This is a genomic window from Pseudomonas sp. LARHCG127, assembly GCF_052871455.1.
This window is the reverse complement of record NZ_JBIXJT010000002.1, coordinates 27,212-82,699: the sequence shown is the minus strand read 5'-3', so window position 1 is coordinate 82,699 and position 55,488 is coordinate 27,212. Positions and strand designations below refer to the sequence as shown.

Genomic DNA, 55,488 nt, shown 5'->3' with positions numbered 1-55,488 from the left:
GAACACTTCGATCAGTGCGGTGAACCAGGCCTCCAGGCCTTTGCGCAGCCAGCTGCGGCCCGACCACAGGAACAGGTTTTTCGAGACTTGTTGGCTGAGGGTGCTGGCGCCGCGAATCGAACCGCCACGGCCATTGTGGGCGAAGGCGGCCTGGATCGCACCGATGTCGAAGCCCCAGTGTTCGGGGAATTTCTGGTCTTCGCCAGCAATTACCGCAACCTTGAGGCTGTCGGATATCTGCTCCCAAGGTTGCCAGTCGCGCTGCAGGTCGATCGGCTCGCCGTTGAACCAGGATTCAACCTTGCGCTCGATCATCAGCGCGGTGAACGGTGGCGGCACCACGCGAAACAGCAGCACAAGCACAACGCTGCCGACGGCGAACCAGAGCAGGGCTTTAAGGAATCGTCGAAACAATGTACGCAGCATAGAGATGGCTTGGCCGAACCCGTCGAGCGGGCCATTATACAGACCCTGCCCACCGAGTCTGACTGGAGTTCCCATGTTGCGTAGCTTTCTGATGCTGGCGGCTTTTTTCGGCTTCACCGGCGTCGCCTTGGGAGCATTTGCCGCCCATGGCCTGAAAAACCGCCTGAGCGCCGATTACCTGGCGATTTTCCACACCGGCGTCACCTACCAGTTGGTCCACACCCTGGCGTTGCTGGGCGTTGCGCTGCTGGCCACGCATATTCCCGGTCGCATCGTCACCTGGGCCGGGATTTCATTTGTGGTTGGCATCCTGTTGTTCTCCGGCAGCCTGTACCTGTTGACACTCACGGGTATCAGCAAGCTGGGCATTATCACCCCGTTCGGCGGCGTAGCGTTCCTGATCGGCTGGTTGTGCCTGGGCCTTGCCGCCTGGCGCCTGAATTGACGGTAGAGGTCAGCTGGCGTTCTTCCAGCCATTGAGCAACGTTTGTGTGAAGGACGGCGCAAGGACGCGGTTGCCGTGCCCGCTCAAGTGATCGGCATCGCGGAAGAGTGGTTTATCATCGTCGTAGGCAGAACAGGTTGCGCCTGGGCACAACAGGGGGAGCGGGTCCCAGACAAGCAGCGTCGGATACTGGCCGGTCAAATGATCGAGCAGGGTCATTTGCGCCGTTCGCAGTTGCTCGATGTGTTGCCGCGCAATGGTGAATCCCGGGGTGCAGATGGGATTCATCCGGTTGAACCAGTCCGAACAGCGATAGGGCGGCGCCTTGAACAGAGGCATGGGCGCATTGATCAGTACCCGCACCTTGGCGGTCATCAAGCGTGTCAGCACCGCTTCGGCGGCAATCCGGGCGCCTTCAATCTGTTCGGACGTCAGCTCGGAAAGGGCTTCCCCCCATGCTTCCTCTTCGCTGCGAGCCCAGTTGCGCCCAGCCAGCTCCGGCATTCGCAGCGACGCCAGGAACACAATGTCACCGGGTCTTGCCCGTGCTTCGATGTCGCTCAGGGCCTTTTCCCGAGCTCGGGCGCAGGCACCTTGCGGATCGGGCGCCATGAGGCTGACCACCGCGCAGCCGCCGCGTTCATATTCCCGAACTTTGAAGCCGAGTTGCCGTGATGCGAGGCTGAGCATGGTGCGATAGGCCGCCGCGTGAGAGTCGCCGATCACGAACAATTGGCGGCCCTGCAAGGGTGGGTTCTGGGCGGGTTCGTCGACGGAGCGTTGTGGCAGTCGCCTGGAGAACCAGGTGTAGGTATCCCGGGTCTGGCTGAGTGAAAGGGCCTGGGGATTTTCGCTGACCCAGCGTGCGCCGGACCAGCCCAGGCCGATGGCTGCCAGGCAAGAGGCAATCGTGATCCAGGCGCGGCGTTGGAACAGCGAGTGGCCGTTGCGCAAGGGTGTTTCGACCCAATGGTAGGACGCCGCGGCAAGCGCCATGACGATCAGTGGGTAGGCCAACTGTACCGCCAGTTGCTCCAGGCCCGTGGTCCAGCGCAGGAACACCAGCACCGGCCAGTGCCACAGGTACAACGAGTAGGACAGTTTGCCAACATAGACGACGGGCGCCGATTGCAGCAGGCGCCGGGGCAGGAAGTGATCGTGGGTTTTCTGGACCAGGGCGGTGAGGATCAGCACAGTGCCGCAAACCGTCAGCAGCGCCCAAGGGAAGGGAAACTGGTTTTTATCGGCGAGGAACAGTCCGCCAGTGACCAGCGCGAAGCCCGCGAGCAGCACGACCCGGCTTGCGGCCGTTGAATGCAGCGTGAAACGCCCCGTAGCCATCAACTGGAAAAGCGTCGCGCCGGCGGCCAGTTCCCAGAACCGACTGGGTAACAGGTAGAACGCCTCGAGCGGATTTCCCCGGGTCTGCAGGGCGCTGAACGCCAGCGATGCCAGTGCCAGCAGGGGCAGCAAGGCCCAGGCGAGCCGGCTGTATTGCCGGTAGCGCAACCAGATGAAATAGAGGAATGGAAGGAGCAGGTAGAACTGCTCTTCCACCGCCAAGGTCCAGGTATGGGTATAGGGGTTGAGCAGGGTGGACGGGGCGAAGTAGGTGTCGGTGTTCCAGGCCAGCACAAAATTGCTCAGGCCGAAGAAGGCGGCCAGCCCGGTACGGTCATTCTGCTGGCTGAGCCAGGCTTGGGGCACGAACATCGCCGAAAGCAGGCTACAAACCAGAAGAACCAAGAGCAGCGCGGGCACGATACGCAGGAACCGGCGGCGATAAAAATCCATCAGGAAGGCTGGAAAGCTGCGGTGGGCGTGAGCGGACAGCGACTGGCTGATCACGTAGCCGGAGATGACGAAAAAGATGTCGACGCCGGTAAATCCACCGGGCAGTACGTTCAGGAAGTCCGCGTGGAAAACGATCACGCTCAGGACCGCAACGGCGCGCAGGCCGTCGATGGCGGGGTTATTCGGCGTTGGATGGAGGTTGGACACAGGCTCCTCACACGCGTTATTCGATCAGGTCTAGCTCAAGGCAACGAATATAGGAGGCTTGGACGAGTGCTTGAACCCTGGAGTTGTTTCCGGATTGTTCCGGGCTTGCCGCCTGGCGGCTGGGCTGACCAGCAAGTCCATTTCATGACGAATGGCTTGGGTCGCCCAGACTGATCGGGCTAGAATGCCAGCCCCTAAAAATGATGGCGGCATCCGGCATGCGCATTCAGTTGAACGGCGACCCCCTTGAACTGCCCGACGGTGAAACCGTTGCGGCCCTGCTGACCCGTCTGGAACTCACCGGACGCCGCGTCGCGGTGGAACTCAATCTGGATATCGTCCCGCGCAGCCAGCATGCCGAAACCACGTTGAACGATGGCGACAGCGTCGAAGTGGTCCATGCCATCGGCGGCGGCTAGTCGCCTCGATTTCGCAGCCTTTCGCAAGAACCTCACCCCAACAGAGGATTTCCCATGAGCATCGTTCGTAGCGACAAGCCCTTCGTCCTGGCCGGTCGTACCTACCAGTCGCGCTTGCTGGTAGGCACCGGCAAATACCGCGACATGGAAGAAACCCGCCTGGCCATCGAGGCCTCGGGCGCCGAGATCGTGACCGTCGCCGTGCGCCGGACCAACATCGGCCAGAACCCGGGCGAACCGAACCTGCTGGATATCCTGCCGCCGGATCGCTACACCATCCTGCCGAACACCGCCGGCTGCTTCGACGCCATCGAGGCCGTGCGCACCTGCCGCCTGGCCCGTGAGCTGCTCGACGGCCACAACCTGGTGAAGCTGGAAGTGCTGGCGGACCAGAAGACCTTGTTCCCCAACGTGATCGAAACCCTCAAGGCCGCCGAGACCCTGGTCAAGGAAGGTTTCGACGTGATGGTCTACACCAGCGACGACCCGATCATCGCCCGTCAACTGGCGGAAATCGGCTGCATCGCGGTCATGCCACTGGCTGGCCTGATCGGCACTGGCCTGGGGATCTGCAACCCGTACAACCTGCAGATCATCCTGGAAGAAGCCAAGATCCCGGTGTTGGTGGATGCCGGTGTCGGTACCGCCTCCGACGCCACCATTGCCATGGAACTGGGTTGCGAAGCGGTGCTGATGAACTCGGCCATCGCCCACGCCCAGCAGCCGATCCTGATGGCCGAAGCCATGAAACACGCCATCGTCGCCGGTCGCCTGGCGTACCTGGCCGGGCGCATGCCGAAAAAACTTTACGCCAGCGCCTCCTCGCCGCTGGATGGTCTGATCAAGTAAGAGCCATTGATGACTGAATCGAACGACACGCCGGTCCTGCCGGAAGAAGGCGAAGAGCGCCAGCACCGCCGCATCAAGAGTTTCGTGATGCGCGCCGGGCGCATGACTGAAGGCCAGCAGCGTGGCCTGGAGCAAGGCGCGCCACTGTTTGTCCTGCCCCTGGCCGATGCGCCGGTGGATTTTGACCAGGTCTTCGGCCGCTCGGCCCCGCGCTCGCTGGAAATCGGCTTTGGCATGGGCCACTCGTTGTTGGAGATGGCCGCCGCTTCACCTGAGCAGGATTTCATTGGTGTGGAAGTCCACCGTCCAGGCGTCGGTGCGCTGCTCAATGGCGTGCTGACCCAAGGGTTGACCAACCTGCGGGTCTACGATTGCGACGCCATCGAAGTGCTCAACCGCTGCGTGGCCGATAACAGTCTCGATCGGCTGATGCTGTTCTTCCCGGATCCCTGGCACAAAAGCCGTCACCATAAGCGCCGGATCGTCCAGGCGTCGTTCGCTGAGCTGGTGCGTAGCAAGTTGAAGGTCGGCGGGGTGCTGCACATGGCCACCGACTGGGAGCCCTACGCCGAGTACATGCTGGAAGTGATGAACGTCGCCCCGGGTTATCGCAACCTGGCTGAAGACGGCAAGTGCGTGCCGCGTCCGGCCGAACGGCCGATCACCAAGTTCGAGCGCCGTGGCGAACGGCTTGGGCATGGGGTGTGGGATTTGAAGTTCGAGAAATTGGCGTAAACACCAAAAGACCCATGGTGAAATGGGATCCCCTGTGGGAGCGAGCTTGCTCGCGATGAGGGCATGACATTCAACATCAATGTTGACTGTTACACCGCTATCGCGAGCAAGCTCGCTCCCACAGTTGTTTTTGGTTGCGGCTGGATCAGCGGCGGTCAGCCACCACTCCGATCAACACCAGCACCACCAACAACACCGGCGCCAGGCTGTAGTTGTTGAACTGGCTCAAGCCCCTGACGATCCATGGTGTGGCATAGATCAGCGCCGCGCCGCTGCCGATCATGCACAGCAGGGCGATCAAGGGCACGCGCAAGGCGCCGGCGATGCTGCCCAGGCGCTGTTCGACCCAGCCCTTGATGTCGGCACCAAACAGCACCAGCAAACAGCCTACCAATGCCAGGGAGATTTCCGACAGGTTGCTGCGGCTCCAGCGGGACACGGTGGCCAGCAGGTCGAGTACCAGATCCATTCGATTTCCTTGTGTTGATCAGCTCAGAAATGTCTGCAGCAAGTCATTGAGAAACAGCTGTCCGCGCTCGGTGGCCGCCAGACGTGTCGGTTCGACCTGCAACAACCCGCTTTGTTCGGCCTCGCGCCGGCCTTCGGCCAGGCTTTCAAGTGGCAGCCCGGTGCGCTCCGGGTACAGCTGCGCTTCCACGCCTGCGGTCAGGCGCAGGGCGTTCATCAGGAACTCGAACGGCAGTTCTTCATTGGCCAAGGTTTTCTCGCCGGCCTGGAAGCTTTTGGCCGGGTTGAGGTAGTCCTTGGGCAGGCGGGTCTTCCAGGTGCGCACGATGCGCCCGTCCGGATGGCTGAGCTTGCCGTGGGCGCCGGCACCGATGCCGATGAAGTCGCCGAAACTCCAGTAATTGAGGTTATGCCGCGCCGCCCGACCGGGCTGGGCGTAGGCCGAGACTTCGTATTGGGCGTAGCCGTGTTCGGCCAGCAAGGCCTGCCCGGCTTCCTGGATGTCCCACAGCGTGTCGTCTTCGGGCAAGGTCGGCGGCTGGTTCCAGAACACTGTGTTCGGCTCCAGCGTCAATTGGTACCAGGACAGGTGGGTCGGCTTCAAGGCGATGGCCTGGCGCAGGTCGCTCAAGGCGTCGTCGAGGGACTGGTCGGGCAGCCCATGCATCAGGTCCAGGTTGAAATTGTCGAACCCGGCCTGGCGGGCCATGCCGGCGGCGCGCACCGCCTCGTCACCGTTATGGATCCGGCCCAGGGCCTCGAGCTTGGCCTGCTGGAAGCTCTGGATGCCAATGGAGAGACGATTGATGCCCAGCGCCCGGTAAGCGACGAACTTTTCCTGCTCGAACGTGCCGGGATTGGCTTCCAGGGTGATTTCAATGTCCTGGGCGAACGGTATCCGCGCCTCGACACCCTTGAGCAACCGGCCTAGGGCCTGGGCACTGAACAGGCTCGGGGTGCCGCCACCGAAAAAGATCGAGCTCAGCGGGCGACCGTAAACCGCGTGCAGGTCCTGGTCGAGGTCGGCCAGCAGGGCGTCGACATACTCTTCTTCCGGCAACTGCGGGCTGGCGGTGTGGGAGTTGAAGTCGCAATACGGGCATTTACGCACGCACCACGGGATGTGGACGTACAACGCCAGGGGCGGCAGCACCGGCAGCGGCGCCCGAGGCGTTTGGACACCGCCATGAATCAGCGGTGCGGGAGTGTCATCGATCATTGCAGGCTCAGGCGTTGACGCAGCAGGGCCATGGCGCGGGCGCGGTGGCTCAGTTGGTTTTTTTCCACCGGCCCCAGCTCGGCGCTGGAGCAATTGCGCTCCGGCACCCAGAACAACGGGTCGTAGCCAAAACCGTGCTCGCCGCTGGCCTCGGTGAGAATGCGCCCGTGCCACAGGCCCTCGCAGAGGATCGGCAACGGATCGTCGGCGTGGCGGACCAGGGCCAGCACACAGACGAACTGCGCGCCGCGCTCGGCTTCGGGCACGTCCTTGAGGGCGTCGAGCAGCTTGGCGTTGTTCGCCGCGTCACCTTTGCCGTCAGCGTAACGGGCCGAGTAAATGCCCGGCGCACCGCCGAGGAAATCCACGGCCAGCCCGGAATCGTCGGCCAGCGCCGGCAGACCGGAGATACGCGCGGCATTGCGGGCCTTGAGGATGGCGTTCTCGACGAACGACAGGCCAGTCTCCTCCGGTTCCACCTGGCTGAATTCGCCGATGGAGCGCAACTGCACCGACCCGCCGAGCATGGCCTGCAGTTCCTTGAGTTTGCCGGCGTTGTGGCTGGCCAGCACGAGTTGGGTAAGGTTGATCATTGGCCCGGGAACAGTTCCTGGTTGAAGTTGAGGGTGTTGATCTTGTCGCCGGTCTGCACCTTGATCTCGAAGATGCGGTTTTCCTGCTGGGGCACCGGATACTGGGCGATGTAGTAGATCGCGCCTTGCTCGATCACCTGCTTGAATTGCAGCTGGATGCTCTGGCTGGTGAGGTCTTTCACCGTGCCGCTGACTTGGGCCATCAAGGGCTTGCCATCCTTGATCACCGACACATTGATCACGCCCTGGTTCTTGCTGCGGATCAGCTCGGCGCCCTTGGCGATCTCGGGAGTCAAGAAGGTGGAGTTGAACGTGTTGTAGTGCACGGTGACGTCACCGAACACTTCCTTGCGCTCGGCCTTGATGGCGTCGGCGGCCATGGCGCCAACGCTCAGGCAAGCGGTGATCAAAAACAACGCTAGACGTTTCATGTCGTGCTCCTGGTGAGGCCGGGGCTCACACCGCGACCTGATGATCGGCCAGGCCTGGGCTGCTGACCCGATAGATGCCTATTTCCCCTAACAGATTAGGCCATAGCTTGCTGGCCCACCCGTGGCGGTGCTGCTGGTCCACGGCCAGGCGGTCGATGACCTTGGCTTCACGTTCGTGGCACAGCGCTTCGAAATCCTTGAAGGTGCAGAAGTGGATGTTCGGCGTGTTGTACCAGGTGTAGGGCAGGAAATCCGAGACCGGCATGCGGCCCTTGCTCGCCAGGTACCAGCGGCAGCGCCAGTGGCCGAAGTTGGGGAAGGTGATGATGCACTGGCGTCCGACCCGCAGCATTTCGTCGAGGATCTTGTCCGGGTAGTGCACCGCTTGCAGGGCCTGGGTCATGACCACGATGTCGAAGCTGTTGCTGGCGAAGTTGCCCAGGCCCTTGTCCAGGTCCTGCTCGATGACGTTGATGCCCTTGGCGACGCACTCGGCAATGTTGTCCGGGTCGTTTTCCAGGCCGTAGCCGGTGACTTGCTTGTTGTCCCGCAGCCAGGTCAGCAGTTCGCCATTGCCGCAGCCCAGGTCGAGCACGCGGCTGCCGGCGGGGATCCATTCCTGGATGATGTCCAGATCGGCTCTCATGGCGTCCTCACAGCGTTATACGGTTCATGTAGTTGCCGAACGCCTGCAGGTAGCGCGGGATCGGGATCAAAAAGGCGTCGTGGCCCTGGGGTGCGTCGATTTCCAGGTAGCAGACGTCCTTGCGCGCGGCCATCAGCGCATCCACCAGCTCCCGCGAGCGCGCCGGGGAGAAGCGCCAGTCGGTGGTGAACGACATCACACAGAACTTGGCGGTGGCATTGGCGAAGGTTTTCGCCAGGTTATCGTCGAAGTTGGCCGCCGGATCGAAGTAGTCCAGCGCCTTGGTCATCAACAGGTAGGTGTTGGCGTCGAAACGCCCGGAGAACTCTTCGCCCTGGTAGCGCAGGTAGCTCTCGACCTGGAACTCGACGCTGTGGAAGTCGTAGTTGAGCTTCTCGCTCTTGAGACCACGGCCGAATTTCTCGCCCATGGAGTCGTCGGACAGGTAGGTGATGTGCCCGACCATGCGCGCCAGCATCAGCCCGCGCTTGGGGATCACACCGTGTTCCTGGAACGAACCGCCGTGGAATTCCGGGTCGGTGAGGATCGCCTGGCGCGCCACTTCGTTGAAGGCGATGTTCTGCGCCGACAGCTTGGGCGCCGAGGCGATTGCCAGGCAGTGGCGCACGCGGTCCGGATAGGTGATGGTCCATTGCAGGGCCTGCATGCCGCCCAGGCTGCCGCCGATCACTGCCGCCCACTGGCCGATGCCGAGGCGGTCGGCCAGGCGCGCCTGGCTGTGGACCCAATCTTCCACGGTCAGCACCGGGAAATCGGCGCCGAAGGGCTTGCCGGTGTCCGGGTTGAGGCTGCTGGGGCCGGTGGAGCCGTTGCAGCCGCCGAGGTTGTTCAGGCTGACCACGAAGAACCTGCTGGTGTCGATGGGCTTGCCCGGGCCAATGCAACTGTCCCACCAGCCGGGCTTGCGGTCGTCGATGCTGTGGTAGCCGGCGGCATGGTGATGCCCCGACAAGGCGTGGCAAATCAACACGGCATTGCTCGCCGTGGCGTTGAGGGTGCCGTAGGTTTCGTAGATCAGGTCATAGGCTGGCAACGAACGGCCGCAGGCCAGGGCCAGGGGCTCGCTGAAATGCGCCGTTTGCGGCGTCACCAGACCAACGGAATCGGGGGGAAAGGCAGCTGGCATCGACCCTGCTCGCGTTGAAATGAGGCGTAAGTCTAAAGACCGCTGGGGTTAGCGGCAAGCAAACGGCGGCGCTGATTGTCCGCTGATGCAAACCCTGTGGTGACCGGATCAATCTGTGGCGAGGGAGCTTGCTCCCGCTGGGGCGGGCTGGCGCTCCAGCGCGAAGCGGCCCCGTAGGAGCTGTGTAGGAGCTGCCGAGTGCAACGAGGCTGCGATCTTTCCCCTGACAATTGAGTCGTGAGCGAAAGATCAAGATCAAGATCAAAAGATCGCAGGCTTCGCCAGCTCCTACAGAGCCCAGCGGGAGCAAGCTCCCTCGCCACAGGAAAAGCTGCAGCGTGCTTTAGATCAGCAACCGCAGGATCTCCGGCATCATGGTCATCGCCGCCAGGTTATTGATCACCAGCATGTCGATCAGCTTGAGTACCATGAACGCCAGGATCGGCGAGATGTCCAGGCCGCCGAGGTTCGGCACGATGCGGCGGAACGGTGCCAGGGCCGGCTCGCAGATCTGGTTCACCAGTTCGGCACCCGGGTTATGGCTGCCCGGCGCGACCCACGACAGGATCACGCTGATGATCATGGCGAAGAAGAAAATCTTCAGGAACAGCGCGGTCACGCCAATGATCGACCAGATCAGCAGTTGCAGCGGGTTGCCGGTGGTGCCGTAGGTCAGCAGCAAGGTCAGGGCCATCAGTGCCAATTGCACCAGGATCGCCAGGACCAGCGACGACATGTCCAGGCCGAACAGGCTCGGGATGATCCGGCGCAGCGGCTTGAGCAGCGGCTGGGTGGCCTTGACGATGAACTGGCACAGGGGGTTGTAGAAGTTGGCGCGCACCAGTTGCAGCACGAAGCGCAGCAGCACGATCAGCAGGTACAGGCTGCCGAGGGTTTGCAGCACGTAGACCGCTGCAGTGTTCAATCCAATCATGAATGGCTCCTTATTGGCCCAGTTGTTCGGCCATTTCGGCCGAGCGGTGCGCGGCGGCGCCGAGTGCTTTTTCCACCAGGGCTTCGAAGCCCCCGGCCTGGAACGATTTGATGGCCGCTTCGGTGGTGCCGGCCGGCGAAGTCACGCGGCGGCGCAGCTCGGCCGCATCGACGTCGCTGGAAACCGCCATGTGCGCGGCACCGAGGGCGGTCTGCAAGGTCAGCTGGGCGGCGGTTTCCCGGCTCAGGCCCAGCTTCTCGCCAGCGGCGGTCATGGCTTCGATCAGCAGGAAGAAGTACGCCGGGCCCGAGCCGGAGACGGCGGTGACGGCGTCCAATTGCTGTTCGGTGTCCAGCCACAGGGCCAGGCCCACCGCCGACAGCAGCGTTTCGGCCTGCTGGCGTTGCTCGGCGCTCACCTGTTCGGTGGCGAACAGGCCGCTGACACCCTGGCGCAGCAGCGCCGGGGTGTTGGGCATGCAACGTACGATCGGCTGCTCGCCGAGCCAGTTGTTCATGCTGGCGCAGGTGATACCCGCTGCAATCGACACCACCAGTTGATGGGGCTTGAGGCTTGTGCGCAGGGCTTCACAGACGGTTTTCATCGCTTGCGGCTTGACCGCCAGCACGATGACGTCCGCGCCGTCGATGGCCTGGGCGTTGTCGGCAAAGGTCTCGATGCCGTGCTCGGCGCTGACTCGGGTGCGGGTCTCTTCACCTGGATCGCTGGCGCGGATCAGAGAAGCGTCCAGACCCTTGGCCCGCAGGCCGCCGATCAGGCTGGCGGCCATGTTGCCGGCGCCGATGAAAGCAATACGCGTGTTGCTCATGACAGGTCCTTATAAAGAGATGAGTCGGCCATGGTTCAGGAGTGACCGTAGTCGCGGGCGCCAAACAGGGCAGTGCCGATGCGCACCCAGGTGGCGCCTTGGGCGATGGCCGACTCAAGGTCGTGGCTCATGCCCATGGAAAGTGTGTCCAGCGGCAGGGCCAGGCTGGCTTGCAGGCGTTGAACGGCTGCGAAGGCCGCATCCTGGGCGGTGCGGTCATCGGTGGGTTCGGGAATTGCCATCAGCCCACGCAGCTTCAGGCGCGGCAATGCGCTGATGGCACTCGCTAGGGCGGGCAGGTCCGCCGGGGTGCAGCCGGATTTGCTGGCTTCACCGCTGACATTGACCTGGATGCAGATGTTCAGCGGCGGCAATTCGGCCGGGCGCTGCTCGGACAGGCGCTGTGCAATTTTCAAGCGATCCACGGAATGCACCCAATCGAAGTGTTCGGCGATAGCACGCGTCTTGTTCGATTGAATGGGGCCGATGAAGTGCCAGATCAAGGGCAGGTCGATCAATTCGACCTGTTTGCCCAAGGCCTCTTGCAGGTAGTTTTCGCCGAAGTCCCGCAGGCCGGCGGCATAGGCTTCACGCAGGGCCTGGGCGGGCTTGGTCTTGCTCACGGCCAGCAGTTGGACGCTGCCTTCGGCACGTTGGGCGGTCTGCTCCGCAGTGCGGATACGCGAACTAACCTGAGCAATGTTGTCTGCTATCGTGGACATAAAGGAGCGCCAGCGGTGAGGTTCGCGGCATTCTACTGGAATTGAGGAGCGCTATGGATATCACTGAACTGCTGGCCTTCAGCGCCAAACAGGGGGCGTCGGACCTGCACCTGTCCGCCGGGCTGCCGCCGATGATCCGCGTGGATGGTGACGTACGGCGGATCAACCTGCCGGCGCTGGACCACAAGCAGGTCCATGAATTGATCTACGACATCATGAACGACCGGCAGCGGGTGGATTACGAAAAGTTTCTGGAAACCGACTTTTCCTTCGACGTGCCGGGCGTCGCGCGGTTTCGGGTCAACGCCTTCAACCAGAATCGCGGCGCGGGGGCGGTGTTCCGGACCATTCCATCGAAAGTCCTGACCATGGAAGACCTGGGGATGGGCGAAGTGTTTCGCAAAATCACCGAGGCGCCTCGCGGGCTGGTGCTGGTGACCGGGCCGACCGGCTCAGGCAAGTCCACTACCCTGGCGGCGATGATCGACCACCTCAACAGCCACAAGCACCATCACATCCTCACCATCGAAGACCCTATCGAATTCGTTCACGAACCGCGCAAATGCCTGATCAACCAGCGCGAGGTGCACCGCGACACCCAAGGCTTCTCCACGGCCCTGCGTTCAGCCTTGCGGGAGGACCCGGACGTGATCCTGGTGGGCGAGATGCGCGACCTGGAAACCATCCGCCTGGCGCTGACCGCCGCCGAAACCGGGCACCTGGTGTTCGGCACCCTGCACACCACGTCGGCGGCCAAGACCATCGACCGGGTGGTGGACGTGTTCCCCGGCGACGAGAAGTCCATGGTTCGCTCGATGTTGTCGGAGTCGTTGCAAGCGGTGATTTCCCAGACGCTGATCAAGAAGATCGGCGGCGGCCGGGTCGCGGCCCATGAAATCATGCTGGGGACCTCGGCCATTCGGAACCTGATCCGGGAAGACAAGGTGGCGCAGATGTACTCGTCCATCCAAACCGGCGGCTCGCTGGGGATGCAGACGCTGGACATGTGTTTGAAAGATTTGGTGAACAAGGGGCTGATCAGCCGCGAACATGCCCGGGAGCGGGCGCGTACGCCGGATAATTTCTAGAGATGGGGTGTTTTTGCAGGCCTCATCGCGAGCAAGCTCGCTCCCACACTTGATCTTCAGTGACCACAGAAATTGTGTTCGCCGCAAATCAAATGTGGGAGCGAGCTTGCTCGCGATGAGGCAATCAGTTGCAACACAAATGCTGGATCAGCGCTGAACCACGCGCATCGCGCCCGGTTCTTTCGGCAGCACTCGCTTGGCGACCACGTAATGGGTGTTCCAGTACGGCTTGTTCAGCGTGTCGATGGTCACCGACTTGCCACGGCGCGGGGCGTGGATGAAACGGTCGTTGCCCAGGTAGATGGCCACGTGGTTGACACGGCGGCTCTTGAGCTTGAAGAAAATCAGGTCGCCGGGCTTGAGGTCCTTGCGCTCGACTTTCTCGCCATGACCGGCAGCCATGGCGTTGGAGGTGCGCGGCAGGTCGAACGTGGCGTCGTTGAACGCGTATTTCACCAAGCCACTGCAATCGAAACCTTTACTTGGGCTGCTGCCGCCCCAACGATAAGGTGTGCCGAGGACATTCACGGCGCGGCTCAGCACGTTGCTGGTCGTCTTGGTCGCCATGGGTGGCACCAGGCGACCGTGAGCGGTGCTCACGCGCTGGACGCCCTGCTTGTTCTTGCTCGAAGGAGCAGAAACATGGGATTTCGGGGTGTAGCCGTTGACGTTGGGAAGACGTTGCTCACGATTGGTGGCGTGGGCGGCCAGTGGCAATAATAGGCAAATGGTTAGCCATGTCTTGAAAAATGGACGCATTAGGCAGGGCTCATAAAGGTTAGCGCGCAACTTTATAACAGCTTTTTTTGCCATTCCGAGGCCGTTTGTCGATCCGAAACCCAGCGTAAACCCTGCACCACTGCGGCAATTTGACTTGATTGTCCGACAGAAGCCCGGTACCACGGGCGTTTCCTCGGTCCGAGTCGTCCAGGACCGCTTGTCGGCGAGACACAAAAAAGTCACAAAAAGTCAGAACAAATTTTTCTATCGAGGCAAAAGAGGCATTCATGAACAGCTATCAGCAGGACGCAATCCGCGATACCCACAGCAAAGTCATCGGGTATCTGCTGTGGATTTTGGGATTTACCGGCGCTCACCGTTTCTATTACGGCAAGCCGGTCACGGGCACGATCTGGTTTTTCACCTTCGGCCTGCTGGGCATCGGTTGGTTGATCGACCTGTTCCTGATCCCGGCCATGGACCGCGAAGCGGACCTGCGTTTCACCCCCGGGCCCATCGAGTACAGCGTGGCTTGGATTCTGCTGACGTTCCTAGGGGTGCTGGGCGTACACCGGATGTATCAGGGCAAGTGGCTCAGCGGGATCCTTTACCTGCTGACCGGTGGGGTGTTTTTCCTTGGGGTGCTGTATGACTTCTGGACGCTGAATGATCAGGTGTCGATTCGGAATGCGCAGAAGCGTGGGGCTTTTCATTAAGACCGAGTCGCCTGCATCGCGAGCAAGCTCGCTCCCACATTGGATCGGAGGTGTTCACATATCCTGTGTTCACCGAAGATCCCCTGTGGGAGCGAGCTTGCTCGCGATAGGAGCGGCGCGGTTTTTCAGGCCTGGTGAGTGATGCGCCCATCCATCAGCGTATAACGCACCACACCCGGCAGGCTGTGGCCGAGGAACGGGCAGTTGTCGCCCTTGGAACGCCAGGCTTCGCCGGCCACGGTGGAGGCGGCGGGGTCGAACAGCACCAGGTCCGCCGCGGCGCCCACCGCGAGTTTCCCCGCCGGCAGTTGCAGCGCCTGGGCCGGGCCGGCGCTCAGGCGCGCCAGCAAGGTCGGCAAATCCAGCAAACCGTCTTCCACCAGCGTCAGGGCCAGCGGCAGCAGCAGTTCGACGCTGCTGATGCCTGGTTCGGTGGCGCCGAACGGAGCCAGCTTGGCATCGCGCTCGTGGGGTTGGTGATGGCTGGAGATGGCCGAGATCACCCCGGATTTCACCGCCTCGCGCAAGCCATCGCGGTCGGCGCGGGTGCGCAGCGGCGGCTGGACGTGGTAGACGCTGTTGAAATCGATCAGCGCTTCGTCGGTGAGAATCAACTGGTACAGCGCGACGTCGGCGGTCACCGGCAAGCCGCGGGCCTGGGCCTGGGCGATCAATGCGGCGCCGCGGGCACTGGTCAGTTGGCTGAAGTGAGCGCGCACGCCGCTTTGTTCCACCAACAGCAGGTCCCGAGCCAGGGCCACGGTCTCGGCGGTTTCCGGGATGCCCGGCAGGCCGAGGAAGCTGGCGGTCGGGCCTTCATGGGCGAGGCCACCTTCGGCCAGGTCGTGATCCTGGGAGTTGAAGATCACCGTCAGGCCGAAAGTCGCCGCGTATTCCAGGGCGCGGCACAGGGTACGGGTGTTGCGGAAACTGTTCAGGCCATTGCCGAACGCCACGCACCCGGCGTCACGCAGGGCGATGAGCTCGGCCAGTTGTTCGCCTTCCAGGCCTTTGCTCAGGGCCCCGATCGGGAAGACCTTGGTGTTGCCGGCCTCACGGGCGCGGTCGAGGATCAGTTCGGCCACGGCCGAGGTGTCCAGCACCGGTTTGGTCTGCGGCGGGCAGCACAGGCTGGTCACGCCACCGGCAGCGGCGGCGCGGGTTTCGCTGATGATGCTGCCTTTGCGGCTGTAGCCCGGTTCGCGCAGGGCAACGTTCAGATCCACCAGGCCGGGCGCGGCCACCAGGCCTTGGGCGTCGAGGATTTCGGCGGCGACGAAACCTGTCGGCGCCGTGCCAAGGGCGACGATCTTGCAGGCATCGATATGAATGTCAGTCACTTGATCCAGGCCGCTGGCTGGATCGATCACGCGTGCGCCGAGAATGCTGAGCTTCACTGGGCGTTCTCCTGGTCGAATTGGCGCTGGGCCGTTTGTCCGCTCATGGCCATGGACAGCACGGCCATGCGGATGGCGATGCCGTAGGTCACCTGGTTGAGAATCACCGAGTGCGGCCCGTCGGCCACCGCCGACTCGATCTCCACGCCGCGGTTGATCGGCCCCGGGTGCATGACGATGGCGTCCGGCTTGGCCCCGGCCAGGCGCGCCGTGGTCAGGCCGAACAGGCGGTAGAACTCGCCTTCGCTGGGCAGCAGGCCGCCGGTCATGCGCTCGCGTTGCAGGCGCAGCATGATCACCACGTCCACATCCTTCAGGCCTTCGGTCATGTCGGTGTAGACCTTCACGCCGTATTGCTCGACGCCGATGGGCAGCAGGGTTTTCGGCGCGATCACGCGGATGTCCGGGCAACCGAGGGTCTTGAGGGCCAGCATGTTCGAGCGGGCCACCCGCGAGTGCAGGATGTCGCCGACGATCGCTACGGACAGGTTCTCGAAGCTGCCCTTGTGCCGACGGATGGTCAGCATGTCGAGCATGCCCTGGGTCGGGTGGGCGTGACGGCCGTCGCCGCCGTTGATGATCGCCACTTGCGGGCACACATGTTCGGCAATGAAGTGCGCCGCGCCGGAGTCGCCGTGGCGCACGACGAACATGTCGGCGGCCATGGCCTCGAGGTTGCGCAGGGTGTCGAGCAGGGTTTCGCCCTTGCTCGCCGAGGACGTGGACACGTTGAGGGTGATCACGTCCGCCGACAACCGCTGGGCCGCCAGTTCGAAGGTGGTGCGGGTGCGGGTGGAGTTTTCGAAGAACACGTTGCACACGGTCTTGCCGCGCAGCAACGGGACTTTTTTCACCGCCCGGGCGCCGACTTCGAGGAACGAGTCGGCGGTGTCGAGGATTTCCGTCAGCAGCTCGCGGCGCAGGCCGTCGAGGGACAGGAAGTGGCGCAGCTGGCCCTGATCGTTGAGCTGCAGCGGGCGCTTGGTTTCGAGAGGCGTCATCGCGATGGACTCTTACAAGGGCAGTTAAAGGGCAAGGTCTTGCAGTTCGAGTTGCAGCGGCGACGGCCCGGAGAGCTTGACCCGCTCGTGGGCGGCCAGCGTCAGCGTCGCGCCGACCACGTTCGGTCGGATCGGCAGCTCGGCGGCGTCCAGGTCCAGCAGGCACACCAACGTCACGCTGGCCGGGCGACCGTAGTCGAACAGTTCGTTCATGGCGGCGCGGATGGTCCGGCCGCTCATCAGCACGTCGTCGATCAGCACCAGGTGCTGGCCTTCGATCTCGAACGGCAGCGCCGAGGGGCGTACCTGCGGGTGCAGGCCGTTCTGGCTGAAGTCGTCACGGTAGAAGGACACATCGAGGGTGCCCAGCGGCGACTGGCTGCCCAGTGCTTGGAGCAAGGCCTGGGCGACCCAGACGCCACCGGTGCGAATGCCGATGTAGCGCGGTTCGCTGATGCCGCGTTGTTCCAGGTGTGCCGTGAGACGAATCGCCATCTGGCTGATCAGTTCGGCAGGATTGGGCAGGCTCATGCTGGCTCCTTCAGTTTCCGGGTCGGTGTTCGTGACTCGGTTTATCGCTAAAAGAAAGCGCCTTGGCGGCGCTTTCAAAAAATCAGGTTTCGAACAGGGCGGCGTTGGCGTCGAGCCAGCCTTGCAGCAGCAGGGCGGCGGCGATGGCGTCCACCGGGTTGTCGCGGTAACTGCCTTTCTGTCCGCCGCGCACCAGGCGCTCGCCCTTGGCCTCGAAGGTGGTCAGGCGCTCGTCATGGGTATAGAAGGGCAGGTTGTAGCGGCCGTTGAGCCGGCGGGCGAATTTTTCGGCCCGCAGGCACATGTCGCTGGGCGTGCCGTCCATGTTCAGGGGCAGGCCGACCACCACGGCATCGGGTTTCCACTCCTTGATCAGCGCTTCGACCTGGTTCCAGTCCGGCACGCCATTCTGCGCCTTCAAGGTGCACAACTCGCGGGCCTGGCCGGTAATGACCTGGCCGACCGCTACGCCGATCTGTTTGGTGCCGTAATCGAAGCCCAGCAGCAAGCGCAGGGCCATCAGGCGTGTCCTGCCTGGCTGGTGAGCAGGCTGAGGTTGACCCCCAACCGGCTGGCCGCCGCTTCCAGGCGCAGTTCGCTGCTGGTGTTGAACAGGATGTCGGCGTCGAACGGGCAGGTCAGCCAGGCGTTATCCGCCAGTTCGGCTTCCAGTTGCCCGGGTTCCCAGCCGGCATAGCCGAGGGCGATCAGGCTTTTCGCCGGGCCGACGCCATCGGCGATGGCGAACAGCACGTCCTGGGAGGTGGACAGCGATAAACCGTCCAGGTCCACCGTCGCCTGGAATTTGGGGCCCGACGGATGGAGCACGAAACCGCGATCGGTCTGCACCGGGCCGCCGATAAAAATCGGCACGTGCTGGCACAAGAGTGGCGGTTCCACCTCGGGCCGCAACTGCTCGAGAATGTCCGCCAGGTTCAGCTCCTGCGGCCGATTGACCACCAGCCCCATGGCCCCATTGGCCGTGTGCTCGACGATATAGGTCAAGGTGTGGGCAAAGTTCGGATCGGCCATGTGCGGCATGGCAATCAGGAAGTGATGCTTGAGGTAGGTGGGGCTGACGTTTTTCATAGGCGCTAGTGTGGCGGCGCAGGGGCGAACTGACAAGCTGGGGATGTGCAGGAAATGCCTCAGAATGACCCAGATCTCCCCTGTGGGAATGAGTACAAATGGCCCGTTCACCAAAAACACCCGGGGGTCGCGTGCTTGCTCGCGTTGGCGGGCTGTCGGCCGACATCTATGTTGAATGATCCATGGCCATCGCGAGCAAGCTCGCTCCCACAAGGGATCTGCGGCGGGTTCAGGCATCGATCAGGCTCAGTTACTGGAAAGCCGATCACCCCGGGCGAACTTCCAGGTGCGGATGATTTCCAGCCGGTCGATGTCCGACAGGTCCCCGGTAAACGGTGCGAACGGTGCGGCCAGGCGCACGATCCGCTGGGCTGCCTGGTCCAGCAGCGGTTGGCCGGAGGATTCGAGCACCAGCACTTCATACAACGAGCCGTCGCGGTTGATCGAGACCATGAGCCGCAGGTTGCCGTAGATCTGTTTGCGCCGGGCCTCGTCGGGGTAGTTGAGGTTGCCGATGCGCTCGACCTTCTTGCGCCACTCGTCCTTGTACCAGGCACCCTTGTCGCGCATGGTCGAGGCGGCGCTCAGGCGGTGGATGCGCGGGCGCTTGGCGTAGAGCTGTTGCTCCTGGGCCAGTTCGGCTTCCAGGCTGGCGATATCGCTGGACAGCTGGGAGCTGTCGAAGGTGGGCACCGGGGCCTGGGGCTTGGGATCGGGCTTGACCTCTTCCTTGACCGGGGCTTTTTTCGGCTTCGGCGCCACGGTGGTCACGGCTGCCTTGGGCGCTGTTTCCCGTACTTCGGGCTTGGCCGCCGGCGGCGGGGTGACTTTCTGTACCGTGCTGTCCTGGAACGGCGCGATTTCGGTGGTCTTGGGGGTCGCCTTTTTTTCCAGGGTGCCGCTGCCTTGCTGGTTTTCCTGGGCAAGGAAATCGGCCTTCTCGGGCTTGGCCTCGCTCTTGAAGGTGGCCAGGGTAATTTCCAGGGTCTGGCTGATCTGCTTGGGCTCGACCGTGGCGAAACCGACGCCCAGCAGCAAGGCCAGATGGATCAATGCCGCCAGGAACAGGGTAAAACCGAGGCGATCAGCCGGGCGCACGCCACGATGGGCGAGCTCTTGGGGCAGATCGGACGGGAGTGTCATGACAAGGAAACCAACATCGCGTTTTTTTCAGGCCGGGCATGATAACGCAATGTGGGTTTCCTTCAGCAGATCTGGATCAACGAGCCTTGAGCTTCTGATCGATGGCATCCATCAACATGCCGCCGATGTCCGTGCCAAAGGCGTTGTCGATCTCGCGAATGCACGTCGGGCTGGTGACGTTGATTTCCGTCAGGTGCTCGCCGATCACGTCCAGGCCCACGAACAGCAGGCCTTTTTCACGCAGGGTCGGGCCGACCTGGGCGGCGATCCAGCGGTCCTTCTCGGTCAGCGGTCGCGCCTCGCCACGGCCACCGGCTGCCAGGTTGCCGCGGGTTTCGCCGGCTGCCGGAATGCGCGCCAGGCAATAGTCCACCGGTTCGCCGTCAATCATCAGGATGCGCTTGTCGCCATCGACGATGGCCGGCAGGTAGCCCTGGATCATGATCTGTTGCTGGCCGTGCAAAGTCAGGGTTTCCAGGATCACCGACAGGTTCGGGTGGCCGGCGGTGTGCCGGAAGATCGAGGAACCGCCCATGCCGTCCAGGGGCTTGAGGATCACGTCGCCGTGATGGTCGGCAAATGCGCGCAACACGTCCGGGCGACGGCTGACGATGGTCGGCGGCGTGCATTGCGGGAACAGCGTGGCGAACAGCTTTTCGTTGCAGTCGCGCAGGCTCTGGGGCTTGTTGACCACCAGCACGCCAGCGTTTTCAGCCTGTTCCAGCAGGTAGGTGGAGTACACGAACTCCATGTCGAACGGCGGATCCTTGCGCATCAGGATCACGTCCAGGTCGCTGAGCAGCGCGTCGCTCTCGGTGCCCAGCTCAAACCACTCCTCGGGGTTGGCGAAGACTTTCAGCGGTTTCATCCGCGCTCGCGCCTGGCCTTCGGCCTGGTAGAGGTCGCGCTGCTCCATGTAGAACAGCTCCCAGCCGCGCTTCTGAGCGGCCAGCAGCATGGCCAGCGAGCTATCCTTTTTATAGGAAATGCTGGCGATAGGGTCCATGACAATGCCGACGCGTACGCTCATGGCTTGGTTCCTCGAAATATGATGGGCACATAATGGCGTGAAAAAGTGGCGTCAGAGTGGCGCCCGGAAGATTGGCGGTCAAGGAAAAACCACCGCGCCGAGCGGCCGATAGATCGGCGATGGAGACTGTGCTAAAAAGGCTGCCATGTGACGTGCGGGCCTTGAACATCAAGGGTTTGCGCTGTCGTTCACACTTACGCGTTAAAAATCGGTCCGCAGTGGCAATGGCAGAGCATCTCACGCAGCAGCAACCCAGCGCCTTGAAGGTCATGGTCATCGACGACTCGAAGACCATCCGCCGCACCGCCGAAACCTTGCTGCGCAACGTGGGCTGCGAGGTGATCACGGCCATCGACGGTTTCGATGCCCTGGCCAAGATCGCCGACCATCATCCGGGCATCATTTTTGTCGACATCATGATGCCGCGCCTCGATGGCTACCAGACCTGTGCCCTGATCAAGAACAACAGCGCGTTCAAGGCCACGCCGGTGATCATGCTGTCGTCCCGGGACGGGTTGTTCGACAAGGCCAAGGGGCGCATCGTCGGTTCCGATCAGTTTTTGACCAAGCCGTTCAGCAAGGAAGAACTGCTGGGGGCGATACAGGCCCATGTCCCGGGCTTTGCCGCTGTCCAGCCGCACCAGGCACATTAATGACACTCGGCCAACGGGCCCGGGGTCAACAAGAAAAATGGGGAACACCATGGCACGAGTTCTGATCGTCGATGATTCGCCGACTGAAATGTACAAACTGACCGGCATGCTGGAAAAGCACGGCCATGAGGTTCTGAAGGCCGAGAACGGCGCCGATGGCGTGGCCCTGGCCCGCCAGGAAAAACCCGATGCGGTGCTGATGGACATCGTCATGCCCGGCCTCAATGGTTTCCAGGCCACGCGCCAGTTGACCAAGGACCCGGACACCGGCCATATCCCCGTGATCATCATCACCACCAAGGATCAGGACACCGACAAGGTCTGGGGGACGCGCCAGGGCGCGAAGGACTACCTGACCAAGCCGGTGGACGAAGAAACCCTGATCGCGACCCTGAACAAAGTATTGGCGGGTTGACGGCGCGGCCATGAGCCAGTCCCTGACGGCCTTCGAACTGCTGCTGCAGATCGACCGGCGTTGCCGGCTGCTGGGGGCGGACCTGCCCTCCCAGCCGACCCACCGCGCCGGTTGGAGCGGCATCGGCTTTCGCCTGGGCGAGCACTGGTACGTGGCGCCGATGGGCGAAGTCAGCGAAGTGCTGCACGAGCCACGTCATACGCCTTTGCCCGGGGTCAAGCCGTGGGTGCGTGGCGTGGCCAACCTGCGTGGGCGCTTGTTGCCGTTGATGGACTTGTGCGGGTTTTTCGGCCACGAACTGTCCACCGTACGCAAGCAGCGGCGCGTGCTGGTGGTGGACCACGACGAGGTGTTCGCCGGGTTGCTGGTGGACGAAGTCCTGGGGCTGCAGCACTTTGCCCAGGACAGCCTGGAACCGACGCTGGTGGACGACCACGACGGCCCGGAAGCGGCCTTCGTCAAGGGCCGGTTCGGCGGCGAGCGAGAGTGGCAGGTGTTCAGCCCGTTTGCCCTGGCGCGGTCGCCGGGGTTCATGGATGTGGCGATTTGACAAGCCGTAGTGCGGCCCCTGTGGGAGCGAGCTTGCTCGCGATAGCAGCGGTACAGCTTGCATCAATGTTGATTGTGCTGGCGCCATCGCGAGCAAGCTCGCTCCCACATTGGGACGGCGGCGGGTTGGGGTCTTGGGCAGGCGAAAATCGATGATCAAAGCAAAAACAGGCAAGCCACTGGAAGCGTCGCGCAGTCGTTCGCAGATCATCGTGCTGTTCGTCGCGCTGATCGTCTTCATCATGCTGCTGTTCGCCAACTTCGCTTACCTCAACACTCAATCCACCTATGACAAACAGTACATCGGCCATGCCGGTGAGCTGCGGGTGCTGTCCCAGCGCATCGCCAAGAACGCCACCGAGGCGGCCGCCGGCAAGCCCGCGGCGTTCAAGCTGCTGAGCGATGCGCGCAATGATTTCGCCCAGCGCTGGGGCTACCTGAAGCAGGGCGATCCGGTGACCGGCCTGCCGCCTGCGCCCGCGACCCTGCGCCCGCAGATGCGCGCCGTGCAGTTGGATTGGGAACGCCTGCTCAAGAACACCGATGCCATCCTCTCCAGCGAGCAGACCGTGCTGTCGCTGCACCAGGTGGCGGCCACCCTGGCCGAAACCGTGCCGCAGTTGCAGGTCGAGTACGAAAAAGTCGTCGAGATCCTGCTGCAACGTGGCGCGCCGGCTGCCCAGGTGGCCATGGCCCAGCGCCAATCGCTGCTGGCCGAACGGATTCTCGGCGCGGTGAATACCGTGCTGGCGGGGGACGAAAATGCCAGCCAGGCGGCTGACACCTTTGGTCGCGACGCAGCGCGTTTTGGCCAGGTGCTCAATGGCATGTTGCAAGGTGATCCGGCCTTGAAGATCTCCCAGGTCCAGGACCGCGATGCCCGGGCACGCCTGAGTGAAATCAGCGAGCTGTTCGAGTTTGTCTCCGGCTCGGTGGATGAAATCCTCGAGACCTCGCCGGAGCTGTTCAAGGTCCGCGAGTCGGCCGGCAACATCTTCAACCTGTCGCAGACCCTGCTCGACGAGGCTTCGCACCTGGCCACGGCCTTCGAAAACCTGGCCGGCGGGCGCTCCGTCAACACCATTGGCGGTTATGTGCTGGGGCTGATGGCGCTGATGTCGATCATCCTGATCGGGCTGGTGATGGTCCGCGAGACCAACCGTCAGCTCCACGAAACCGCGGAAAAGAACGAGCGCAACCAGAACGCGATCATGCGGCTGCTGGATGAAATCGAAGACCTGGCCGACGGCGACCTGACCGTCACGGCCTCGGTCACCGAGGACTTCACCGGCACCATCGCCGACTCCATCAACTACTCGGTGGACCAACTGCGCGACCTGGTTGCGACCATCAACCTCACGGCCGGCCAGGTTGCCGCCGCCGTGCAGGAAACCCAGGCCACGGCGATGCACCTGGCCCAGGCTTCCGAACACCAGGCCCAGCAAATTTCCGAAGCTTCGACTTCAATTAATGAAATGGCCCAATCCATCGACCAAGTGTCAGCCAATGCCGCCGAATCGTCGGCGGTGGCCGAGCGCTCGGTGGAAATCGCCAACAAGGGCAACGAGGTGGTGCACAACACCATTCATGGCATGGACAACATTCGCGAACAGATCCAGGACACCGCCAAGCGCATCAAGCGCCTAGGGGAGTCGTCCCAGGAAATCGGCGACATTGTCAGCCTGATCGACGACATCGCCGACCAGACCAACATCCTCGCCCTCAACGCCGCCATCCAGGCGTCCATGGCCGGCGATGCCGGGCGCGGGTTCGCGGTGGTGGCCGATGAAGTGCAGCGCCTGGCCGAGCGTTCTTCGGCGGCGACCCGGCAAATCGAGACCCTGGTGCGAGCGATCCAGGCCGACACCAACGAAGCGGTGATTTCCATGGAGCAGACCACCACCGAAGTGGTGCGCGGCGCGCGACTGGCCCAGGATGCCGGCGTCGCCCTGGAAGAAATCGAAGGCGTGTCCAAGACCCTGGCGGCGCTGATCCAGAGCATCTCCAACGCGGCGCAGCAACAGACCACCTCGGCGGGGCAGATTTCCTTGACCATGAACGTGATCCAGCAGATCACCACGCAGACTTCGTCGGGCTCCACCGCCACTGCCGAAAGCATCGGCAACCTGGCGAAAATGGCCAGCCAACTGCGCCGTTCGGTGTCGGGGTTTACCTTGCCGGCGACGCCTGTGGCGGATGAGGACAAGGTGTGACTGGCCGGATCTGCATATTGAGAAGGGGCATGTGGCGAGGAAGCTTTTGTGGCGAGGGAGCTTGCTCCCGCTGGGGGCGCAGCCGCCCCAAAGATTTTGTGAGCGCTGCGCACTCAAGCGGGAGCAAGCTCCCTCACCACAGGGTTTTATTTTTGCCCTCGGCATATGACTGTTGATTTGGAGTGGTTATGGGTGATCGGCACGACTACGTGGCCCTGGAATGGGTCAAGGGCGAGATTGCCGAAACGCTGAAGCAGGCTCATCTGGCCCTCAACCGCCTGGTGGACGATCCCCAGGCGGCGGATGCCCTCGGGCAGTGCCTGGCCTGCATTCACCAGGTCCACGGCGGCCTGCAGATGGTCGAGTTCTACGGCGCGGCGCTGCTGGCCGAGGAGATGGAGCAGCTGTGCGCCGCCCTCGAGGACAACCGCGTCACCCATCGCGACGAAGCCATCAGCCTGTTGAGCCAGGCCCTGGGGCAGTTGCCGATCTACCTTGAGCGCGTACAAGGTGCCCGCCGTGACCTGCCGTTGGTGGTACTGCCCTTGATCAACGACCTGCGCAGTGCCCGGGGCGAGAGCCTGCTGTCGGAAACCAGCCTGTTCAGCCCCGAACTGCCCGATATTACGCCGCTTGACGACGAGGCCTTGCAGCGCCTTGAACCCGCCGACCTGCCAAACACCTTGCGCAAATGGCGCCAGACCCTGCAAATGGCCCTGGTGGGCCTGCTGCGCGAACAGGACGACGCGACCCACCTCGGTTACCTGGCCAAGGTCTTCCAGCGCCTGGAAACCTTGTGCGCCGGCGCGCCGCTCAATGCGTTATGGCAGGTGGCCTCGGCGCTGGTCGAAGGCATGCGTGACGGGCGCATCGCCAACAGCCCAGCGCTGCGCAGCCTGTTCAAGGAAGCCGACAAGGAACTCAAGCGCCTGCTGGACCAAGGCATGCCCGGCATCAATCAGCCGGCACCGCCGCACCTGCTCAAGAGCTTGTTGTTCTATATTGCCAAGGCCGAACATCCCAGCGGGCAGATGCAGATCATGAAAGAACGCTACTCACTGGACGACGCGCTGCCCGACAGCGCCATGGTCGACGAAGAACGCGCGCGCCTGGCCGGGCCCGACCGCGATGCCATGCGCTCGGTGCTCGCCGCGCTGTGCGAGGAGTTGGTGCGGGTCAAGGAACGCCTGGACTTGTTCGTACGCAGCGACCGCCAGCACGCCTCGGAACTGGACAGCCTGCTGGCGCCGCTGCGGCAGATCGCCGACACCCTGGCGGTGCTGGGCTTCGGCCAGCCGCGCAAGGTCATCATCGATCAACTGGCGGTGGTCCTGAGCCTTGCCCAAGGCCAGCGCGCGCCGGATGACGCGACCCTCATGGACGTTGCCGGGGCCTTGCTCTACGTCGAGGCGACCCTGGCCGGCATGGTCGGCACCGTCGAGCCCGAGAGCCGCGAAGACACGCACCTGCCCACCACCGACCTGACCCAGATCCACCAGATCGTCATCAAGGAAGCCCACACCTGCCTGCAACAGGCCAAGGACATGATCGTCGACTACATCGACGCGGACTGGAACAGCGAGCAACTTCAGCCCTTGCCGGCACTGCTGACCCAGGTGCGCGGCGCGCTGGCGATGATCCCCCTGGGCCGCGCCGCCAGCCTGGTGGAGGCCTGCAACGCGTTCATCCGCGACCACCTGCTGCTGGAGCAGGCCCAGCCGGGGTGGGAAGAACTCGACCACCTGGCCGACGTGATCACCGGCCTGGAATACTACCTGGAGCGCTTGAGCGAAGACCCGGAAACCCCTGGCGAGCCGTTGCTCGATGGGGTCGAGCGGAGCCTGGCCGCGCTCGGCTATTACCCTGACGAAGCGCGGGTGCCGGTGCTCGATGATGTGTTGAGCCCCAACGAAGCCCAGGTCATGCAGGATTTGCAGGAGCTGGACGACCCGCAGACCGTGCAGTCCTTGGCCGAGGTGCTGGCCAGCCCGGTCTCGGCGGTCAATCCGCCGGCCCGGAGCACCCCGGGCAGCCTGTTGCCGCCACCACTGGACGAAAGCCCGGTGGACGACGAATTGCGCGAGGTCTTCCTCGAGGAAACCGCCGAGGTGCTCGACGTTCTGCGTGAGTACCTGCCGCGCTGGGGCGCGCATCCCGACGATGCTGTTGCCCTGGGCGAACTGCGCCGGGCGTTCCATACCTTGAAAGGCAGCGGCCGGATGGTGCGGGCGCTGGTGCTGGGCGAGCTGGCCTGGGCCGTGGAAAACCTGCTCAACCGGGTGCTGGAGCGCAGCGTCGAGCCGGGGGCGTCGGTCCGTCAGCTGATCGAAGATACCGTGCAATTGTTGCCGGACCTGGTGGCCGAATTCGCCGCCAATCGCCAGCGCCAGCGTGACGACGTCGACCGCCTGGCCGCCCGCGCCCATGGCCTGGCCAAGGGCGGCGATGAAGACGATGACGACGAGCAGGATGTAGCCGCTCTCGATCCGCTGCTGTTGAAGATCTTCGACAACGAAGCCCAGGGCCACCTCGCCAGTCTCAATCGTTTTCTCGACCAGGCGGCCGACCACCTGCCGTTGCAGGCCAGCGATGAATTGCAGCGGGCCTTGCACACCCTCAAGGGCAGTGCGTCCATGGCCGGCGTGCTGCCCATCGCCGAGCTGGCCGGTGCGATGGATGAGCTGGCCCGGGAATACCGGGCGCACCTGATCGCCCTCGACCTGGATGAGGTGGAGTTGCTGCTGGAGGCAGAGGGACTGCTGCGCCTGGGCCTGCGCCGGTTGCACAGCGAACCGCTGACGCCGATCCCCGGCGCCGGGGACCTGATCCAGCGCGCCCAGGCGCTGCTGGCCGAGCGCCTGCACGCCGCCAACAGTGCGCCGGGCAAAGCCCTGAGGACCAAGCGCGACCCACAATTGATCAATAATTTCCTTGCCCAGGGCATGGACATCTTGCTGGACGCCGAGAGCCTCTTGCAGCGCTGGCAGCAGCACCCTGGCGAAGGCCAGGAATTGAGTGCGCTGCTGGATGAACTGACCACCCTCGGCGAAGGCGCGCACCTGGCCGACCTGCACCCGGTGGACGAACTCTGCGAAGCTCTGCTGGACCTCTACGGCGCGGTGGAAGAAAGCAGCCTGGCGGTCAGCGATGAATTTTTCCAGCAAGCGCAGCGCGCCCATGAAGCGCTGATCGACATGCTCGATGAGCTGGCGGCCGGGCAGCACGTGCGTCCGCAACCCGAGCGGGTACAGGCCTTGCGTCGCTTGCTTCAGGAGAGCCTCGACCCTTCGGCCACCGGCCTGATCCGCAGCGACGGCAGCCGCACCTTGAGCATCCGCGAACTGGGCCACGCGACGGCGGAAATGGAACGTGACGCGCCCGCCGAGACCTCGATGGAAGATGACCTCGCGTCGATTTTCCTCGAAGAAGCCCAGGACATTCTCGAAAGCGCCGCCCAGGCCTTGCAACGCTGGTTGGCCGATCCGGACAATGGCGCGCCGTTGTCCTCGCTGCAACGTGACTTGCACACACTCAAGGGTGGCGCGCGGATGGCCGACATCCGGCCGGTGAGCGACCTGGCCCAGGAGCTGGAAAGCCTTTACGAAGGGCTGGTGGACCGGCGCTACAGCTACAGCGAGGAACTGGCGCAGTTGCTCGATAACAGCCACGAACGCCTCGACCTGTTGCTTGGGCAGTTGCAACAGGGCCAGCCGTTGGGCGATCCCGTTGCGCTGATCGACGCCATCCGCAGGTTTCGCCAGGACAAGCCGAACGCCATCGAGACGAGCGCCGCGGCCCAGGCCGACGGCACCGGCCATGATCCCGAGTTGCTGGAAATCTTCCTTGAAGAAGGCTTCGACATCCTCGACAGCTCAGGCGCGGCGCTGCTGCGCTGGCAGGAAGAACCGTCGAACCGCCAGGCCGTGGAAACCCTGCTGCGGGATTTGCACACCCTCAAGGGCGGCGCGCGGATGGTGGAAATCGGCCCCATCGGCGACCTCGCCCACGAGCTGGAAAACCTCTACGAAGGCCTGTCGGCGGGCCTGCTCCAGCCGACCCTGGCGCTGTTTGCCTTGTTGCAAAGCAGCCATGACCGACTGGCGCAGATGCTCGATGCGGTGCGCGCCGGTCACCCGTGCCCACTGGCCGACCGGCTGATCGCGCAGATCCAGGCGGTGAATCATCCCCAGGAAAGCGCGGCGCCACAGGCTGTTTCGGCACCGGAGCCGGTCCCCACCGCTAGCGTAAGTCTTCCCACGGCGCCGGCAAGACCGGACCCTGGCGCAGCGGGCGACGGTGCGGACATGGTCAAGGTCTCTGCCGAACTGCTCGACGACCTGGTGAACCTGGCGGGCGAAACGTCGATTTTCCGTGGGCGCATCGAACAGCAAGTCAACGACGCGCGCGTGGCCCTGGGCGAAATGGAAACCACCATCGAGCGCATGCGCGACCAGTTGCGGCGCCTGGACACCGAGACCCAGGGGCGGATTCTCAGCCGCCAGCAGGTGGAGGTCGAGCGCCTGGGCTACGAAGAATTCGACCCGCTGGAAATGGACCGGCATTCCCAGTTGCAGCAACTGTCCCGGGCGCTGTTCGAGTCCGCGTCGGACTTGCTCGAACTCAAGGAAACCCTGGATCGCAGCAACCACGACGCCGAAGTCCTGCTGCAACAGCAGGGGCGGATCAACACCGAGCTCCAGGAAGGCCTGATGCGCACGCGCATGGTGCCGTTCGAGCGCATGTTGCCGCGGCTCAAGCGCATCGTCCGGCAAGTGGCGCAGGAATTGGGCAAGGACGTTGAATTCGTGGTCGGCAATGCCGACGGTGAGATGGACCGTAATGTCCTGGAACGTATGGCCGCGCCGCTGGAACACATGCTGCGCAACGCCGTCGACCACGGCCTGGAGTCGGCCGACGTGCGCATCGCCGCCGGCAAGCCCGCGCGGGGGCGCATCAGCCTCGACCTGTCCCGGGAAGGCGGCGACATCATTTTCGACATCCGCGACGACGGCGCCGGCGTGCCGCTGGAAGCGGTGCGGCGCAAGGCGATCAAGCGTGGCCTGCTGGCGCCGGACAGCGACATCAGTGACCGCGACGTGCTGCAGTTCATCCTGCAACCGGGATTTTCCACCGCGGAAAAAATCACCCAGATCTCCGGGCGTGGCGTGGGCATGGACGTGGTCCACGAAGAGGTGCGGCAACTGGGTGGCAGCATGACGATTGATTCCACGCCGGGGCAGGGCGTGCACTTCCGCATTCGCCTGCCGTTTACCGTGGCGGTGAACCGGGCGTTGATGGTGCATTGTCACGACGACCAGTACGCGATCCCACTGAACGCCATCGACAGCATGGTCCGGGTGTTGCCGGCCGAACTGGACGGCTATTACCAGCTCGATCCGCCGACCTACACCTACGCCGGGCAACGCTATGAGCTGTGCTATCTCGGCGAGTTGCTGAAAACCGGCGGTCGCCCGAAATTGCTGGGCCAGAGCCAACCCTTGCCGGTGCTGCTGGTGCAATGCAACGAGCGGCACGTCGCCGTGCAGGTGGACGCCATCGCCGGGACCCGGGAGATCGTGGTCAAGAGCCTGGGGCCGCAATTCGCGACGGTGCAGGGCTTGTCCGGGGCGACGATCCTGGGGGATGGCCGGGTGGTGTTGATCCTCGACCTGCTGGCGCCGATCCGCGCCTTGCCCCATCAGGTTCCACGCCGCCCGATGCCGGCCGACGGCGAGGGCGAGCCGCAACGGCCGTTGCTGGTGCTGGTGGTGGATGATTCGGTGACGGTGCGCAAGGTCACCAGCCGCCTGCTGGAACGCCACGGCATGCACGTCCTGACCGCCAAGGACGGCGTGGATGCCATGGCGTTGCTGGGCGAACACGCGCCGGACCTGATGCTGCTGGACATCGAAATGCCGCGCATGGACGGTTTCGAAGTGGCCACCCAAGTGCGCAACGACCCGCGCCTGGCGCACCTGCCGATCATCATGATCACCTCCCGTACCGGCCAGAAACACCGCGACCGCGCCATGGCCATTGGCGTCAACGACTACCTGGGCAAGCCGTACCAGGAGTCGGTGCTGCTCGACAGCATCGCCTACTGGAGCAAAACCCATGCATGAACATCGCACCAGCCACCTCACCGGGTTACTGCTGCCCTTGGCCGACCGACACCTGATCCTGCCCAACGTGGCGGTGGCCGAATTGATCGATTACCAAAGCAGCGCCTTCGATCTGGACACCCCGCCGTGGTTCCTGGGCTGGGTAAGCTGGCGCGAACGGCAAATCCCGCTGCTGAGCTTCGAGTCGGCCTGCGGCCAGAAAACCGTGATGGGCGAGCGTGTGCGCATCGTCGTGCTCAATGCCCTGGGCGGCCGGCCGGAGCTGCGCTTCATCGCGCTACTGGTGCAAGGCATCCCCCGCTCCTGCAAGCTCGACAGCCAGTTGAGCTACGTCGACGTGCCGCTGTGCGGGCTGGAACAGGCGGCGGTGCAAGTGGGGGAACATGTGGCGAAAGTGCCGGATCTGTTGGCGTTGGAAGAGTTGGTGGTTGCAGCGGGGCTGGTCAGCAACTGAACCCCTGTATAAACGCTTCAGGACTTGTAAAGTCCCAATAAGGGACCTATCGTTCCCTTTTTGGGACTACAGACTGCTTCCATGAATCATCTCTCTCTCGGCGATGCTTTGTTCACCGCCACCCAGCAGCGGATCTTGGGTTTGCTATTCGGTAAGCCAGATCAAAGTTTCTACACCAATGAAATTGCCCGCTGGGCTCAAATAGGCAAGGGCAGCCTCATGCGCGAGCTGGAGCGCCTGCAACGATCAGGCGTGCTCACCATGACTCGTCTGGGCAATCAAACCCATTATCAAGCCAACCCCCTCTGTCCGATTTACGCTGAACTGTTGGGTATCGTGCAGAAGACCATCGGCATCGCCGAACCGTTGCGCCAGGCATTGGCGCCGTTTTCAGAACGACTGCGCTGGGCGTTCGTCTATGGCTCCATCGCGAAAGGCCAAGCGAACACATCCAGTGACATAGACCTCATGCTGATCGGCGAAGGCCTGCACTACAGTGAAGTCATGGAGCAGCTCCTGCCTCTGGAAGAACAACTGGGCCGCCCGCTAAACCCAACGCTCTACACCCCCCAGGACTGGCTCGCGAAATTTGCCGCTGGCAACAGTTTCGTGGTGCGTGTAGCGCAACAGGACAAGATCAATTTGCTGGGTGAGAACCCTTTGGAAGCCAAGGATGGGCAAGCAAGAAAACCTGGAAAACCTGTTACGTAGCGGCGGCCTGAAAGCCGAACCACCGGATCGTCAGGAATGTGAGGGCCTGATGCGTTCGGCGACGGATCGCTTGAAGGATGCACAGACAACGTCCCTTTCTTTCGCCAGCCGGTTCGACCTGGCATACAACGCCGCCCATGCCTTGGCGCTCACGGCGCTACGCTTGAATGGTTACCGCTCGGACAAGCGCTATCTGGTCTTCCAATGCCTGACTCACACGGCGGACGTCAGCAAAGTACAGGTTCGGTTATTCGTGTTGTGCCATGAGCGGCGCAACCTTGCCGAGTACGAGGGGTATATGGATGAAGATGATGCGCTGCTTACTCAACTGATTGAGAGCGCTGCGGAACTGCTCAAACGGGTCCGGCAATTGATGGCCAAGACTTGATATCCGTGGCGAGGGAGCTTGCTCCCGCTGGGCCGCGAAGCGGCCCCAAAAGCGACGACTGCTGCGCAGCCGAGCGGGAGCAAGCTCCCTCGCCACAGAAGCTTTGTCCGCTGCGGCATTCAACCATTACTCCCACCGTAATGATCCGCCGCTGAGCTTGATTGATGCCCACGCCACAACACTTCTAAGGTGAGCTCCACGACAGCGAACCCGTGGAGTGGTCATGACAACAACAATATCCCCCGACTCGCGCTGGACGCGGCGGCGCAGCGAGAAGCAGCGGCGTCTCGGGCTGGTGAAGGGGCTTGCCGACGGTGTGGTGCTGCCCACCGACAAGATCGTCGCGGCGCTGGAGGCGTTGATCCTGCCCGGCGACCGTGTGGTGCTGGAAGGGAACAACCAGAAGCAGGCGGACTTCCTGTCCCGCTCCCTGGCGAAAGTCGACCCTTCGAAGCTGCATGACCTGCACATGATCATGCCCAGCGTCGGTCGTTCCGAGCACTTGGACCTGTTCGAACGCGGCATCGCCCGCAAGCTCGATTTTTCTTTCGCCGGTACCCAGAGCCTGCGCATCAGCCAGTTGCTGGAAGATGGCCTGCTGGAAATCGGTGCGATCCACACCTACATCGAATTGTATGCCCGGCTGGTGGTGGACCTGATTCCCAACGTCGTGCTCTCGGCCGGTTTCATGGCCGACCGCGCCGGCAATATCTACACCGGCCCCAGCACCGAAGACACACCGGCGCTGATCGAACCGGCGGCCTTCAGCGACGGCATCGTTATCGTCCAGGTCAATCAGTTGGTAGACGATGTCAGCGATTTGCCGCGAGTCGATATCCCGGCGTCCTGGGTGGATTTCGTGGTGGTGGCCGACAAACCGTTCTACATCGAACCGTTGTTCACTCGCGACCCTCGCCATATCAAGCCTGTGCATGTGCTGATGGCGATGATGGCGATCCGTGGGATCTACGAAAAACACAACGTCCAGTCCCTCAATCACGGCATTGGTTTCAACACCGCCGCCATCGAATTGATCTTGCCGACCTACGGCGAATCCCTTGGTTTGAAAGGCAAGATCTGCCGCAACTGGACCCTCAATCCGCACCCGACGCTGATCCCGGCCATCGAGAGCGGCTGGGTCGAAAGCGTGCATTGCTTCGGCACCGAGTTGGGCATGGAAAATTACATCGCCGCGCGCCCCGACGTGTTCTTCACCGGCCATGACGGTTCGCTGCGCTCCAACCGCATGGTCTGCCAACTGGCGGGGCAGTACGCGGTGGACCTGTTCATCGGCGCCACCCTGCAAGTGGACGGCGACGGCCACTCCTCCACGGTGACCCGCGGTCGACTGGCCGGCTTCGGCGGTGCGCCGAACATGGGCCATGACCCCCGCGGTCGCCGTCATGGCACGTCGGCCTGGCTCGACATGCGCCACAGCGATGGCGAGGCACCGTTGCTCGAACGCGGCAAGAAGCTGGTGGTGCAGATGGTCGAGACGTTCCAGGAGGGCGGCAAGCCCACCTTCGTCGACACCCTCGACGCGGTGGACGTGGCGAAGAAAGCCGGCATGCCCCTGGCGCCGATCATGATCTACGGCGATGACGTCACCCACCTGCTCACCGAAGAGGGCATCGCCTATCTGTATAAGGCCCGCTCCCTGGAAGAGCGCCAGGCGATGATCGCCGCCGTGGCCGGCGTCACTGCCATCGGCCTGCGCCATGACCCGAAAGACACCGCACGCATGCGCCGCGAAGGGCTGATCGCCTTGCCCGAAGACCTCGGCATCCGCCGCACCGACGCCACTCGCGAGCTGCTCGCGGCCAAGAGCGTGGCCGATCTGGTGGAATGGTCTGGTGGCCTCTACAACCCGCCCGCCAAGTTCAGGAGCTGGTAAATGCGCGCCCTTAATCTGCAACCCAAGACGTTATCCCTGGCTGAACGTTTGGCCGATCTGGCGGTGGACGCGCTGATCGACGAAGCCGACCTCTCACCCAAACCGGCCCTGGTGGACCGGCGCGGCAGCGGCGCCCACACCGACCTGCACCTGGGCCTGATGCACGCCTCGGCACTGTCGCTGTGGCCGGCCTTCAAGGAAATGGCCGAGGCCGCCCTCGACTGCGGCAAGATCGGTTTGCCATTGCGCGAGGCCCTCGGCCGGATCGGCCGAGAAGGTGAAGCCGCGATGCTTGTTACCACGGGCGGCGTCAATACGCATCGTGGTGCGATCTGGGCCTTGGGCTTGCTCGTCGCGGCGGCGGCGCTGGAGCCTGAATCCAACGTCGCGGGCGCCGTCACGCTACGTGCCGCCCGCCTGGCCTTGCTCACCGACCGTTATGCGCCCCAGCCCTTGAGCCACGGCGCCCAGGTCGCCCAGCGCTACGGCGTGCGCGGCGCCCGGGAAGAAGCGCAACTGGCGTTCCCGGCGGTGACGGGCCTGGGCTTGCCGCAACTCAAGCGCAGCCGCGCGGCGGGGGTGGGCGAGCAGAACGCTCGCCTGGATGCCTTGCTGGCGATCATGACAACACTGGCCGACACCTGCGTGCTTTACCGCGCCGGCGAAGCGGGTCTGCAAGCCATGCAGCAGGGTGCCAAAGCGGTGCTCGACGTCGGTGGCAGTGCGAGCCTGGGCGGCCGTCGCCAATTGCATGCGCTGGACCAACAACTGATTGCCTTGAACGCCTCGCCCGGCGGCGCTGCCGACCTGCTCGCCGCCTGCCTGTTCCTCGATCGCATCGAGCGCGGCGATGGCTTCTTCCCAGGAGTGTGCTGATGGAAACCTTATCCTTTGAATTCCCCGCCGGGCAGCCGCCACGGGGCAGGGCGCTGGTGGGCTGTGTCGGCTCGGGCGATCTGGAAGTGCTCATCGAGCCTGGCCTGGCGGGCAAGCTGACCATCCAGGTGCAGACCTCGGTCAATGGCAGCGAGCAGCGCTGGCGGCATCTGTTTGCCCGGATGTTCGACGGTCAGACACCGGCCGCGATGAGCATCGACATCCATGATTTCGGCGCCACCCCCGGCGTGGTGCGCCTGCGTCTGGAACAAGGCTTCGAGGAGATCGGCCATGACTGACAGCGCAGCGTTGCTCAACAAGCACAGCTTCGTCGAACTCGGCGCCCGGCAACGGGCCAAGGCCTTGCTCGATGCTGGTACGTTCCGCGAATTGCTCGACCCGTTCCAGCGGATCATGTCACCGTGGCTGTTGCGCCAAGGCGTGGTGCCGCAAAGCGACGACGGCGTAGTGATCGCCAAGGGCATGCTCGATGGCCTGCCCGTGGTGATCGCCGCTATCGAAGGGGCGTTCCAGGGGGGCAGCCTCGGCGAAGTCGGCGGGGCGAAAATTGCCGGTGCGTTGGAATTGGCGGCGCAGGACAACCGCAAAGGCATTCCGACCCGCGCCGTGTTGCTGCTGGAAACCGGCGGCGTGCGGTTGCAGGAAGCCAACCTCGGGCTTGCGGCGATTGCCGAGATTCACTCGGCGATAGTCGATCTGCGCCAGTACCAGCCAGTGGTGGGTGTGGTCGCCGGCAGCGTCGGTTGCTTTGGCGGCATGTCCATTGCCGCCGGGCTGTGCAGCTATCTGCTGGTGACCCGGGAAGCACGGCTGGGCCTGAACGGTCCGCAAGTGATCGAACAGGAAGCCGGCCTCGACGAATACGACTCCCGCGACCGGCCCTTCATCTGGAGCCTGACCGGCGGTGAGCAGCGTTTCGCCACCGGACTGGTGGACCGTTACGCGGCCGACGATGTAACGCAGATCCGCCAGCAGGTCAGCCAGTTGCTGCACCTGGGCGTGCCCGCGCAGCACCGCAGTGGCCAGGCCGAACTGTTCCTGCAACGCCTGGCCCGTTTGGACACCGACGTGCAAATCGAACCGGAAGCGGTTCGCCAGCTGTACCAGGGAGAACGCCCATGAGTGCTTATTCGTTGAGAGGCTTGCGCTGGTTCGAGGCCTTGAGTGGTGGTGCCAGGACGGTGCAAGGTTTACCCGCTTCGTTGAAAGTCGCCGATGTCAGCCTGGGCGAACAAACCGTGCGCCTGCTGGCGGTGGTGGCCGATCCCGATAACCGTTTTCCTCGGGCGCGCAATGGCGAAGTCGGCTTGCTGGAAGGGTGGGGCCTGGCCAAGGCGGTGGATGACGCCATCGACGCCGACCGCGATGCGGTCAACAAGCGTGCGCTGATCGCCATTGTCGACGTACCGAGCCAGGCCTATGGCCGGCGCGAAGAAGCGCTGGGCATTCACCAGGCCCTGGCCGGCGCCGCCGACAGTTACGCCCGCGCCCGGTTGGCCGGGCATCCGGTGATTGGCTTGCTGGTGGGCAAGGCGATGTCGGGGGCGTTCCTGGCCCACGGCTACCAGGCCAACCGGTTGATTGCCCTGCGCGACCCGGGCGTGATGGTCCACGCCATGGGCAAGGCTTCGGCGGCGCGGGTGACCTTGCGCAGTGTCGAGGAGCTTGAAGCGCTGGCTGCCAGCGTGCCGCCGATGGCCTATGACATCGACAGCTTTGCCAGCCTGGGATTGCTGTGGGAAACCTTGTCGGTGGAGCAGATCGAACAGCCCTCGGCGAGTGATCTGGCCCGAGTCACCGCTTGCCTGAAACATGCGATCAATGATGTCGCCGCGGCGCCCCGCGACTTGAGCAGCCGCCTCGGTGCGACCCATCGGGCGGCCTCCAGCACGGTTCGCCAATTGTTGAGCGCGCAGTGGTGAATACGTACATGGCCCATGACCTGCTCTGGGGGATGACCCCGGAGCAAGTGCCTGCGGATGCGCCGGCATGGGTGGTTGAATCGATGGCCGCCGGTCAACCGGTGGTGGTTCGGCGCTCGCTGACGGCACCGGATCGAATCGCGATCGGCGTGCGCGGGCGCTTGCGCGAGCAGCGTTATGCAACGTCGATGTCGGTCGCGGCGATTTCCCGTTGCGTCAGGCCGGAAGACCTCTGCCACGTCGAGTCGACTCGCGACCTGCCGGCCCTGCACACGCTGGCCCGCCTGCGCCCGCTGCTCGATGCCAGCGGCTGGGCCTGGGGTGTCAGCGGCAGCGCCGGGTTCGAACTCGCCACCGGTGTCGAGGCACTGCATGAGCGCAGCGACCTGGATCTGATTTTGCGCACGCCGCAGTGCCTGGATCGGCTCCAGGCCAAGGAGTTGCTGGCGCTACTGGAGGCTTCGGTATGCGCCGTGGACATGCAGTTGCAAACCCCTTGCGGCGCCGTGGCCTTGCGCGAATGGGCGGGCTCGTCCCGTCGGGTCTTGCTCAAGGATGATGTCCGGGCCCGGCTGGTGAGCGATCCCTGGCAGCCTTCGTTGGAGCAGGTCGCGTGAGCAGCCTCTTCGTCTTTCCCGGCCAGGGTGCGCAGCGCGTGGGCATGCTCCATGGGGTGGCGCCGTGGATCTTGGACGAGGCAGGTGCTGTGCTCGGTGAAGACGTCTTGCGGCTGGACAGCGCTGAAGCCTTGCAATCGACCCGCGCCGTGCAGCTGTGCCTGCTGATCGCCGGCGTGGCGGCGGCCCGTCGATTGCTGGAACAGGTTCCCGCGCCTGACTATGTGGCGGGACTGTCCATCGGTGCGTATCCGGCGGCAGTAGTGGCCGGGGCGCTGGCTTTCGAGGATGCGTTGCGACTGGTCAGCCTGCGCGGCGAACTGATGCAGCAGGCCTACCCGCAAGGCTACGGCATGACGGCGATCATCGGCCTGGACCTCGCGATGGTGGAAGCCTTGCTGGCCCAGGTGCACAGTGAAACAACGCCGGTCTACCTGGCCAATATCAATGCCGATAACCAAGTGGTCATTGCCGGTAGCGACGGCGCCATGGGCCTGGTTGCCGAAAAGGCTCGGAGCCTAGGCGCTGGCAAGGCTTGCCGGTTGGCGGTGAGCGTGCCGTCCCATTGCCCGTTGCTGGAAGCGCCGGCACGGACGTTGGCCGAGGCGTTTGCCGAGGTGCCGTTGAAAGCGCCTGTCCTGGGCTATCTCAGCGGCAGCCGCGCCCGGCCAGTGATCAAGGTCGAGGCCTTGCGCGACGACCTGGCCTTCAACATGTGCCGCGTCGTCGATTGGCGCGGCACGGTGCAAAGCGCCTACGAACGAGGCGTGCGGCTGCAGATCGAACTGCCGCCCGGTGCGGTGCTCAGCGCCCTGGCGCGCCGGGTGTTCGACCAGGGCTCTGTCATGGCTTATGACGGTGCCCGGCTCGATACCTTGCAAGCGCTGTTGCGTGAGGAGGGAAACCGCCAACCCTAGACCACCGACTCAAGCTGGCGAAGCACAAAAACAACAACTTCGACGATGCATTTTGAGGACTACGACAATGATTATTTACGGTGTGGCGTTCCTGGCCTTTTGTACCCTGGCGGGTATTTTCATCGGTGAGCTGCTGGGCAAGCTGATTGGCGTGCCGGCCAACGTCGGCGGCGTCGGCATTGCGATGCTGCTGTTGATCGGCCTGGGCAGTTACCTGAACAAACGCGGCCTGTTCACGGGCAAATCCGAGGCCGGCGTGGAATTCTGGAGCGCGGTCTACATCCCCATCGTGGTCGCGATGGCGGCACAGCAAAACGTCTACGGTGCGCTCAAGGGCGGGCCGATGGCGATCCTGGCCGGGACCCTCGCGGTGGTGATTGCCTTTGCGTTGGTGCCGGTGCTGGTGCGCATTGGCAACAAAGGGCCTCAGGCCGACGTTTCCGTCAAGACGGTCGGGTGATTGCCATGTACGAATCCATGATGAAAGTCATCACCGGCTACGGCCTGATCAGCGGTTTTGCCATCGTCGGCATCACCATGTGGGTGTCCTACTGGATCAGCAACACGTTCACCAAAGGTCGCCTGCACGGCTCGGCCATCGCCATTCTGCTGGGACTGGTGCTTTCCTACATCGGCGGGGCCATGACCGGCGGGCAGAAGGGCGTGGTGGACATCCCGCTGCTGTCCGGGATTGGCTTGCTGGGCGGCGCCATGCTGCGGGACTTCGCCATCGTCGCCACGGCATTCGGCGTGAGTGTCGAGGAACTCAAGCGCGCCGGTTTCGTTGGAGTGCTGGCCTTGTTCGTCGGGGTCGGTACGTCGTTCATTGCCGGGGTTGGCGTGGCGATGGCCTTTGGTTATACCGATTCGGTGAGCCTGACCACCATCGGTGCGGGAGCCGTGACCTACATCGTCGGGCCGGTGACCGGGGCGGCGATTGGGGCCACTTCCGAGGTGATGGCCCTGTCCATTGCCGCCGGGTTGATCAAGGCGATCCTGGTGATGGTGGCGACACCGTTCGTGGCGCCGTACATCGGCCTCAACAACCCGCGTAGCGCGGTGATCTTCGGCGGGCTCATGGGTACTTCCAGTGGCGTGGCCGGTGGCCTGGCGGCGACCGATCCGAAGCTGGTGCCGTATGGCTGTCTGACGGCGGCGTTCTATACCGCCCTTGGGTGCTTGCTCGGGCCTTCGCTGTTGTTCCTGATTATGCGGGGGTTGATGGGGTAGGGCTTGAATCCTTATTGAAAGGACTGTCGCCATCGCGAGCAAGCTCGCTCCCACAGTTGACCGCATGTCCCTGTGGGAGCGAGCTTGCTCGCGATTGGGGGCAACCGGGTTTCAAGCCTGACGATTGGCATACATCCGGCACTCCGCCAGCAACGCCAGCAGGTTCGGATCGCGCTCCTTGGCCTTGAGGAACACCACGCCAATGTGCTGCTGCAACCGGTACTTTTCCTGCAACGGGATCAGCTTCACCCGGTTTTCATACACCGCCGCAATCCGGCCTGGCAGCAAAGCGTAGCCCACCCCGGAACTGACCATGCTCAGCAGGGTGAAGATGTCGTTGACCTGCATCGCCACCTTCGGCTCGAAGCCCGCCTGCTTGAACACCCGTACACCGTCCTGATGCGTGGCGAAGCCCTGGGTCAGGGTGATGAACGTCTCGTCGCGGACCTCGGCCAAGTCGACTTCGCTGCGCTGGGCAAAGGGCGAGTCGGCCGGCGTGGCGAGGAAGATGTCATCGGAAAACAGCGCGATCTGCTCGCAATCCGGGTCGTTGACGCTGTCGTCCAGGGACACCAGGATCGCATCGACTTCCATGTTCTTGAGCTTGTACAGCAGGTCGATGTTGGAGCCCATGATCAGGTCGATATTGAGTTCGCTGCGGCGGATCTTCAGGCCCATGATCAATTGCGGCACGGTCTTGACCGTCAGCGAATACAGCGAGCCGAGCTTGAAGCGCTCGGCGGAGAAGCCGGCGGCTTCGCGGGTCAGGCGCACGCTTTCGACCACGTCCTGGATCAGCTTCTGCGCCCGTTCCTCCAGTACATAGGCGCTTTCCAGCGGCGTGAGGTTGCGGCCTTCGTGCTTGAACAACGGGCAGCGCAGGGCGCTTTCCAGCGAATGGATGGCCCGGTGCACGCTGACGTTGCTGGTCTGCAACTCGGCCGCCGCCCGCGCCAGGTTGCCGGTGCGCATGAAGGCCAGGAACACCTCGAGTTTCTTCAGGGTCAATTCTTCGTCGATCAGCATGGGGCGGACTCTTATTCGTATGGCCCGATTGTGCCCCAATCGACTTTTTTTGGAGGGTTAATCTGTGGCGAGGGGATTTATCCCCGCTGGGCTGCGCAGCAGCCCCAAATCCTGTCACCTCGGGGTGTCAGGCTGATCGCATTCAGGTGTATTGGGGCCGCTTCGCAGCCCAGCGGGGATAAATCCCCTCGCCACAAGGTATGTCTCCAGGTTTAAAAAGCAAACCATTGCACTTTCACGCGCCAGGCCTGAGCCTGGCCCCCTGTTTCTAAATGTGAGGTGGTAGTGGATGTATCACGGGGAACGACTCAACGCCTGGACGCACCTGGTGGGGGCGGTCGCGGCGTTTATCGGCGCGGTGTGGTTGCTGGTGATCGCCGGGATGGCGGGCGATCCCTGGAAGATCGTCAGCGTGGCGATCTACGGGTTCACCTTGCTGGTGCTGTACAGCGCTTCGACGGTCTACCACAGCGTGCGCGGGCGCAAAAAAGAAATCATGCAGAAGGTCGATCACTTTTCGATCTACCTGTTGATTGCCGGCAGCTACACCCCGTTCTGCCTGGTGACCCTGCGCGGGCCGTGGGGCTGGACGTTGTTCGGGATCGTCTGGGGGCTGGCCGTGATTGGGATCCTGCAGGAAATCAAGCCGCGTTCCGAAGCGCGGATCCTGTCGATCGTGATCTACGCCGTGATGGGCTGGATCGTGCTGGTGGCGGTCAAACCCCTGCTGGCGGCCCTGGGCGGCAGCGGGTTCGCCTGGTTGGCCTCGGGCGGCGTGCTGTACACCGTTGGCATCATCTTTTTCGCCCTCGACCACCGGCTGCGCCACGCCCATGGCATCTGGCACTTGTTTGTCATGGCCGGCAGTCTGCTGCACTTCGTGGCGATTCTGTTCTACGTGCTCTGAGCGGCGGCGAACAGGCGATCCAGTTGCGCCTGGGCCTGGCTGGCAACAATCTCCAGCAACGCGCCGAGGGTATGCACCGGGGCCTCGTCGGCTCGGGTCACGGCGTACAGCGAAATGGGCAGCGGTGGCGACAATGGCCGGATGGCCGTGCGGGTGCTCGAAGCGCCGAGCGCCGTGAACGGATCGATCACCGCCAGCCCGGCGCCGGACTCGACCATGGCCCGGGCCAGTGAATAGGTCTGTACGGCGATGCTGATGCGCGGCGGCGGTTCCACGGCCTTGAGATAGCCGTCCAGCTTGGCGGAAAGCGGATCGGCACTGGACAGGCCGATCAACGGTGCGCCGGCCAGGGCCTGCAACGGCATCGGCTGGCCCACCTGCGCTTCGGGCCAATGACCGCTCGGCGCCAGGGCGACCAATACGCCGCTGGCCAGGGCCTGGGCCTTGAGTCCCGGATGATCGGGCGGTTGCAGGGTCAGGGCCACGTCGATTTCGCGCATCAGCAGGTTCTGCGTCAGTTCGCGGCTGTGGGCGCTGGACAACTCGCAGACGATGTCCGGGTAGCGTCGGGTCCATTGATGGATCGCCGCCGGCAATAGCGACAAGGCCAGGGCCGGTGTCGCGCCGATCCGCAGGCTGTGGCCCGGCTCGCGGCGCAGGCTCTGGGCGAGACGCCGGACACCTTGCAGGCTCTCGCTGACCTTGTCGACTTCGCGCTCCAGCTCCAACGCTTCGGGGGTGGCCTGCAACTTGCCGCGCACCCGCAGGAATAACGCAAACCCCAATTGCTGCTCGGCATGCTGCAGTACTTTGGTCACCGCCGGTTGCGAAACGTGCAGCAGTTGGGCCGCACCACTGATGGAGCCGGTCTGGCGGATGGCCTGGAAAATCTCGATATGACGAAGGCGCATGGCAAGCCCATAACCTTTGTTTATAGGGGCCCCATCTTTATTCATTGTTCGCGGCCTGTCACCTGGTCCTAACCTGAAGCCATTCAAAACAGATGTGAGACGGACATGGCTCAGCGGGTTTGCATCATCGGCGGTGGCGTGGTGGGGCTGGCGACGGCTTATGCGCTGGTGCGCGACGGCATCGACGTGACGGTGGTGGAGGCCCGGGAGACCTTGGGCAGCGAAACCAGTTTCGCCAACGGTGGCCAGCTGTCCTATCGCTATGTCGCTCCGCTGGCGGATGCCGGCGTGCCCTGGCAGGCCTTGGGCTGGATGCTGCGCGGTGACTCGCCGCTCAAGCTGCGGCCACGCCTGGACCCGGCGCAGTGGCGCTGGATGGCTGCGTTCATTGGCGCGTGCCGGACTTCGGTCAATCGGCGCAACGGCGCCCACCTGCTGCGCCTGGCGCTGTTGAGCCAGGCGACCTTGCAGGGCTGGCGCGAGCAGGACCACCTCGACGGCTTCGAGTGGCGGCGCAACGGCAAGCTGGTGACGTTTCGCGACGCCGGGCATTTCCGGCGCGCGCGGCAGGGGTTGGCGGACAGTGCCTCTCAGCAGATGCTTGGCCCCGCCGAGTGCGCGATCCTGGAACCGGCCCTGGCCGGCGTGCCGTATGTAGGCGGGATCTACACACCGGATGAGGAGGTCGCCGATTGCCATGGGTTCTGCCAGCAATTGGCGGCACGTTTGCGCGCTTCGGGGCGCTGCGAGTTCGTGTTGGGGCAGCCGGTCAGCGCCATCGAACACGCCAATGGCGCGGTGCAGGCCATCGTGCTGGACGGGCAGCGGCTGCCGGTGGAGCACCTGGTGATCGCTGCCGGCCACCGCAGCGCCGCGCTCGCCTTGCCCGGCGTGCGGATGCCGCTGTATCCGCTCAAGGGCTACAGCTTGACCGTGCCCATTGGTCCCGAGCATCAGGCGCCGGAGTTGAGCATCACCGACTACGACCGCAAGGTCGTCTATGCGCGGATCGGCGAACAATTGCGAATCGCGGCGATGGTCGACATCGTCGGCTTCGACCCGACACCGGACCCCAAGCGCCTGGCCTTGATCAAGCGCCAGGCCCTGGAAACTTTTCCCCAGGCTGGGGATTATTCCCGTGCCATCGAATGGGCCGGCATGCGCCCGGCCACCCCCAGCGGCGTGCCGCTGATCGGCGCCACCGGCTACCGTAACCTGTGGCTCAACCTGGGCCATGGGGCCCTGGGTTTTACCCTGGCGTGTGGCAGCGCTCGCGTGCTCAGCGAGCTGATCCGCCAGCACACACCTTCCATCGACTTGCAGGGCCTGACGCCCCGCGCCGCCTGACTTACCCAACGGAGAATAACAATGCAAAAAATCACGTTGATCGGCTGCACTCTGAGCCTGCTATTGAGCGCCCCGGCTTTTGCCAATGAGGCGCCAGCGGCGGGCACGCTGGGCAAGATCGCTAGCAGCGAGACCATCACCCTGGGCTATCGCGACGCCTCGGTGCCGTTTTCCTATGTCGCGGATAACAGCGGCAAACCGATGGGTTATTCGGTGGAACTGGCGGGCAAGATCGTCGAGCGCATCAAGCAGCAACTGGCATTGCCGCAACTGAACGTGAAGTACAACCTGGTCACCTCCCAGACCCGCATTCCACTGGTGCAGAACGGCACCGTGGACCTGGAGTGCGGCTCCACCGGGGTGACAGCCGAGCGGCAGAAGCAAGTGGCGTTTTCCTATGGTTTTATCTACGTGAAGGGCCAGTTGCTGACGGCCAGGGACAGCGGCATTCGCAGTTTCGCCGACCTGCGTGGCAAGAACGTGGTGACCACCGCCGGCACCACCAATGAACGCTTCCTGAAAAGCTACAACCAGGACAACAAGGCCGACATGTTCATCATCAGCGCCAAGGACCACGGCGAGTCCTTCCAGATGCTCGAGACCGGCCGGGCGGCGGCGTTCTACATGGACGATGCGCTGCTCTACGGCGAACGGGCCAAGGCCCGCGACCCGCACAAGTGGGTGGTGGTGGGGCAGGAGCAATCGCGGGAAATCTACAGCTGCATGGTGCGCAAGGACGATCCGCAATTCCTGGCGCTGGTCAACGCGACCCTGGCCGATTTGTACAAGTCGGGGGAAATCAACGAGATCTACGATCGCTGGTTCCAGAAACCGATTCCACCCAAGGGCCTGAACCTGGAGTTTCCGATGACCAGCGAGTTGAAGGCGATCATTGCCAAGCCGACGAGTGAGCCGGTGCAATAGGCCGTCCAGACATCCACGATGCCCTGTGGGAGTGAGCTTGCTCGCGATAGCGCCGGATCAGTCGGCATCGATATTGACTGACCCACCGCCATCGCGAGCAAGCTCGCTCCCACAGGAGATGTATCTGATTTCAGAAATCCCCCCACAACTGCTGCGCCACCGCCAACGCCACTACCGGCGCGGTTTCGGTGCGCAGCACGCGGGGGCCGAGGCGGGCGGCGTGGTAGCCGGCGGCTTTGGCCTGCTCGACCTCGGCATCCGACAAGCCGCCCTCGGGGCCGATCAGGAAGGCCAGTGTGGACGGTTTGTCATGGCCGACCAGCGGCTCGGCCACCGGGTGCAGTACCAGTTTCAGTTCGGCCTCGGCCTGCTTCAACCAGTCCGCCAGCAACAGCGGCGGGTGGATCACCGGCACGGTCGATCGCCCGCACTGTTCGCAGGCGCTGATCGCCACCTGGCGCCAGTGCAGCAAGCGCTTGTCGGCGCGCTCGTCCTTGAGGCGCACTTCGCAGCGCTCGCTGAAAATCGGCGTGATCTCGCTGACCCCCAATTCCGTGGCCTTCTGGATCGCCCAGTCCATGCGCTCGCCCCGGGACAGGCCCTGGCCGAGGTGAATACGCAGCGGCGATTCAGGCTGTCCGGCGAATTGCTCGTCCAGTTGCACCCGCACGCGTTTCTTGCCGACTTCGGCCAGGGTGCCGCGAAACTCCTGGCCGGAGCCGTCGAACACCTGCACCGCATCGCCCTCGGCCATGCGCAGCACCCGGCCTATGTAGTGGGCCTGGGCCTCAGGCAGCTCGTGATCGCCGAGGCTCAGGGGGGCATCGATGAAGAAGCGGGACAGTCTCATGTTTTGTTCTCTATTGAATCTGAATTCGCCATTGCTGCGAGGGAGCTTTTGTGGCGAGGGTGCTTGCTCCCGCTCGATTGCGCAGCAATCGCCAGGAGGGGCCGCTTCGCAGCCAGCGGGAGCAAGCTCCCTCGCCACAGAGAAATTTGTCGTCAGCCCGGATCGCGATAACCCGGGTGAAAGTCCTTCGGCACCGCCACGCTGACCTTGTCCCGGGTGGCGATGTCGATGCCTTCGCTGGCCACTTCGGCGAGGAAGTCGATCTGCTCCGGGGTGATGACATACGGCGGCAGGAAATACACCACGCTGCCCAGCGGTCGCAACAATGCACCGCGCTCCAGGGCATGCTGGAACACGGCCAGGCCGCGGCGTTCCTGCCATGGATAAGCAGTCTTGCTGGCCTTGTCCTTGACCATCTCGATGGCCAGCACCATGCCGGTCTGGCGAACCTCGGCGACGTTCGGATGGTCGGCCAGGTGGGCGGTCGCGCTGGCCATGCGTTGGGCCAGGGCTCGGTTGTTTTCGATGACGTTGTCGTCTTCGAAGATATCCAGCGTCGCCAGGGCCGCCGCGCAGGCCAGCGGGTTGCCCGTGTAGCTGTGGGAATGCAGGAAGGCGCGCAAGGTCGGGTAGTCGTCGTAGAACGCGCTGTAGACCTCGTCGGTGGTCACGCACGCCGCCAGCGGCAGGTAACCGCCGGTCAGGGCCTTGGACAGGCAGAGGAAATCCGGGGTGATGCCGGCCTGTTCACAGGCAAACATCGTCCCGGTGCGGCCGAAGCCGACGGCGATTTCGTCGTGGATCAGGTGCACCCCATAGCGGTCGCAGGCCTCGCGCAGCAGCTTCAGGTACACCGGGTGGTACATGCGCATGCCGCCAGCGCCCTGGATCAGCGGCTCGACGATCACCGCCGCCACCGTGTCGTGGTGCTCGGCCAGGGTCTGCTCCATGGCGGCGAACATATTCCGCGAATGCTCCTCCCAACCCATGCCTTCGGGGCGGTGGTAGCAGTCGGGGCTCGGCACCTTGATCGTGTCCAGCAGCAACGCCTTGTAGGTTTCGGTGAACAACGGCACGTCGCCCACCGACATCGCCGCGATGGTTTCGCCGTGGTAACTGTTGCTCAGGGTGACGAAGCGCTTCTTGTCCGGCTGGCCGCGATTGATCCAGTAGTGGAAGCTCATCTTCATCGCCACTTCGATGCAGGACGAACCGTTATCGGCGTAGAAGCACCGGGTCAGGCCCTCGGGCGTCATCTTCACCAGGCGTTCGGACAGCTCGATCACCGGCTGGTGGCTGAAGCCGGCAAGGATCACATGCTCCAGTTGATCGACCTGGTCCTTGATGCGCTGGTTGATGCGCGGGTTGGCGTGGCCGAACACGTTGACCCACCAGGAACTGACGGCATCGAGGTAGCGCTTGCCTTCGAAATCTTCCAGCCACACGCCTTCACCGCGCTTGATGGGGATCAGGGGCAGCTGTTCGTGGTCTTTCATCTGGGTGCAGGGATGCCACAGCACCGCGAGGTCGCGTTGCATCCACTGGTTATTCAGGCCCATGTACAGTCTCCTCGAGGCGGCTCGCGGCGGGCGCGGGCAAAACAATCGCGCAAGCCTATGCAATGGCGGCCGTGGGGACAACCCATTGTGTCATTCGCGCTACTTTGAGCCAGGCGATAGACGTCGCTGGCGGCGTTTTGATGGCTGACGTATTCTTCGCCGTTCCCTGGGCCGACTGGCTCGAAAAATCGCGAGCCGCCTGGCTCGAAGCTGAAATTTCCTAGGTTTTAATCCGGAGTTCGTTGAATGTCTGCTGGTTGGCTGCGCGCCTGTGCGCTGGTGATGATAGGGCTGTTCAGCGTTTCGGCGCTGGCCAAGGACAAGCAACCGACGGCCATCGTCATCGGCGGCGGGTTGGCCGGACTGACGGCGGCCTACGAGCTGCAAAACAAGGGCTGGGCCGTGACCCTGCTGGAAGCCAAGCCGAGCCTGGGTGGCCGCTCGGGCATGGCCACCAGCGAGTGGATCGGCAACGAAAAGACCCAGCCGGTGCTGAACAAGTACGTCTCCACCTTCAAGCTGAGCACCACGCCGGCCCCGGAATTCGTGCGGACCCCCAGCTACCTGATCGACGGTACGTATTTCACCGCCGCGGACCTGGCGACCAAGCAGCCGGCCACCGCCGAAGCCCTCAAGCGCTACGAAACCACCCTGGACGACCTGGCGCGCTCCATCGATGACCCGCAGAACCCAGCGGCCACCAACACCTTGCATGCGCTGGACCAGATCACCGTGTCCAACTGGCTCGACCGCCTGCAATTGCCAGCCACGGCCCGTCAGTTGGTGAATCAGGAAATTCGCACGCGCTACGACGAGCCTTCGCGCCTGTCGCTGCTGTATTTCGCTCAGCAGAACCGTGTCTATCGCGGCGTGTCCGACCGCGACCTGCGGGCCTCGCGCTTGCTCGGTGGCAGTCCGGTCCTGGCCCAGGCGTTCGTCAAGCAACTGAAAACCATCAAGACCAACTCGCCCGTGTCGGCCATCTCCCAGGACAAGGACGGCGTGACCGTCAAGGTCGGCAGCGTCGGCTACCAGGCTGACTACGTGGTGCTGGCGGTGCCATTGCGGGCCCTGAACAAGATCCAGCTGACCCCGGCCCTGGATGCCCAGCATCAAGGTGCGATCAAAGGCACCAACTACGGCTGGCGCGACCAGATCATGCTCAAGTTCAAAACCCCGGTCTGGGACAGCAAGGCGCGCATGTCGGGTGAGATCTACAGCAACACCGGCCTGGGCATGATGTGGATCGAGCCGGCCATGAAGGGCGGCGCCAACGTTGTCATCAACCTGTCCGGCGACAACGCCCGGGTGATGCAGGCCTTCGGCGACAAGCAGATGGTCGACCAGGTGCTGATCCGCCTGCACGCATTTTATCCACAGGCCCGTGGCGCGTTCACCGGCTATGAGATCCGCCGCTACAGCACCGACCCGTCCATGGGCGGCGCCTACCTGGCCTTTGGCCCCGGTCAGATCAGCAAGTACTGGCGCCTGTGGGAAAAACCGTTGCAGCGCGTAGCCTTTGCCGGTGAACACACCGACACCTTGTACCCAGGCACCCTGGAAGGCGCGTTGCGCAGCGGCGAGCGGGCAGCCAGCCAGGTCCAAGATCTGGCGGCCGGCAAGTCGTTCGAACCGGCCAAGGTAGCACCAGTTGCCGCAGCGGCGGCCGGTGCGGTGGCGGCGAAGAAGGGCAACTTCTTCAGCAACCTGTTTGGCGGTTCGGATGACGACAAGAAACCCGAGCCGGTGAAGGCGCCAGAGCCGGTAGCACCGCCGCCAGCTCCAACGCCTGCCCCAGCACCGGCCCCGGTGGAACCTCCCGCGCCGGCCCCGGCGAAGGTTGAGCCCGCCAAGAAAGCAGCGGCCAAACCTGCGGCGAAAAAACCAGCCGCCAAGGCCCCGGCTAAAAAAGCCCCGGCCAAGGCTCCGGTGAAAAAGGCCGAGCCGGTGAAGAAGCCAGCCGTCAAACCGGCGACGGCTACTGAGACCAAGGCTCAGTAACGGTCAGGTGGAAAGAGCGCGGCACAAAGGCCGAATGCTGTTCACTTAAGGCAGTCGACAAACCTGTGGCGAGGGAGCTTGCTCCCGCTGGGTCGCGAAGCGTCCCTGTTTTGGGGCTGCTGCGCAGCCCAGCGGGAGCAAGCTCCCTCGCCACGGCTTGCTGACGTCCTACACGCCTCGGTGATATATCGGAAACTTCCCACCCTTTAACCGGAAGCAGGCGATAGAGCGCATCAAGTCATGAGACTAGGCTCTCCAAAAAAACAGGAGCGCGTATGAAAATACTCATGGCGATGGTCGTATTGGTTTCGATGTATGGGTGTGTGTATGGTGAATGTCGGGATCCTCTGATGATCCCGATGGTTCCAGAACGAGGCCCTCAGTCGGCGTACAAGTGCACGTTTGACCCATACAAGCCTGAATGCTCGGTGAACTGATAATTCAAGGTCATGAAAGCTGAGCGAACATGAACCTAATAACGGCTTTAATGCTATTGGCAGAATTCGGTGTCAGTGGTTGCACTGCTGATGGTCGTTTGGTGCTGAAAAAGCACGACCCTCAATTAACTTATAGATGTGACATGGATCCTTACAGGCCTGAGTGCGTCAATAAGTAAGCAAACTCGCTACCAAACGATTGCAAGGTGTCAGATGCTGCCCCACGCTGGCTCGCAAGCCCGCTCGCGATGACGGCTTCCAGCCGAGCTGATCTCCTGGTTCCCCCTCGCCATTACGCAGCGCATTCGCTTTAATCTTTCCTTAACCCACCGCCTCCAGACTGATGATCGTATTTCTCGATATTTCAAAGCGAAATTTTCCGCTTTAAATCGATAGATAAGTCGCTAGTCTTGAGCGCAGTTTTTACAGGATATGAGCAATGCAGCTTCGCAACTCTTCTTCTCGTTATGGCTGGGTCAGCATCGTTTCCCACTGGGCCGTTGCCCTGGCGGTGTACGGGTTGTTCGCCCTGGGCCTGTGGATGGTTGGCCTGGATTACTACAGCACCTGGCGCAAAGACGCGCCGGACCTGCACAAGAGCATCGGCCTGGTGCTGCTGGCGGTCATGCTGCTGCGAGTGATCTGGCGTTTTGTCAGCCCGCCGCCACCGACCCTGGAAACCTACGGACGCCTGACTCGCGTCAGTGCCAAGCTTGGCCATGGCGCACTGTATCTCGGGCTGTTCGCCGTGATGATTGCCGGTTACCTGATTTCCACCGCAGACGGTGTCGGGATTCCGGTGTTTGGCCTGTTTGAAGTACCCGCGCTGGTGTCCGGACTGCCCGATCAGGCAGACGTCGCCGGCCAGATCCATTTTTACCTGGCATGGGCGTTGGTAATTTTTTCCGGCCTTCATGCGTTGGCAGCATTGAAACACCACTTTATCGACCGTGACGCGACCCTCAAGCGAATGCTGGGGCGCGAAGCCTGATGTTCAACCTTGACTCCAAAGGAATAGAAAGCATGTTGAAAAAGACGCTCGCCGCCCTGGCAATCGGTTCTGCCCTGCTGTCCGCCGGCCAGGCCATGGCTGCCGACTACGTGGTCGACAAGGAAGGCCAGCACGCCTTCGTCGACTTCAAGATCAGCCACCTGGGCTATAGCTACATCACGGGTACCTTCAAGGACATCGACGGCAAGTTCAGTTTCGATGCCGCCAAGCCTGAAGCCAGCAAGATCGAGTTCAACGTCAACACCGCCAGCGTGTTCACCAATCACGCCGAGCGTGACAAGCACATCGCCAGCGCTGACTTCTTGAATGCCAGCAAATTCGGCAAGGCCACGTTCGTGTCCACCAGCGTCAAGTCCACCGGCGAAAACACGGCCGATGTGACCGGTGACCTGACCCTGCTGGGCGTGACCAAGCCGGTTGTGGTCAAGGCGACTTTCCTGGGTGAAGGCAAGGATCCGTGGGGCGGCTACCGTGCCGGCTTCGAAGGCACCACTACCATCAAGCGTTCCGACTTCGGCAAGCAGAAAGACCTGGGACCAAAATCCGACGCGGTCGAACTGTACGTCTCGTTCGAAGGTGTCAAAGCGAAGTAACTTTCGCGCCTGACAAAAAAACGCCCCTGGTCTTGCGATCAGGGGCGTTTTTTATTGCGCGGATTCCGGTGTCACAGAAGACCCTGTGGGAGCGAGCTTGCTCGCGATGGCGCCCTGCCTGTCAATTTCGATGTTGACTGATACACCGCTATCGCGAGCAAGCTCGCTCCCACATTTGGAATTGTGTTGGGCCAAAAAAATGCCCCGGGTCGCAAGGCCCGGGGCATTTCTCAAGGCTTGGAAAAACTCAACGATTGCGTGTCAGCAAGGCCGGTTTTTCACCCCGTGGGCGGCTTGGCAGTTGATCCAGCTGTTCAGGCGTCGGGAAACGATCGGCTTTCGATTCCTTGTGCATGATCTTCGGCTGGTTGCTGCGCGGGTTCTGCACGGCGGGTTCCTGGCGAGGCTGGTCGTCACGGGCCGGGCGGCGCGGGCGGGTGTCGTCGCGGCGGGCTTGACCGTCACGGGGGGCACCGTTGCGTGGACCGTTGCGCTTGGCCGGTGGCGTGCCGGTGGAAGAGCCGTTGCTGTTGCGCGGACCGTTCTGGCGACCTTGTGGCTGGCCGGTGCGCGGAGCGCCTGCACCGGTGCCCTGTGCCGGGGCACCTGGGCGGCGACCGCGGCCTTGGGCCGGTTTCTGCTGAGGCACGTAGTCGACGCGGTTACCGAAGTTATCCACATCGTCATCCAGGAACTCGTCCGGAGCACGATCGGCTGCGGCACGCGGTGCTGGGCGCTGCTGTTCACGGGCCGGAGTGCCTTCGCGAGGCTTTTGCTCGCGGGCAGGGCGTTCGCCGCGGCCATTGCTGTTGCTGGCCGATTTTTCCTTGCCCTTGTCCTTGCCTTTGTCTTTGCGACCGCCGCCGCCACCGCCGCCATTCGGGCCGTCGCCGCGTGGGCCGCGGGCGTTGCGTGGATTGCGCACGTCTGGACGTTCGCGCACTTCAGGCTTCTCGGCCTCGATGGTGCTGGCATCAAAGCCCATCAGGTCGCCGTCGGCGATTTTCTGCTTGGTCATGCGCTCGATGCTTTTGAGCAGTTTTTCTTCGTCCGGCGCGACCAGGGAAATCGCCTCGCCGGAACGACCGGCCCGGCCGGTACGGCCGATACGGTGCACGTAATCTTCATCGACGTTCGGCAGCTCGAAGTTGACCACGTGGGGCAACTGGTCAATGTCCAGGCCACGGGCCGCGATGTCGGTGGCCACGAGGATGCGCACTTCGCCGGCCTTGAAATCGGCCAGGGCCTTGGTGCGAGCGTTCTGGCTCTTGTTGCCATGGATCGCCACGGCCGGCAGGCCATGTTTGTCCAGGTACTCGGCCAGGCGGTTGGCGCCGTGCTTGGTGCGGGTGAAGACCAGGACCTGTTCCCAGGCGCCGGCGGTAATCAGGTGCGCCAGCAGGGCACGCTTGTGGCTGGCCGCCAGGCGGAACACGCGCTGCTCGATCCGCTCGACCGTGGTGTTCGGCGGCGTGACTTCGATGCGCTCCGGGTTGTGCAGCAGCTTGCCGGCCAGGTCGGTGATGTCCTTGGAGAACGTCGCTGAAAACAGCAGGTTCTGGCGCTTGGCAGGCAGGCGGGCGAGGACTTTCTTCACGTCATGGACAAAGCCCATGTCGAGCATGCGGTCGGCTTCGTCCAGCACGAGGATTTCGACGTGGGACAAATCGACGCTGCCCTGGCCGGCCAGGTCCAGCAGGCGACCGGGGCAGGCCACCAGTACATCGACGCCACGGGACATGGCCTGGACCTGGGGGTTCATGCCAACGCCGCCAAAAATGCAGGCGCTGACGAACTTCAGGTCGCGAGCGTAGATCTTGAAGCTCTCGTGTACCTGGGCCGCCAGTTCGCGGGTGGGGGTCAGGACCAGTACGCGCGGTTGGCGCGGGCCATGACGCTGGGATTTGTCTGGGTGACCGTTGGGAAACAACCGCTCCAGGATCGGAAGGGCGAAACCGCCGGTTTTGCCAGTACCTGTCTGCGCCGCGACCATCAAGTCGCGACCTTGCAACACGGCGGGAATGGCCCGCTGTTGCACCGGGGTAGGCTGGGTATAGCCGGCGGCTTCGATGGCGCCGACTAAAGCCTCGGAGAGACCGAGGGAAGCAAAGGACATGAGTAATCCTGTTTTAGTGAGGGCCTGGCCCAATGGGATAGTCTTGCCGGGCGCGAATGACGTTCAACAAAAAGACGTCATCCCGTCCGGTCCTGCCGGGCCTCGAAGGCGGGTCCGGACAAGGCTCGCGCGGGCTGTAGGCTGCGCTGTAGCGGTGTCGGGATGCCTTTTGCAAGACCGGGCGTCCGGGCGTGAGCCTGGCGGGAAGGCCGGAGTATAACAGAGCAAACGCCGCGCGCCGCTTTCCTGCTGCTCAACGGTTTATTTCAGCACTGGACTGGCTGGGTGAGCGGTCTTCGCCAGGGGGCCGGCGCCGTAGCGGGCGCTCAGTTCGGCATAGGCCGGTTCGCGCTTGAAACGCTTGAGTTCGGCACCGAAGCGTTGCACCAGCAAATCCATGCCGGCGTTGCGCCGCACCGCCAGGTATTGGCTTTGACGGCTCACCACCATAGGGTTTTCGGTGATCTGGTCGCCCAGTTGCATTTGTTCGAGCACATGGCGACCGACCCTGCGGTCGGTGATAAGCAAGTCGATCCGGCCCAGTTGCAACTTGCCGAAGTTGGCTTCGTGGGTGGGCGCCGCTTCACGTCTGAACCGGGGCGACTCACTGAAGGCCTGGCTGTACAGGTAGCCGGGCGAGGTACCAACCGTCAGGCCGGCCAGGTCATCGAGCGTGCGAAATGGGTGGGGCCGGGCGTTGGCGTAGAACATCACGAATTCCACGTCCGACAGCGGTTCGCTGGGATAAAGCAGCGTCGCATCGCGTTCATTGCTGTGGAAAATGTCCAGCGCGCCGTCCGCCAACCCCTGTTCGAGCATCGCCAGGCAACGCTTCCAGGGCAGAAACTGCCATTCCACGTCGATGCCCAGGCGCTTGAACACAATGGCCGTGGTTTCGTAGTCCAGGCCGAGCATCTTGCCGTTCTCTTCGTAGACATACGGGGCCCAGGGCTCGGTGACAATGCGCAACTTCTCGGCCTGAGCGGTCATGCTCAGGCACAAGAGAAAAAAGAAGGTCAGCAGCTGGACAATGACGGGCATGGCCTGAGGTTACGACGAGAACTCATCAAATAGCTAGAGCGCTCTGGCCTGCGCCTTGATTGCCTTTTGCTTGCCTTTGGTGCTCATTGAGGCCTCGTGGCATTCATCCGATGCGAACGCATTTGCTTGAGGCTGAGGAGCGCTGAATGGAAAAGGCCTTGGTTTTCGCCAAGGCCTCTTTGTACAACCGCATCAAGTCATTCAACGCGGCAGCTTGAGGTTGTTCCATACCGCGAGGCTGGGCTCGGCCTGGTTAAGGGTATAGAAATGCAGCCCCGGTGCGCCGCCTTGCAACAACCGTTCGCACATTTGCGTGATGACGTCCTCGCCGAAGCGTTGGATGCTCGAGGAATCGTCGCCATAGGCTTCCAGCTGCTTGCGGATCCAGCGTGGGATTTCCGCACCGCATGCGTCGGAGAAACGCGCCAGCTTGCTGTAGTTGGTGATCGGCATGATGCCCGGCACGACCGGAATATCGACGCCCAGCTTGCGGATACGTTCGACAAAGTAGAAGTAACTGTCGGCGTTAAAGAAGTATTGGGTAATCGCGCTGTTGGCGCCGGCATTGGCCTTGCGGACGAAATTGTTGAGATCGTCTTCAAAGTTACGCGCTTGCGGGTGCATCTCCGGGTACGCAGCCACTTCAATGTGGAAGTGATCGCCGGTTTCTTCGCGGATGAAGTTCACCAATTCGTTGGCGTGGCGCAGCTCGCCGCTGGCCATGCCCATGCCCGACGGCAGGTCGCCACGCAGGGCAACGATGCGCTTGATGCCAGCGGCCTTGTACTGGGTCAACAGGCTGCGCAGGTCGTCCTTGCTGTCGCCGACGCAGGACAGGTGCGGAGCGGCCGGGACTTTGACTTCGCTTTCGAGCTGCAACACGGTGTTCAGGGTGCGGTCACGGGTCGAACCGCCGGCGCCATAGGTGCAGGAGAAGAAGTCGGGGTTGTAGCGGGCCAACTGACGGGCAGTGGCGATCAGTTTTTCATGCCCAGCATCGGTCTTTGTCGGGAAGAACTCGAAGCTGTAGCGACGGTCTTGGGACATGGTCATATCCTTGGAAACTCGTAGGCCGGAGAGGCTTGCAGAGCCCCCTGTGGAGGCGGGCCAGTGTGGGAGCGAGCCTGCTCGCGATGCAGACACCTCGATCGGCCGGGCCGGCCGCGGGGGCGGCAATCGGGCGCCGGCGGGCGCCCCCCAAAG

Annotated in this window: 55 protein-coding genes (1 of these 55 running past the window's edge); 29 read left to right on the top strand and 26 right to left on the bottom strand. The window is 63.2% G+C overall.

The genetic code is table 11. The annotated features are described in order from the left end of the window. A protein-coding gene (mtgA, locus tag ACIPQ1_RS03780; RefSeq protein ID WP_411385884.1) for a monofunctional biosynthetic peptidoglycan transglycosylase crosses the window boundary here: on the bottom strand, positions 1-426 show its 5' portion. 297 nt of this gene lie to the left of the window's left edge; the window shows 426 of its 723 coding nt (coding positions 1-426); the start codon lies at positions 424-426; its stop codon lies off the left edge, out of view. A 73-nt stretch (positions 427-499) separates the two neighbouring features. On the opposite strand from mtgA, the gene ACIPQ1_RS03775 reads away from it, so the two are divergent. Beyond that, complete coding sequence (locus ACIPQ1_RS03775; RefSeq protein WP_250964322.1) at positions 500-871, top strand: DUF423 domain-containing protein; 372 nt, start codon at positions 500-502, stop codon at positions 869-871. Between the two features lie 9 nt (positions 872-880). Here the strand turns inward: ACIPQ1_RS03775 and ACIPQ1_RS03770 are convergent, their stop codons facing one another. Next, on the bottom strand, positions 881-2,872 hold the full coding sequence (locus ACIPQ1_RS03770; protein WP_446533621.1) for an acyltransferase family protein: 1,992 nt from the start codon (positions 2,870-2,872) through the stop codon (positions 881-883). Positions 2,873-3,090: 218 nt separating this feature from the next. On the opposite strand from ACIPQ1_RS03770, the gene thiS reads away from it, so the two are divergent. Genes thiS through trmB form a run of 3 tightly spaced genes read left to right on the top strand, consistent with a single transcriptional unit; the run spans position 3,091 to position 4,875 of the window. Beyond that, positions 3,091-3,291, top strand: a complete 201-nt coding sequence (gene thiS, locus ACIPQ1_RS03765; protein ID WP_250963756.1) for a sulfur carrier protein ThiS — start codon at positions 3,091-3,093, stop codon at positions 3,289-3,291. A 54-nt stretch (positions 3,292-3,345) separates the two neighbouring features. Further along, a complete protein-coding gene (locus ACIPQ1_RS03760) occupies positions 3,346-4,140 on the top strand; it encodes a thiazole synthase (protein ID WP_003177480.1) in 795 nt (264 codons plus the stop codon). Between the two features lie 9 nt (positions 4,141-4,149). Continuing rightward, positions 4,150-4,875 carry a tRNA (guanosine(46)-N7)-methyltransferase TrmB gene (gene trmB / locus ACIPQ1_RS03755; RefSeq protein WP_018609495.1) on the top strand — a complete coding sequence of 242 codons (726 nt, stop codon included), beginning with the start codon at positions 4,150-4,152 and terminating at the stop codon, positions 4,873-4,875. A gap of 145 nt (positions 4,876-5,020) precedes the next feature. Here trmB and ACIPQ1_RS03750 read toward each other — a convergent pair whose 3' ends face one another. The 9 genes from ACIPQ1_RS03750 to ACIPQ1_RS03710 form a co-directional block, all read right to left on the bottom strand. Continuing rightward, the gene (locus ACIPQ1_RS03750) at positions 5,021-5,344 is read right to left on the bottom strand and encodes a DUF3392 domain-containing protein (RefSeq protein ID WP_014340681.1); all 324 of its coding nucleotides are present in this window, start codon (positions 5,342-5,344) and stop codon (positions 5,021-5,023) included. Between the two features lie 18 nt (positions 5,345-5,362). Continuing rightward, positions 5,363-6,562: a radical SAM family heme chaperone HemW gene (hemW, locus tag ACIPQ1_RS03745; protein ID WP_411385882.1), complete on the bottom strand. Its 1,200-nt coding sequence runs from the start codon at positions 6,560-6,562 to the stop codon at positions 5,363-5,365. After that, positions 6,559-7,155 carry an RdgB/HAM1 family non-canonical purine NTP pyrophosphatase gene (gene rdgB, locus ACIPQ1_RS03740; protein ID WP_446533620.1) on the bottom strand — a complete coding sequence of 199 codons (597 nt, stop codon included), beginning with the start codon at positions 7,153-7,155 and terminating at the stop codon, positions 6,559-6,561. Before rdgB ends, hemW begins: the two co-directional genes overlap by 4 nt. After that, entirely contained in the window at positions 7,152-7,586 is a 435-nt protein-coding gene (locus tag ACIPQ1_RS03735; protein ID WP_250963761.1) for a DUF4426 domain-containing protein, read from the bottom strand. The genes rdgB and ACIPQ1_RS03735 overlap by 4 nt, the downstream gene beginning before the upstream one ends. Before the next feature lie 25 nt (positions 7,587-7,611). Beyond that, positions 7,612-8,232 (bottom strand): methionine biosynthesis protein MetW, encoded by a 621-nt coding sequence (gene metW, locus ACIPQ1_RS03730; RefSeq protein ID WP_053126236.1) that lies wholly within the window; start codon positions 8,230-8,232, stop codon positions 7,612-7,614. Positions 8,233-8,239: 7 nt separating this feature from the next. Then, complete coding sequence (metX, locus tag ACIPQ1_RS03725; protein ID WP_411385881.1) at positions 8,240-9,379, bottom strand: homoserine O-succinyltransferase MetX; 1,140 nt, start codon at positions 9,377-9,379, stop codon at positions 8,240-8,242. Positions 9,380-9,722: 343 nt separating this feature from the next. Further along, positions 9,723-10,313 (bottom strand): YggT family protein, encoded by a 591-nt coding sequence (locus ACIPQ1_RS03720; protein WP_072405911.1) that lies wholly within the window; start codon positions 10,311-10,313, stop codon positions 9,723-9,725. A 10-nt stretch (positions 10,314-10,323) separates the two neighbouring features. Then, positions 10,324-11,142, bottom strand: a complete 819-nt coding sequence (proC, locus tag ACIPQ1_RS03715; RefSeq protein WP_411385880.1) for a pyrroline-5-carboxylate reductase — start codon at positions 11,140-11,142, stop codon at positions 10,324-10,326. Positions 11,143-11,177: 35 nt separating this feature from the next. Next, complete coding sequence (locus ACIPQ1_RS03710; RefSeq protein ID WP_250963764.1) at positions 11,178-11,864, bottom strand: YggS family pyridoxal phosphate-dependent enzyme; 687 nt, start codon at positions 11,862-11,864, stop codon at positions 11,178-11,180. Between the two features lie 53 nt (positions 11,865-11,917). On the opposite strand from ACIPQ1_RS03710, the gene ACIPQ1_RS03705 reads away from it, so the two are divergent. Beyond that, positions 11,918-12,952 carry a type IV pilus twitching motility protein PilT gene (locus tag ACIPQ1_RS03705; protein WP_053126225.1) on the top strand — a complete coding sequence of 345 codons (1,035 nt, stop codon included), beginning with the start codon at positions 11,918-11,920 and terminating at the stop codon, positions 12,950-12,952. A 147-nt stretch (positions 12,953-13,099) separates the two neighbouring features. Here ACIPQ1_RS03705 and ACIPQ1_RS03700 read toward each other — a convergent pair whose 3' ends face one another. Further along, positions 13,100-13,711, bottom strand: coding sequence for a C40 family peptidase (locus ACIPQ1_RS03700; RefSeq protein ID WP_446533619.1), 612 nt, complete (start codon positions 13,709-13,711; stop codon positions 13,100-13,102). A gap of 248 nt (positions 13,712-13,959) precedes the next feature. Between ACIPQ1_RS03700 and ACIPQ1_RS03695 the strand changes: the two genes are divergently transcribed. Beyond that, entirely contained in the window at positions 13,960-14,388 is a 429-nt protein-coding gene (locus ACIPQ1_RS03695; RefSeq protein ID WP_186710353.1) for an NINE protein, read from the top strand. A gap of 125 nt (positions 14,389-14,513) precedes the next feature. Here ACIPQ1_RS03695 and ACIPQ1_RS03690 read toward each other — a convergent pair whose 3' ends face one another. The 7 genes from ACIPQ1_RS03690 to gshB form a co-directional block, all read right to left on the bottom strand. Further along, positions 14,514-15,785 (bottom strand): dihydroorotase, encoded by a 1,272-nt coding sequence (locus tag ACIPQ1_RS03690; RefSeq protein WP_446533618.1) that lies wholly within the window; start codon positions 15,783-15,785, stop codon positions 14,514-14,516. Beyond that, positions 15,782-16,786 (bottom strand): aspartate carbamoyltransferase catalytic subunit, encoded by a 1,005-nt coding sequence (locus tag ACIPQ1_RS03685; protein WP_003177495.1) that lies wholly within the window; start codon positions 16,784-16,786, stop codon positions 15,782-15,784. The genes ACIPQ1_RS03690 and ACIPQ1_RS03685 overlap by 4 nt, the downstream gene beginning before the upstream one ends. Positions 16,787-16,810: 24 nt before the next feature. After that, the gene (gene pyrR, locus ACIPQ1_RS03680; protein ID WP_250963768.1) at positions 16,811-17,317 is read right to left on the bottom strand and encodes a bifunctional pyr operon transcriptional regulator/uracil phosphoribosyltransferase PyrR; all 507 of its coding nucleotides are present in this window, start codon (positions 17,315-17,317) and stop codon (positions 16,811-16,813) included. 82 nt (positions 17,318-17,399) lie between these two features. After that, positions 17,400-17,837: a Holliday junction resolvase RuvX gene (gene ruvX / locus ACIPQ1_RS03675; protein WP_003177497.1), complete on the bottom strand. Its 438-nt coding sequence runs from the start codon at positions 17,835-17,837 to the stop codon at positions 17,400-17,402. Continuing rightward, positions 17,837-18,406 (bottom strand): YqgE/AlgH family protein, encoded by a 570-nt coding sequence (locus tag ACIPQ1_RS03670; protein WP_186710357.1) that lies wholly within the window; start codon positions 18,404-18,406, stop codon positions 17,837-17,839. Before ACIPQ1_RS03670 ends, ruvX begins: the two co-directional genes overlap by 1 nt. Before the next feature lie 246 nt (positions 18,407-18,652). Beyond that, a complete protein-coding gene (locus ACIPQ1_RS03665) occupies positions 18,653-19,549 on the bottom strand; it encodes an energy transducer TonB (protein WP_186710359.1) in 897 nt (298 codons plus the stop codon). 76 nt (positions 19,550-19,625) lie between these two features. Then, positions 19,626-20,579 (bottom strand): glutathione synthase, encoded by a 954-nt coding sequence (gene gshB, locus ACIPQ1_RS03660; protein WP_411385877.1) that lies wholly within the window; start codon positions 20,577-20,579, stop codon positions 19,626-19,628. A 224-nt stretch (positions 20,580-20,803) separates the two neighbouring features. Here gshB and ACIPQ1_RS03655 point away from each other — a divergent pair, with 224 nt between their 5' ends. From ACIPQ1_RS03655 to madM, 17 genes are all read left to right on the top strand, one after another. Then, positions 20,804-21,232: a response regulator gene (locus tag ACIPQ1_RS03655; protein ID WP_092170757.1), complete on the top strand. Its 429-nt coding sequence runs from the start codon at positions 20,804-20,806 to the stop codon at positions 21,230-21,232. A 49-nt stretch (positions 21,233-21,281) separates the two neighbouring features. Further along, positions 21,282-21,647 carry a twitching motility response regulator PilH gene (gene pilH / locus ACIPQ1_RS03650; RefSeq protein WP_018609535.1) on the top strand — a complete coding sequence of 122 codons (366 nt, stop codon included), beginning with the start codon at positions 21,282-21,284 and terminating at the stop codon, positions 21,645-21,647. Positions 21,648-21,657: 10 nt separating this feature from the next. Continuing rightward, positions 21,658-22,197, top strand: coding sequence for a chemotaxis protein CheW (locus ACIPQ1_RS03645; protein ID WP_411385876.1), 540 nt, complete (start codon positions 21,658-21,660; stop codon positions 22,195-22,197). A gap of 151 nt (positions 22,198-22,348) precedes the next feature. Beyond that, complete coding sequence (locus ACIPQ1_RS03640) at positions 22,349-24,409, top strand: methyl-accepting chemotaxis protein (RefSeq protein WP_411385875.1); 2,061 nt, start codon at positions 22,349-22,351, stop codon at positions 24,407-24,409. A 188-nt stretch (positions 24,410-24,597) separates the two neighbouring features. Beyond that, positions 24,598-30,531, top strand: coding sequence for an Hpt domain-containing protein (locus ACIPQ1_RS03635; RefSeq protein ID WP_446533617.1), 5,934 nt, complete (start codon positions 24,598-24,600; stop codon positions 30,529-30,531). After that, a complete protein-coding gene (locus tag ACIPQ1_RS03630) occupies positions 30,524-30,985 on the top strand; it encodes a chemotaxis protein CheW (RefSeq protein ID WP_411385873.1) in 462 nt (153 codons plus the stop codon). The genes ACIPQ1_RS03635 and ACIPQ1_RS03630 overlap by 8 nt, the downstream gene beginning before the upstream one ends. 81 nt (positions 30,986-31,066) lie before the next feature. Further along, positions 31,067-31,696 carry a nucleotidyltransferase domain-containing protein gene (locus ACIPQ1_RS03625; protein WP_053188905.1) on the top strand — a complete coding sequence of 210 codons (630 nt, stop codon included), beginning with the start codon at positions 31,067-31,069 and terminating at the stop codon, positions 31,694-31,696. Then, positions 31,659-32,084 (top strand): hypothetical protein, encoded by a 426-nt coding sequence (locus ACIPQ1_RS03620; protein WP_053188902.1) that lies wholly within the window; start codon positions 31,659-31,661, stop codon positions 32,082-32,084. The genes ACIPQ1_RS03625 and ACIPQ1_RS03620 overlap by 38 nt, the downstream gene beginning before the upstream one ends. 223 nt (positions 32,085-32,307) lie before the next feature. Further along, positions 32,308-33,978, top strand: a complete 1,671-nt coding sequence (gene mdcA, locus ACIPQ1_RS03615; RefSeq protein ID WP_446533616.1) for a malonate decarboxylase subunit alpha — start codon at positions 32,308-32,310, stop codon at positions 33,976-33,978. Further along, positions 33,979-34,854: a triphosphoribosyl-dephospho-CoA synthase gene (locus ACIPQ1_RS03610; RefSeq protein WP_411385871.1), complete on the top strand. Its 876-nt coding sequence runs from the start codon at positions 33,979-33,981 to the stop codon at positions 34,852-34,854. Next, complete coding sequence (locus ACIPQ1_RS03605; protein ID WP_207966832.1) at positions 34,854-35,153, top strand: malonate decarboxylase subunit delta; 300 nt, start codon at positions 34,854-34,856, stop codon at positions 35,151-35,153. The genes ACIPQ1_RS03610 and ACIPQ1_RS03605 overlap by 1 nt, the downstream gene beginning before the upstream one ends. Then, positions 35,146-35,997 (top strand): biotin-independent malonate decarboxylase subunit beta, encoded by an 852-nt coding sequence (locus tag ACIPQ1_RS03600; protein WP_411385869.1) that lies wholly within the window; start codon positions 35,146-35,148, stop codon positions 35,995-35,997. Before ACIPQ1_RS03605 ends, ACIPQ1_RS03600 begins: the two co-directional genes overlap by 8 nt. Beyond that, on the top strand, positions 35,994-36,797 hold the full coding sequence (gene mdcE / locus ACIPQ1_RS03595) for a biotin-independent malonate decarboxylase subunit gamma (protein ID WP_250963779.1): 804 nt from the start codon (positions 35,994-35,996) through the stop codon (positions 36,795-36,797). The genes ACIPQ1_RS03600 and mdcE overlap by 4 nt, the downstream gene beginning before the upstream one ends. Further along, on the top strand, positions 36,794-37,414 hold the full coding sequence (locus ACIPQ1_RS03590) for a malonate decarboxylase holo-ACP synthase (RefSeq protein ID WP_446533615.1): 621 nt from the start codon (positions 36,794-36,796) through the stop codon (positions 37,412-37,414). The genes mdcE and ACIPQ1_RS03590 overlap by 4 nt, the downstream gene beginning before the upstream one ends. Next, a complete protein-coding gene (mdcH, locus tag ACIPQ1_RS03585; protein ID WP_446533614.1) occupies positions 37,411-38,331 on the top strand; it encodes a malonate decarboxylase subunit epsilon in 921 nt (306 codons plus the stop codon). Before ACIPQ1_RS03590 ends, mdcH begins: the two co-directional genes overlap by 4 nt. Positions 38,332-38,398: 67 nt before the next feature. Further along, positions 38,399-38,791 (top strand): malonate transporter subunit MadL, encoded by a 393-nt coding sequence (gene madL / locus ACIPQ1_RS03580; protein WP_053126183.1) that lies wholly within the window; start codon positions 38,399-38,401, stop codon positions 38,789-38,791. A 5-nt stretch (positions 38,792-38,796) separates the two neighbouring features. Beyond that, the gene (gene madM / locus ACIPQ1_RS03575) at positions 38,797-39,561 is read left to right on the top strand and encodes a malonate transporter subunit MadM (protein WP_186729218.1); all 765 of its coding nucleotides are present in this window, start codon (positions 38,797-38,799) and stop codon (positions 39,559-39,561) included. Positions 39,562-39,672: 111 nt separating this feature from the next. Here the strand turns inward: madM and ACIPQ1_RS03570 are convergent, their stop codons facing one another. Beyond that, the gene (locus tag ACIPQ1_RS03570) at positions 39,673-40,587 is read right to left on the bottom strand and encodes a LysR family transcriptional regulator (RefSeq protein WP_446533613.1); all 915 of its coding nucleotides are present in this window, start codon (positions 40,585-40,587) and stop codon (positions 39,673-39,675) included. A gap of 289 nt (positions 40,588-40,876) precedes the next feature. Here ACIPQ1_RS03570 and trhA point away from each other — a divergent pair, with 289 nt between their 5' ends. Next, a complete protein-coding gene (gene trhA / locus ACIPQ1_RS03565) occupies positions 40,877-41,494 on the top strand; it encodes a PAQR family membrane homeostasis protein TrhA (protein WP_250963784.1) in 618 nt (205 codons plus the stop codon). On the opposite strand, the gene ACIPQ1_RS03560 is transcribed toward trhA, so the two are convergent. Then, positions 41,482-42,405 carry a LysR family transcriptional regulator gene (locus ACIPQ1_RS03560; protein ID WP_446533612.1) on the bottom strand — a complete coding sequence of 308 codons (924 nt, stop codon included), beginning with the start codon at positions 42,403-42,405 and terminating at the stop codon, positions 41,482-41,484. The two genes, trhA and ACIPQ1_RS03560, sit on opposite strands and share 13 nt — an antisense overlap. A 105-nt stretch (positions 42,406-42,510) precedes the next feature. On the opposite strand from ACIPQ1_RS03560, the gene ACIPQ1_RS03555 reads away from it, so the two are divergent. Continuing rightward, positions 42,511-43,752, top strand: coding sequence for a D-amino acid dehydrogenase (locus ACIPQ1_RS03555; protein WP_411385867.1), 1,242 nt, complete (start codon positions 42,511-42,513; stop codon positions 43,750-43,752). A 21-nt stretch (positions 43,753-43,773) separates the two neighbouring features. Continuing rightward, a complete protein-coding gene (locus ACIPQ1_RS03550) occupies positions 43,774-44,676 on the top strand; it encodes a transporter substrate-binding domain-containing protein (RefSeq protein ID WP_411385866.1) in 903 nt (300 codons plus the stop codon). A gap of 130 nt (positions 44,677-44,806) precedes the next feature. Here the strand turns inward: ACIPQ1_RS03550 and ACIPQ1_RS03545 are convergent, their stop codons facing one another. Both ACIPQ1_RS03545 and ACIPQ1_RS03540 read right to left on the bottom strand, forming a co-directional pair. Beyond that, on the bottom strand, positions 44,807-45,526 hold the full coding sequence (locus ACIPQ1_RS03545) for a 16S rRNA (uracil(1498)-N(3))-methyltransferase (protein ID WP_446533611.1): 720 nt from the start codon (positions 45,524-45,526) through the stop codon (positions 44,807-44,809). A gap of 152 nt (positions 45,527-45,678) precedes the next feature. Beyond that, complete coding sequence (locus ACIPQ1_RS03540; protein ID WP_446533610.1) at positions 45,679-47,085, bottom strand: adenosylmethionine--8-amino-7-oxononanoate transaminase; 1,407 nt, start codon at positions 47,083-47,085, stop codon at positions 45,679-45,681. Between the two features lie 246 nt (positions 47,086-47,331). On the opposite strand from ACIPQ1_RS03540, the gene ACIPQ1_RS03535 reads away from it, so the two are divergent. The 3 genes from ACIPQ1_RS03535 to ACIPQ1_RS03525 all read left to right on the top strand — a co-directional run bounded on the left by ACIPQ1_RS03535 (position 47,332) and on the right by ACIPQ1_RS03525 (position 51,128). Further along, a complete protein-coding gene (locus ACIPQ1_RS03535) occupies positions 47,332-49,086 on the top strand; it encodes a flavin monoamine oxidase family protein (RefSeq protein WP_411385864.1) in 1,755 nt (584 codons plus the stop codon). Between the two features lie 876 nt (positions 49,087-49,962). Next, complete coding sequence (locus ACIPQ1_RS03530; protein WP_411385863.1) at positions 49,963-50,514, top strand: cytochrome b; 552 nt, start codon at positions 49,963-49,965, stop codon at positions 50,512-50,514. 32 nt (positions 50,515-50,546) lie between these two features. Continuing rightward, positions 50,547-51,128, top strand: coding sequence for a YceI family protein (locus tag ACIPQ1_RS03525; RefSeq protein ID WP_207966847.1), 582 nt, complete (start codon positions 50,547-50,549; stop codon positions 51,126-51,128). 247 nt (positions 51,129-51,375) lie between these two features. Here ACIPQ1_RS03525 and ACIPQ1_RS03520 read toward each other — a convergent pair whose 3' ends face one another. From ACIPQ1_RS03520 to metF, 3 genes are all read right to left on the bottom strand, one after another. After that, a complete protein-coding gene (locus ACIPQ1_RS03520) occupies positions 51,376-53,244 on the bottom strand; it encodes a DEAD/DEAH box helicase (RefSeq protein WP_411385862.1) in 1,869 nt (622 codons plus the stop codon). A 261-nt stretch (positions 53,245-53,505) separates the two neighbouring features. Next, positions 53,506-54,285, bottom strand: coding sequence for a substrate-binding periplasmic protein (locus ACIPQ1_RS03515; protein ID WP_446533609.1), 780 nt, complete (start codon positions 54,283-54,285; stop codon positions 53,506-53,508). Between the two features lie 201 nt (positions 54,286-54,486). Beyond that, positions 54,487-55,332: a methylenetetrahydrofolate reductase [NAD(P)H] gene (gene metF / locus ACIPQ1_RS03510; RefSeq protein WP_411385861.1), complete on the bottom strand. Its 846-nt coding sequence runs from the start codon at positions 55,330-55,332 to the stop codon at positions 54,487-54,489. Positions 55,333-55,488 lie beyond the last annotated feature (156 nt).

Bases quoted from the DNA above. Each gene is read 5' to 3' on its own strand.
- ACIPQ1_RS03775 (WP_250964322.1), top strand. From the start codon at position 500: ATGTTGCGTAGCTTTCTGATGCTGGCGGCTTTTTTCGGCTTCACCGGC.
- thiS (WP_250963756.1), top strand. From the start codon at position 3,091: ATGCGCATTCAGTTGAACGGCGACCCCCTTGAACTGCCCGACGGTGAA.
- ACIPQ1_RS03760 (WP_003177480.1), top strand. From the start codon at position 3,346: ATGAGCATCGTTCGTAGCGACAAGCCCTTCGTCCTGGCCGGTCGTACC.
- trmB (WP_018609495.1), top strand. From the start codon at position 4,150: ATGACTGAATCGAACGACACGCCGGTCCTGCCGGAAGAAGGCGAAGAG.
- ACIPQ1_RS03750 (WP_014340681.1), bottom strand. From the start codon at position 5,344: ATGGATCTGGTACTCGACCTGCTGGCCACCGTGTCCCGCTGGAGCCGC.
- hemW (WP_411385882.1), bottom strand. From the start codon at position 6,562: ATGATCGATGACACTCCCGCACCGCTGATTCATGGCGGTGTCCAAACG.
- rdgB (WP_446533620.1), bottom strand. From the start codon at position 7,155: ATGATCAACCTTACCCAACTCGTGCTGGCCAGCCACAACGCCGGCAAA.
- ACIPQ1_RS03735 (WP_250963761.1), bottom strand. From the start codon at position 7,586: ATGAAACGTCTAGCGTTGTTTTTGATCACCGCTTGCCTGAGCGTTGGC.
- metW (WP_053126236.1), bottom strand. From the start codon at position 8,232: ATGAGAGCCGATCTGGACATCATCCAGGAATGGATCCCCGCCGGCAGC.
- metX (WP_411385881.1), bottom strand. From the start codon at position 9,379: ATGCCAGCTGCCTTTCCCCCCGATTCCGTTGGTCTGGTGACGCCGCAA.
- ACIPQ1_RS03720 (WP_072405911.1), bottom strand. From the start codon at position 10,313: ATGATTGGATTGAACACTGCAGCGGTCTACGTGCTGCAAACCCTCGGC.
- proC (WP_411385880.1), bottom strand. From the start codon at position 11,142: ATGAGCAACACGCGTATTGCTTTCATCGGCGCCGGCAACATGGCCGCC.
- ACIPQ1_RS03710 (WP_250963764.1), bottom strand. From the start codon at position 11,864: ATGTCCACGATAGCAGACAACATTGCTCAGGTTAGTTCGCGTATCCGC.
- ACIPQ1_RS03705 (WP_053126225.1), top strand. From the start codon at position 11,918: ATGGATATCACTGAACTGCTGGCCTTCAGCGCCAAACAGGGGGCGTCG.
- ACIPQ1_RS03700 (WP_446533619.1), bottom strand. From the start codon at position 13,711: ATGCGTCCATTTTTCAAGACATGGCTAACCATTTGCCTATTATTGCCA.
- ACIPQ1_RS03695 (WP_186710353.1), top strand. From the start codon at position 13,960: ATGAACAGCTATCAGCAGGACGCAATCCGCGATACCCACAGCAAAGTC.
- ACIPQ1_RS03685 (WP_003177495.1), bottom strand. From the start codon at position 16,786: ATGACGCCTCTCGAAACCAAGCGCCCGCTGCAGCTCAACGATCAGGGC.
- pyrR (WP_250963768.1), bottom strand. From the start codon at position 17,317: ATGAGCCTGCCCAATCCTGCCGAACTGATCAGCCAGATGGCGATTCGT.
- ruvX (WP_003177497.1), bottom strand. From the start codon at position 17,837: ATGGCCCTGCGCTTGCTGCTGGGCTTCGATTACGGCACCAAACAGATC.
- ACIPQ1_RS03670 (WP_186710357.1), bottom strand. From the start codon at position 18,406: ATGAAAAACGTCAGCCCCACCTACCTCAAGCATCACTTCCTGATTGCC.
- ACIPQ1_RS03665 (WP_186710359.1), bottom strand. From the start codon at position 19,549: ATGACACTCCCGTCCGATCTGCCCCAAGAGCTCGCCCATCGTGGCGTG.
- gshB (WP_411385877.1), bottom strand. From the start codon at position 20,579: ATGAGCGTACGCGTCGGCATTGTCATGGACCCTATCGCCAGCATTTCC.
- ACIPQ1_RS03655 (WP_092170757.1), top strand. From the start codon at position 20,804: ATGGCAGAGCATCTCACGCAGCAGCAACCCAGCGCCTTGAAGGTCATG.
- pilH (WP_018609535.1), top strand. From the start codon at position 21,282: ATGGCACGAGTTCTGATCGTCGATGATTCGCCGACTGAAATGTACAAA.
- ACIPQ1_RS03645 (WP_411385876.1), top strand. From the start codon at position 21,658: ATGAGCCAGTCCCTGACGGCCTTCGAACTGCTGCTGCAGATCGACCGG.
- ACIPQ1_RS03640 (WP_411385875.1), top strand. From the start codon at position 22,349: ATGATCAAAGCAAAAACAGGCAAGCCACTGGAAGCGTCGCGCAGTCGT.
- ACIPQ1_RS03635 (WP_446533617.1), top strand. From the start codon at position 24,598: ATGGGTGATCGGCACGACTACGTGGCCCTGGAATGGGTCAAGGGCGAG.
- ACIPQ1_RS03630 (WP_411385873.1), top strand. From the start codon at position 30,524: ATGCATGAACATCGCACCAGCCACCTCACCGGGTTACTGCTGCCCTTG.
- ACIPQ1_RS03625 (WP_053188905.1), top strand. From the start codon at position 31,067: ATGAATCATCTCTCTCTCGGCGATGCTTTGTTCACCGCCACCCAGCAG.
- ACIPQ1_RS03620 (WP_053188902.1), top strand. From the start codon at position 31,659: ATGGGCAAGCAAGAAAACCTGGAAAACCTGTTACGTAGCGGCGGCCTG.
- mdcA (WP_446533616.1), top strand. From the start codon at position 32,308: ATGACAACAACAATATCCCCCGACTCGCGCTGGACGCGGCGGCGCAGC.
- ACIPQ1_RS03610 (WP_411385871.1), top strand. From the start codon at position 33,979: ATGCGCGCCCTTAATCTGCAACCCAAGACGTTATCCCTGGCTGAACGT.
- ACIPQ1_RS03605 (WP_207966832.1), top strand. From the start codon at position 34,854: ATGGAAACCTTATCCTTTGAATTCCCCGCCGGGCAGCCGCCACGGGGC.
- ACIPQ1_RS03600 (WP_411385869.1), top strand. From the start codon at position 35,146: ATGACTGACAGCGCAGCGTTGCTCAACAAGCACAGCTTCGTCGAACTC.
- mdcE (WP_250963779.1), top strand. From the start codon at position 35,994: ATGAGTGCTTATTCGTTGAGAGGCTTGCGCTGGTTCGAGGCCTTGAGT.
- madL (WP_053126183.1), top strand. From the start codon at position 38,399: ATGATTATTTACGGTGTGGCGTTCCTGGCCTTTTGTACCCTGGCGGGT.
- madM (WP_186729218.1), top strand. From the start codon at position 38,797: ATGTACGAATCCATGATGAAAGTCATCACCGGCTACGGCCTGATCAGC.
- ACIPQ1_RS03570 (WP_446533613.1), bottom strand. From the start codon at position 40,587: ATGCTGATCGACGAAGAATTGACCCTGAAGAAACTCGAGGTGTTCCTG.
- trhA (WP_250963784.1), top strand. From the start codon at position 40,877: ATGTATCACGGGGAACGACTCAACGCCTGGACGCACCTGGTGGGGGCG.
- ACIPQ1_RS03560 (WP_446533612.1), bottom strand. From the start codon at position 42,405: ATGCGCCTTCGTCATATCGAGATTTTCCAGGCCATCCGCCAGACCGGC.
- ACIPQ1_RS03555 (WP_411385867.1), top strand. From the start codon at position 42,511: ATGGCTCAGCGGGTTTGCATCATCGGCGGTGGCGTGGTGGGGCTGGCG.
- ACIPQ1_RS03550 (WP_411385866.1), top strand. From the start codon at position 43,774: ATGCAAAAAATCACGTTGATCGGCTGCACTCTGAGCCTGCTATTGAGC.
- ACIPQ1_RS03545 (WP_446533611.1), bottom strand. From the start codon at position 45,526: ATGAGACTGTCCCGCTTCTTCATCGATGCCCCCCTGAGCCTCGGCGAT.
- ACIPQ1_RS03540 (WP_446533610.1), bottom strand. From the start codon at position 47,085: ATGGGCCTGAATAACCAGTGGATGCAACGCGACCTCGCGGTGCTGTGG.
- ACIPQ1_RS03535 (WP_411385864.1), top strand. From the start codon at position 47,332: ATGTCTGCTGGTTGGCTGCGCGCCTGTGCGCTGGTGATGATAGGGCTG.
- ACIPQ1_RS03530 (WP_411385863.1), top strand. From the start codon at position 49,963: ATGCAGCTTCGCAACTCTTCTTCTCGTTATGGCTGGGTCAGCATCGTT.
- ACIPQ1_RS03525 (WP_207966847.1), top strand. From the start codon at position 50,547: ATGTTGAAAAAGACGCTCGCCGCCCTGGCAATCGGTTCTGCCCTGCTG.
- ACIPQ1_RS03520 (WP_411385862.1), bottom strand. From the start codon at position 53,244: ATGTCCTTTGCTTCCCTCGGTCTCTCCGAGGCTTTAGTCGGCGCCATC.
- ACIPQ1_RS03515 (WP_446533609.1), bottom strand. From the start codon at position 54,285: ATGCCCGTCATTGTCCAGCTGCTGACCTTCTTTTTTCTCTTGTGCCTG.
- metF (WP_411385861.1), bottom strand. From the start codon at position 55,332: ATGTCCCAAGACCGTCGCTACAGCTTCGAGTTCTTCCCGACAAAGACC.